Source organism: Ruegeria sp. B1 (assembly GCF_056535885.1).
In genome coordinates, this window is sequence record NZ_JBQFJA010000001.1 from 1,728,284 (window position 1) to 1,782,110 (window position 53,827).

The window sequence follows — 53,827 nt, forward strand, 5'->3', positions numbered from 1 at the left end:
CTTGGGTCAGACAAAGCTGCGGAAACGCCGCCGCACAGAGGATCCGATGCGCGAGTTTGACCGCCTGCCGCCGATACTTCGCGCTTGGGTGGCGCAGGCGGCCTTGCCTTGGCGCCCGAAGTCGGTTTGGCGCGCCTATACCAACGCTCTGGCCCGGACCGGAGATCAAAAGCAGGCTCTGGATGAACTGGGGCGTTTGGAGGCGAGGCAACTGGCCAAGGACGCCCGGTTGCCACTGTCGGCGTGACACAGCGGCGGCTTGGTGGCTCTGCCTGATCATGCGGTCTGCTAAGCACAAGGCATCATAAATGTTCCCTATTTGTTCCAATTTGATGTATGCTGGTGGGCATGCAGTTGACCCTGATTCCCGATGAACGAACGGACCGGCTGATCAAAATCCACAGGCGTTTGCTGCTCAGGTTTGGTCAGCCTGGCCCTCATCTGCTTCTGGACCCGGTTTCACAACTGGTCATGGGGCTCATCGGCGGCAAGACTCGCGGCGACGTCTCGTTGGCAACGTTTTGTCGCTTGCGGCAGCGATTTTCCGATTGGGAACATCTTCGCGACGCGCCGGTTCCCGAAATCCGCCAGCTCATTCGCAATGTTACTTTTTCCGAAACCAAGGCCCCGCGCCTCGGGGCGGCATTGCGAACCGTCACGGTCAGTCAGAGTTGTCTTTCGCTCGATTTCCTCGACACGCTTTCCGTAACATCCGCTCTCGGCTGGTTGGAGCGGCTGCCAGGTGTCGGCCGCAAAACTTCGGCGACCGTCCTCAACTTCAGTACACTCAGGAAACCTGCCCTTGTGCTCGACACGCATCATCTGCGCGTTTTGCAACGTGTCGGCATGTTCGGAGCATGCAACACTCCCAAAAAGACATATGAGTTGGTGGCTCCGCTACTGCCCGAGACCTGGAGTGCGGCGGATATCGACGATCACCACCAACTGGTTAAGACGCTCGGCCAAAATGTGTGCCATGTGACCCGACCGAATTGCCGCGCTTGTCCGCTGTGCGATCTGTGCATGACCGCCACGGTCACGTCGCGTATGCCGCCAAAGCCCAGATCTTTGCGGTGACATCGGTTTGGGACGGCGCCGACGCGGGACACCCTTGCCTCAATTGATAAGCGTGCCGCCGGAAACGTGCCGACCATTCAATGCCGCTCGTCGATCCTGTTCGCGCGGGTTGAAAGTACAACACTCTCAAATCCGGAACCTGCAATAGAACTGCAAAGCCCGAACCATTCGCAACCTGTGCAGGCGCGTCGAAGCTCGCTGGTCGCAAAAGCCCTGCGCAGGTTTCGCAGCACACCTTGGTCCAAAGTCAGCCGGGATCCGACCGTACAATTGATGCCGAGAATGGCACTAAGGTCTTGCGTGGCGAGTCTGTCCCGTGCGGTGACACGCTTGAGGCTGCAATGTGGTGTGGGATGGTCGAGAAGCGGGGCGCATATGGCATCCGGCCCCTCCACGATTTCCACCTCTTCGCCTGAGCTGAGGCGTTCTGCAACCTGTGTCATATTGTCGGTGAACGCGGGGCTGTACCCCTTTCCGACATATGTCAGAATGCAGAGCAGATGATGCGACCGAAGCCGTATTGTCATTCGGCACCGTGTTTCACCGTTCGCGTCATCAGCCGGAGCGTCAGCGCCCCAAGGCCTGCTTTCAGGACGGCACCAACCAGAAACGGTGCGACACCGGATATAAGGGCCTGCTCGAGACCGATCAGAGTTGCAAGCCACATCGCACCCAGGATCAGGCACAGCGCATTGCTGATCAACATGCCCAAAAATGCCAGCCACGGGTTATGTCCGTTCCAGCCGCGCTCTGCCAACCATCCCATGGCCATCGCCGCAATCGGGAAAGCGGCAAGATAGCCTGCGGTTGGGCCGACGAAATGGTGGGCGCCAGACGCCCCTCCGGCCAGAACGGGCATGCCAAGCGCGCCCTGAACCAACCAGGCGACGACCGTCACGCCGCCTAGCCGCCATCCGTACAACGCACCCAGCAGGGCAACGGCAAAGGTTTGCATCGTGATCGGCACGGGGACCATTGGCACCTCGATGTAAGATGAGAGCGCTAGAACGACTGTACCCAACACAACCGCCGCGATTTTTAGGCCCAGTGAGCCACGATCGAGACGAAGGGGGCTGAAATCCTGATTTTGTGTCGAAGCCGATGTGAGCATTTTCTGTCCTTAAATTATCGATAATAGAATCAAACTATTGTTTATTTTTCTGAAAACGTAAAGCCTTCATGAGTAGGAAGGCATAATCTGCGAAAGAAATTGGAGGTAAATGTATTAATTTAAATAGGTTATGCGGAAAGCTTTCAAGCTTCAAATAATCTATAAAATGATGAGCGCCGATTTAACTCAACAGCAGAAAATCCCTGTTTCGAAACGTGGCCTGATACCTGGACTACGGGTGCTTCAGTACTTGCCGCGCGAGCTTGTTGCCGATTGGCCGACATGTTTGGCCAGCGCCGTGGCCGCACCGTCAATATCACCAGCGCGCAGTGCGGCCAGAATGGCCCGATGATCGCGGTCCGTAGGTGTTTCCCATTCAGCACGCCAGCCTGAGAACAGAAACCGCGCGCTTGCCATGTGCAAATCATCAATGGCGCGCAAAAGCCTCGGCATGCGGCAAGGGGTGAGGATCAACCGATGAAACCGGCGATTTGCTTCCTCCCAGGCAATGACATCGCGGGCGTGGTCACTGGCCTGCGTTGCCCGTTCGGCCTCATCCAGAATCGACTTGGACAGATTGGGTGCGGCATGCCGCAAGGCCAGCACTTCGAGCGATGCCCGCATCTCAGCCACTTCGCGCACCTCGTCTGGTGTGAACCCCGAAACGCGGACACCCTTTCGGGGCTCACTTACAACAAGCCCTTGGGATTCCAGGCGGCGAAACGCTTCCCGAACCGGAACATGACTGGCACCAAACTCCTCTGCAATACGGTCCTGGCGCAATCGGGCCCCGGCCTCAATCTCGCCGGATATGATCCGGGACGCCAGTGCACGGCCGATCTGTACCGCAATGGGTTCTTCTTTTGCAGTTGTCATGAAATCCAATTAATCGGATTGCGCCGCGCCGTCGAGTGCATCGAGCGGTTCAATTCACCTGTCAGTCCTGACCGGGCTCCAAGGATTTAGGCAACATCGGCACTCCGGCATTCCGAGGACTAATAGTCTCAGATCACGCTGTTCCGCATCAGAACGAAACGCGCTCTTCTTCTTTACCGGGTGAACAGGTTGCCAGGATCAGGATCAGGAATGACAGGTTCAACACCACATTGAACGGTGCGCCCACGAGTATGGAACCCGCGCTGTCAGTGCAAAACCACGCCCATGCGGTCAGGCGAGCGACTTTGGCCGCAACCGGGGCGGAAACAGGGGCGACGTAAGTGCCCAATGCCCACTGCATGCTGCCCAGGCCAACCGTCAGGCCTCCGGCAATGGCCAGCAGTAACGGCGACGGAACGGACAAATCCGCGGGAACGCTTTTTATCGGCCAATAGGCCACCTGTAAAAAAATATGGGCGACGGGATGCAAGAAGGGCAGCGCAGAGAGCACCAGCAGAGCCCCGATCCCCATCAGGACAGCGCCAGAGAGGCGCATTGCGGATTGCTGTCGGGTCATGATTTTCTCCTTTCGACATAGGCCTTTCATGCGCCCTGCGTGGGGTTCAATTCAATTACCTCAGAGGTAAGTGATTTCTGTTCCAATCGTCGCTAGGATCGCCCCATGACCCCGTATCCCGACCTGCTGAAAGAATGGCGGAAACGTCGAAGGATGAGCCAGCTTGACCTTGCCGTCGAGGCAGAGGTGAGCGCGCGCCACATCTCGTTTCTCGAAACCGGACGATCCCGTCCAAGTCCTGATATGATCCTGCACTTGTCCGAAGTCTTGGATCTTCCTGTCGACACCCGAAACCAAATGATGCGTGCGGAAGGGTTCGCCCCGCGTTTTGCTGCCACACCGTTGGATGACTTAACTATGACACCAATCCGCGATGCCGTGGAATGGACACTTGCGCAACACGCGCCCTATCCGGGAATGGTGCTGGACCGGCTCTGGAGAATCGTCAAACTTAACGACGGCGCAAGACGGCTTTTTGCACCGGTGGGCGTCGGTGAAGGACAAAGCCTGCTTCAGCTTTTGACCGGTCCGCTGATGCCGGAACTTATTGAAAACTGGCCAGAAGTCGCACATCATACGATGCTCCGGCTGCGCGCGGAAAGCGCCAATGCCGGTGGCGTGTCCGAGCTTGAAGCCGCCGCGCATATACTTTCACGGCAGGCGCGGTTTCGCGGTGAGACAACAGCTGGGCCAACCATTCCGACGATCTATCGTTTCAATGGTCGGCGCCTCTCACTGTTTGGGACCATTGCCCAGTTCAGCACGGTGATGGACGTGACGCTCGACGACTTGAAAATCGAACTCTTTTTTCCGGCCGACGAAGACAGCGCCGCGTTTTTGCGGGCCCTCCCTGACACGGCGTGCAAGTGATCGAAAGCAATGACGCTAAGCCGCCCCGCTATCTGACCATCGTGAGCTTATCCCAGTCGGCATAGTCAGGGCTGCCTTCGCCCTTGATCTCGCCCGTGTAGCCAAACTCAACCATATGGGTCATGGTCGTAGTTTGGGTGGCAAAGATGACCGCGTAACTCTCGGGCAAATCCGAAGATGACAAAAGTCGCGTTGCCCGGAAATCGGGCCATCCCGCGTGGTTCGTTCCCCTGGGGGCCGAGAAAGGGACGCCAAGAAGAGACCCGGACAGCGGTAAATGGCAGTGCCCATGAAACACATGCCGGATCTTTCCTGTGTGGGGTGCGATCGTTTCAGCAAACAGATCGGCGTCGAGCAGCATGATTTTGTCCATCGGCGCGACTTCTACCGGGACAGGGTTGTGATGCATGAAAATCCACACAGGGCCGGGCAGAGTTTCGAGTTGCTTGGACAACCATGCCGCACGGCGCGCGCAGAAATAGCCGGCGTGAGACTCTGGACCCCATGTATCCAGAAGGACGGCATGGCCTAGACTCAGCGGCACCGAGCGATGCACAAAGCCGCCGTCACCTTCCAGTTTTGGAAAGACCCGCAGGAACGTGGGCCGGTCATCATGGTTGCCGATCAGCAACTCAACCGGAACGGGGACGGTTTCAAGACGCGATCTCAGCTGTTCATAATCTTGTTTTTCACCCCAATCGGATAAGTCACCGGTAATAAAAAGCGCCTCGGCATCGCCATGGAGCCGCATAGCGTGATCCAGCGCTTTGTCGAGGTTTGCCAAAGGGTCGCGACCGCCGATGGTCTTGCCCGGTGCCGTCAGGTGTATATCAGTGAACTGAAGCAGCTTCATACCAAGCGCTCCTCTCGCTTTCATGCAGGTTGGGAGTGGCCCGCGCCGACCTGCGTCGCGGGCCTTGGGCGTTTTACGAGCCGGATGGCAGCAGATCCTGCACTTCCTCGCTCAGGTCTTGTTGCAGTTCTTGCATGTCGTCATATTCACCGGTCACGATACCTTCGATGCCGTCATAGATCACCTGTGTTGCAGCCAGACCATTGTCGCCCGGATAGGCCTGCCATTCACGCAGCAGCGGCAACTGACGTACCGCCGTCGCTTTGGTCGGGTTTTCAGCATAGAAATCGGCAAGAATGATCTCGTTCGCGGCCTGGTTCGGTGGCATGTAACCGGTTGTCCGTGCGACATCCGCCGCGCCTTCGCCGGAGGTGATGAATTTCAGCCATTTCCAAGCCGCTTCCAGTTCGGCGGGGTCCTCGGATGTCGACACCAACAAGGCCGAGTTGCCTCCAGCAGGCAGACCCATCGGTCCATCCGCAGTCAGGCCCGGAAACTCGCTGGTGACAAGGGTGAAATCCCCCATCGCGCGCTCGACCGCACCAACCGCAGAGGTCGACCAGTACATCATTCCAACTTCACCCGCCGAGAAAGACGCCAGCGCGCCGTCGAAGGTGAGGTTCTGCATCTCACACCCACGGAACAGATCGCGCATGGTGTTGAGCGCTATAAGACCTTCGGGTTCGTCGATAGTGAAGTCAGTGCCCATCACGGTGGGTTTATCCTGGCTCCACATCAGGGCCTGGAGGAACCAGTTACCGGTGATCAGCCATCCCCAGAACATGGGATTGTCAACACCGGCTTCGCGCAGTCGGCCGCAGGCTTCGATCACCTCGTCCCAAGTCTTCGGAAGGGTCGCTTCAGTGTAGCCAGCCTTGGCCATCACCTCCATGTTGTAATACCCAACCGGCAGCGAGATCGAGAACGGCAGGCCATAAACGTCCTCGCCAAAGGTGCCAAGGTCCAACATCGCTTTGTGATAACCATCTTTTGCGAAATCTGCTTCTTTGGCAATAAACGGCTCCAGCGACCTGGCGATGCCCTTTTCGACCAGGATCGCCTGGCGGTTCAGGCCCTGCATCGTTACATCCGGCAGAGTGTCGGCGACGGCTTCGCGCAAGATTGTGTTGGTGCCGTCCTCATAGCTTTCGTAGGTCGCCCGCATCTTGATTTCGATGTTGGGGTTTTCGGCATAGAACTTTGGCAGGATCTTTTCATAGGTCACGTCAAAGAGGTGGCTGTAGGGATAAGCGAACTCGACGACGATTTTGTCTTCGGCCGTGGCAGCGCCTGCGGCGAGCACCAAAGCCATTGCAGTTGTGAGCTTTTTCATTACTCTCTCCTGATGAGCTGAGGGGGTTGACGGTTTGGCGATTGGCAGCCCCCCGGTTGGTATCCCTGATTTGGGATGTCGGGGTAGGGCGGGCAAAGCCCGTCCTACTTCATTCCGGATAGTGTGATCCCCTCAATGAACCGGCGCTGGGCCAGCAGAAACGCGGCGATCAATGGGGTCACGATGATACAGGCTGTTGCCATCATCGGCCCGAAATTGTCGCCATCGGCGTCACCCTTGAATTCACGCAGGCCCAGCGGCGGGGTGAACAGGTCACGGTTGCCGGTGATGACAATGCGGGGCCAGAAATAATCATTCCAATGCGCTACAACCGAAAAGATGCCAAAAGCCAGCAGGGCAGGGATCGCTGTCGGAAGCATGACGTTCCAGACAATCGAGTATTCGCTCATCCCGTCCATCCGCGCGGCGTCAATCAGATCATCGGGCACGGTCATGAAGAACTGGCGCATCAGAAAGATGCCAAATACTGAAATGGTCCAAGGGATGATCAGTGCGGCGTAGGTGTTCGTCAGCCCCACCTTGGCCAGCATGATGTAAAGCGGCAGCGCAATCGCGTGCACAGGGATCAGCAGGCAAAACAGAACCAGCGCAAACACGGCCTCACGCCCCCAGAACCGCAGTTTGGCCAGCGCATAGGCACAGGGCAGCGCCACAATCACCTGGATCAGAAAGATGGACAGGGTGACGAATAGCCCGTTGGCCAGATAGCGCAACAGCGGGGCCTTGGCGAAAGCGGTGGTATAGTTGTAGACGGTGGGGTTGACCATGCAGTCGGCGGCGGCATTGCCGAGCTTGACGCAGAAATCGTCGCGGAAAGGCTCTTGGCTGCCAAAGAACCCGCCCAGGTTCTGCATGATCTCATGCGGCGCTTTGAAGGAGTAGCTGATCATCACGTAAAAGGGCAGCAGGACGACAACCGCACCTAAAATCAGGATCACGTGTTTGACGGTTTCTGCGGTCGAAAACCGGAAGCCGACGTCAGGCAGGAGAGTTGCGCGCGAGGGTGCGGTATCAGACATAGTGTGTCCTCCGATCCACCAACCAACGCTGCATCAGCGTCAGAAACATTACAAAACCCAGAAACACCACGGTAATGGCCGCGCCGATCCCCATCAGATTTTGCTGAATGGCTTTTTCATAGATGGCGAACATCATCACGTAGACAGATTTGGACGGACCACCGCCTTGGGGATAAAAGGCTTCGACAGTGTCGAACACCTGAAACGAGCGGATGAACGAGATCGTCACAACAAACACGGTGGTCGGCCCCAGCATGGGCCAGGTTACCAGCCGAAACCGCTCCCACCCTGTTGGAGCGCCGTCCATCTCGGCAGCGTCATAAAGCGACGGCGGGATCGAGGTCAGGCCTGCCAGATACAACACCATGTTAAAGCCAAATCCCTGCCAAATGCCGATGAATGCAACGGTCCAGATCGCATAGTCTCGATCTGTCAACCAAAGCGGAAAGGTCCTGGCGCAGCCCTCGGCATACCAATTCCACGTCTCAAGCCAGGTGCCGCACCCGTTTTCAAGCGTGGCGTTCACAATGTCGATGGTCGGGTGCAAGGCGAATTCCCAGACAATGGCCATTGCGATCAGCGCGGCCATAACGGGCAGGAAGTATATCGTCTTGTACAGATCGCCAAACCGCCCCAACGAGTGGATCAGCAGCGCAGCACCCAGCCCCAAAAGAACGGTGAGGGGCACGACCACAAAGACATACCGGAACGTCGCGCCGAACATTTTTTCATAACTGCGCCGGGTAAATATCTGTTCGAAATTGTCCCAGGCGACAAATTCCATACCCGTATTGCCCAACGAGTAATTGGTAAAGCTGAGCGCCCCGGCTATACCAATCGGCACGATCAGGATCACGACCATCAGAATCAGGGCCGGGGCGATGAACCACAAATAGGCGCGCGAACCGGGCATCACGCAACTTCCATCAATGCGGCGTCGGTCACGCGGTCACCGGCAACGTCGAAAATCATAATCTTGTCCCGGCGTGCGGAAAACTGGACGGCCTGTCCGATATCGGCCTGCGTATCTGGTGCCGTGCGCAGGACAATCTTTTTGTCGTGCCCGTCGACCGTCAGGTGAACAAACAGGTCAGACCCAAGGTTTTCACGATGCTTGACGACACCCGAGAAATCGCCCGCAGGTTCGATGCGCAAATGCTCGGGCCGGATGCCAATCGTGACCGGACCCTTTGGTGCCTGCGTGCCCGAAAGAGAAACGCCAAGCGCGTGCACGCCGCCGCCGCTGTCGATTTCGCCGGGCAGGGTATTGATCGCGGGCGAGCCAACAAACCGCGCCACCGCAAGGGATTGTGGATTGCGGTAAATCTCATCCGGTTTGCCCAGTTGCAGGATATGGCCGTCCATCATGACTGCCATTCGGTCCGACATGGTCAGGGCTTCGGCCTGATCGTGCGTGACATAGACAAATGTGGTTTGAAGGCGCCGATGCAGATCCGACAGTTCGGCCCGCATGTGAACCCGCAACGCCGCGTCCAGGTTCGACAGCGGCTCGTCCATCAAAAACGCCACCGGGTTGCGCACCATGGCTCTCCCCAGCGCAGCGCGCTGTCTTTGCCCCCCTGAAAGCTGCCCTGGCTTGCGATCCAAAAGGGGTTCGATCTGCAAGGTTTCTGCGGTCTCACGCACCTTTGCGCGCAACTCTCTGTAAGCAGAGCGCGCAACGAGGGGGCCGAACACCGGCAACCGTCCCGCGGTCCCGATATCGCGCAGTTTGAGCGGGGTCAGCATGTTTTCGGCAACGGTCAAATGCGGGTAAAGCGCATAGGACTGAAAAACCATGGCGAGGTTCCTGTTGGCCGGGCGCTTTTGTGTAACATCCTGCCCGTCAATCTCGACCCGCCCGGAACTTGGGGCTTCAAGCCCGGCCAGAATGCGGAGCAGTGTGGATTTACCGCAGCCCGATGGCCCAACCAGGGTGAGAAACTCACCCTCCTGAATGTCCAAATCCACGCCTTTTAGAACGGACGTGTTTCCAAACGACTTGTGAATACCATGAAGGTTGATCTGGCCCATTACTTCGTCACCCCCGTTGACTGCCGGGACCATAAGAAGTCAACGTCTCGATTCTGTGACGACATATTAGTGTTACTAATGGTCTCTAAACCGCTGTGCGAAATGGCCGTGAATCCCTACCAACTCAAAGCCTTTGCCCATGTCGTCCGCGAAGGCAGCGTCACAACCGCCGCGCGGGTGCTTGGCGTTTCCCAGTCGGCGGTGTCGCAGCACATTGCCAAGCTGGAGGTCCAGGTCGGGGCGCGTTTGTTGGTACGGGCGCGCGACGGGGTCGAACTTACGGCGACAGGGCAAGAGCTGTTCGATGTCGCGGACCGGTTTGCCACGCTACAGGCCATCATAGAAGAAAAGGTCCAGGGCTACTCGGAACTGGCGCGAGGCAATCTTCGGGTGATTGCCAACGCCCCGCAGCCCGCGTTGGACCTGATTACGCGTTTCGCGGATTTGTATCCCAATGTTGGCGTCGATTTTTCGCTGTGCGACTGGAGTACGTCGATGGAGATGCTGCAAAAGCGCAAAGTGGACTTTGGCGTCATCACCGAACCGACCAAAAACTCCGAGTGGAGGTTACAACCGCTGGGCACCGCACGTTTCGTACTTTACGTCAATGACACCCATCCTCTGGCTACGCGAAAGAAACTTTCCCTGTCCGAAATCATGAGCGAGACGCTTTTACTGCCGGAAAGCGGATCGCTGACGCAGCGGGTCGTATCCAACGCGCTAAATGCGCAAAACCTAACGCCGCGCAGAATCGTCAAAACGACGACATTTCCGGTGATGAAAGAGGCTATTCAGACGGGGCTGGGGGTTGGAATTTTTTTGGAGAATAGCGCCAGATTTGATGCACGGCTTGTCGAACTGCCGATCTTGGAACTCGAAAAAGAATATCAGACACACCTTGTCGTCCCGCGACACAGGATGGATCTGAAACTGGTGCGCAGTTTTTGTCAGGTTGCGGAAGAAGCGAAGTTCTAGGCTCTGTTGACGTTCGGAGTTCCCGTTTGGCGTGCGTTCTGCGTCAAGTTTGCGATCAACAGGATAGCAACCTTTTTCTGTGTCGCCTTAACCGATTCCAAAAGGGCGATGAGGAGGCCGTACCGCGTCTGACTGCCGACTTCATCGGAAGAGGAAAGTCAAACAACTTAAGCTCGCTTTTCTCCGATCGATGAGACACCCAAGACCTCCAGAACCTTGGTTTCGATCTGCTCAGCGTTCATGCCTGCCACGTCGTACATGTCAGCAGGGTTGGCCTGGTCGATAAAAATGTCCGGCAACACCATTGAGCGGTACTTGAGACCATGATCGAATACGCCTTCCTCGGCGAGGAGATGGGCCACGTGGCTGCCAAAGCCGCCTACAGCGCCTTCTTCTATGGTGATCAGCGCCTCATGGCGCGCGGTCAGGTCCAGGATAAGGTCGCGATCCAGCGGTTTGGCAAAGCGTGCATCAGCGATGGTGGGGGTAATCCCTTTGGCCGACAGCGTTTCGGCAGCCTTTTGAACCTCGGCGAGCCGTGTTCCGTAGCAGAGCAGGGCCACGCGTTGGCCTGGCTGGATTATGCGGCCTTTACCAATCTCCAAAACCTCGCCACGTTCAGGCAGATCAACGCCCGCACCCTCGCCACGCGGATAGCGAAACGCGATAGGGCCATCGTCATGTGCAACGGCTGTTGCCACCATGTGCATCAGTTCCGCCTCATCCGCTGCGGCCATGACAACCATTCCGGGCAGGCAGGACATATAGCCGATGTCAAAAGATCCGGCGTGGGTTGCCCCGTCGGCCCCGACCAGCCCGGCACGGTCTATGGCAAATCGGACCGGCAGACGCTGGATCGCGACATCATGCACGACCTGATCATAGCCACGCTGCAGGAATGTCGAATACATCGCGCAGAACGGTTTCATGCCACCGGCGGCCAATGCGGCGGAGAATGTAACTCCATGCTGTTCCGCGATGCCTACGTCGAAACAGCGCGAAGGGTAGCGTTCGGCAAACAGATTGAGGCCGGTGCCATCCGGCATGGCGGCGGTGACTGCAACAATCTTGTCGTCGCGAGCGGCTTCATCCACCAGTGTTTTGCCGAAAACCGAGGTATAAGACGGTGCGTTCGACGGCGCCTTTTTCTGCTCACCCGTCACAACGTCGAATTTGGCCGTCGCGTGCCCCTTGTCGCGGGCTTGCTCGGCGGGGGCATAGCCTTTCCCCTTTTTGGTCAGAACATGGATCAGGATCGGCCCGGCGGCCCGCGCCTTGACGGTGCGCAGCACCGGCAACAGCTGGTCCAGATCATGCCCGTCGATGGGCCCGACATAGGAAAAGCCCAGTTCTTCGAACAGTGTGCCACCAACGGCCATGCCTTTGAGCATTTCTTTGGCACGTTTGGCGCCTTCGCGAAACGGTTCCGGCAACAGCGAAACCGCGCCTTTGGCAGCGGCCTTCAGATCGTGAAACGGTTCTTCGGCGTAAATGCGTGACAGGTAGCTCGACATTGCGCCGACCGGGGGGGCGATGCTCATCTCGTTGTCATTCAGGATGACGATCAGACGTTTCTTTAGGTGGCCCGCATTATTCATCGCCTCGAATGCCATGCCCGCTGACATCGATCCATCGCCAATCACGGCAATCGCGTCGCCCAGCCCCTCGGGCGTGTTGCCGCCCAGATCACGCGCAACCGCGAATCCAAGTGCTGCGCTGATCGAGGTTGAGCTGTGCGCAGCGCCGAACGGATCATAGGGGCTTTCGCTGCGCTTGGTGAACCCGCTCAACCCATCCTTTTGCCGCAGCGTGCGAATACGGTCCCGCCGCTCGGTCAGGATTTTGTGCGGATAACATTGGTGGCCAACGTCCCAGACGATCTTGTCGCGCGGCGGGTCAAAGATCGCGTGCAACGCCAGCGTCAGTTCCACGACACCCAGGCCCGCGCCGAGGTGGCCGCCGGTAACCGATACGGCCGAAATCGTCTCGGCCCGCAGTTCCTGCGCCAGTTGATGCAGCTGAGCATCCGAGAACTGCTTGAGATCCGCAGGGCGGTTCACAAGATCCAGCAGAGGCGTTTGCGGGCGATCAGAAGTCATGTTTGGCGCGTTCCTTGCGGCTTAGCTGTCTCGGGCAATAACGAAGCGCGCGGCGGCCTTCAAGGTTTCGGCTCTGGGCCCGTACCTCTCTACCGCCGCACAGGCCTGATCGACAAGCTCACCCGCACGGGTTCTGGCTGCATCCAGTCCCAGAAGCGATACAAACGTGGCTTTGCCTGCATCGGCATCCTTTTGCAGGCGCTTGCCGGCCTTTTCGGCATCACCCTCGACATCAAGGATGTCGTCCGCGATCTGAAAAGCAAGCCCCAGCGCGTGGGCATATTGGCGCAACGGAGCTGGATCGGCCCGTGCCAGCCGCGCGCCGGCGCAGGCAGACCATTCGATCAACGCACCGGTCTTGCCGGCCTGCAAATGGGTGATGTCCTGCAGAGACAATGGTTCGGACGCGGTTTCCGCCGCGATGTCCAGGGCCTGCCCCAGGACCATTCCCTGCGCTCCGCTCGCCTGAGCCAGCGTCAACGCCAGATCTGCACGAATGTCAGCGTCTCCGACCTCGGGGCGCGTGCACAGCTCGAACGCAAGGGCATTCAGGGCGTCGCCAGCCAGAAGTGCGGTGGCCTGATCCCATGTTACATGGACGGTCGGTCGACCCCGGCGGAGATCGTCGTCATCCATGCAGGGCAAATCGTCGTGGACCAGCGAATAGGCGTGCAGCGCCTCAATTCCGGTTGCAGGCCAGATCGCGCGGGCCTCATCAACCTCATGCAAACGCGCGCCTTCCAGTACCAGAAATCCGCGCAGCCGCTTGCCGCCCTGTGTGGCGTAGGCCATCGCCCGGGTCACATCCAGATCGTCCAGCGCCCCGAGAACCTGATCGAACTGCCCCTGGATACGGGCCGCGTCCTGCGCAAGCCTGTCGCGAAGCATTCAGAGACCTTCGGCAGGTGTCGTCCCGGTCGGCTGACCGTTGGCATCCAGAGTAATTGCCGCAACTTTTTCTTCAGCGCGCTTCAACTCATCCTCGCAGCGTTTTTTCAACGCTGCCCCGCGTTCGTAGAGTGCAATGGACTGATCCAGTGCCACGTCGCCGCGCTCCAGCTGGCCAACGACGGCCTCAAGCTCTTTCATGGCCTGTTCGAATGTCATCTGATCTACCGGAGTGTCAGTCATCGGGCTGCTTTCATCAGTTCTTGCACATGAGCGCGGGTTGCATCTGCAAGTGCGTTCAGATCATACCCGCCTTCCAGAGTCGAGATGATACGGCCTTCACACAGTTCATCAGCGATTTTGCACAACTCGGCTGTGATCCAGGTAAAGTCGCCTGTGGACCAGTTCAGATTGGCCAGCGGGTCATCCTGATGCGCGTCAAATCCGGCTGAGACGATGATCAATTCGGGTCGGAATGCGCGCAGGCGGGGGAAGGCCTGAGTTTCGTAGGCTGATCGCATTTTGTCGCCACCTGTTCCTGGGGCCAGCGGGATATTGAGAACCGTATCATACGCACCGGTTTCATCGGGTCGGCCAGATCCCGGCCATAACGGCATCTGTTGACTGGTGATCACCAGGGCACGGCGTTCATCCCACAGCAGATCCTGCGTCCCGTTGCCGTGATGCACATCGAAATCGAAAACGGCGACCCGCTCCAGCCCATGATGCTCAAGCGCGTGTTTAGCCGCCAGGGCGGCATTACCAAACAGGCAGAACCCCATGGCCGTCTCGGTTTCGGCGTGATGACCGGGCGGCCGGACCGCACAAAACGCATTTGGCGCTTCGCCGCCCAGAACCATATCAACCGCGCGAACGACCGCGCCCGCTGAGCGATATGCGGCATCTACCGATCCCGGGGACATGAACGTGTCACCGTCTATCTGAGTGAACCCGTCGTTTGGTCGGCTGCTTCGAATCTCGCGAATGTAGCTTTCGGGATGAACACGCAGCAGATCATCATCCGCTGCCATCGGGGCCGTTACCCGGTTCAGGTCCAGTGGCTCTAACGCATGCAGAACATGCTCCAGCCGGGCGACGCGTTCAGGATGTCCGGACGGCGTTACGTGGTCAAGGCAATCGGCGTGTGTCAAAAGGACGGTCTTCATTGGGATCCCTTGTTCATCTGGCTCAAAATACCTTCGCCGAAGGCACAAAACCGCCGCGAAGCGGCACGATCAGTCCGGCGCCAGCATGTAGCCCGCGCCCCGGACAGTCTGCAGATACCGGGGCTGTTTCGGGTCCTGCTCAATCTTGCGGCGCAGGCGGGTGATCTGCACATCTACCGCCCGCTCCTGCGCTTGCCCCTTGTCGCGTCCCAGATCCTCGACCAGCTTGGCCCGGCTGATCGGCTCTCCGGGCTTTGTCGAGAAAATCTTCATCAGCTGGCTTTCGGTGGCGGTCAGGCGGACCGGGCTCTCGCCCTGCCACATCTCTCCGCGCTCGATGTCATACCGGATCGGTCCGAGATGCAGGATCTTTGACGCGGTATCCTGCGCGGTCGTCTCTGGCATCCGCCTGAGGATCGAGTTGATCCGCAACAGCAGTTCCTTGGGTTCGAACGGCTTGGCCAGATAATCATCTGCCCCGGCCTCAAGTCCGGCAATACGATGTTCGGTCTCTCCTCGCGCCGTCAGCAGCAGGATCGGTGTGTTATGGGTCTCACGCAGCGCGCGTGTGAGGCTGACGCCATCCTCTCCCGGCATCATGACATCCATGACAATCATATCGAAATCCAGCCCAGACAACACCCGCCGCGCATGGGCCGCATCGCGGGCGGCCGTGACCAGAAATCCGTTCCGCATCAAAAACTTCTTGAGCAGATCGCGAATGCGCTCGTCATCGTCGACAATCAGCAGATGGGCGTCCATATCGCTCATGAGGTCGTATCCCGAAGTTTCGCGTATGCATGACGCATATCAGCATCCATCATGGCTTCAAGCACTTTGCGAAATCCGGCGACGGCTTCGGGCCCGGCATCTTTGTACGCGGCCCGCATCCGGGCGCGCTGGGCATCGGACAGTGTGGTCTCCAGCGCCTGACCCTTTTCCGTCAGAAACAGATGACGTTCGCGTTTATCCACCGTACCAACCCGGCTTTCGACCAGGCCATCCTCGATGAGCGTCCGGAGCACCCTGTTCAGAGACTGTTTTGTTACGCCCAGAATTGCCAAAAGGTTGTTGACCGTTGTGCCCGGAGCGCGATCGATGAAATGGACGGCGCGGTGGTGTGCGCGACCATAGGCCATCTCGGCCAGAATGCGATCCGGATCGGCAGTAAAGCCGCGATAGGCAAAAAACATGGCCTCGATCCCCTGTCGCAACTGTTCGTCGGTCAAAAACAGTAGGCTTTCGCCGCCATACAATGGGGCGGGGCGGATGTCGGACATATCATCCCTCATTCGTTACACGGGGCCGACTTTATGTCAGCGTTATTGACATTCCAAGGGTGGACAGGTATCGAATCGCAGTTTTTGCGCAACTTTATGTCCACTTCGGACCTAAGTAGCGCAATAATCGGAAATTCAACCCGGTTCAGGAGGTTTCGCATGGCGGGGTATGATGATCGTGACGGTGTTATCTGGCTGGATGGCGAACTGGTGCCATGGCGCGACGCCAACGTGCATATTCTCACCCACGCGATGCATTATGCCTCGTCTGTGTTCGAGGGCGAGCGGGCCTATAACGGCAAGATTTTCAAGAGCCGCGCGCATTCCGAACGCCTGATCGCCTCGGCAGAGGCGCTGGATATGCCGGTGCCTTATTCGATTGATGAGATCGAGGCTGCCAAGGAAGAGGCCCTCAAAGCCAGTGGATTGCAGGACGCCTACGTGCGTGTTCTGGTCTGGCGCGGCTCGGGCGAAGATATGGGGGTCGCTTCGGCCAAAAACCCGGTGCGCATGGCGGTCGCGGTGTGGCCTTGGGGCGCCTACTACGGCGACGCCAAGATGCAAGGTGCAAAGCTGGACATCGCGGAATGGAAACGGCCCGGCCCCGAGACCATCCCAGTGCACGCCAAGGCGGCGGGTCTCTACATGATTTGCACCATCTCAAAGCACAAGGCCGAGGCCAAGGGCTGCTCCGATGCCCTGTTCATGGACTACCGCGGCTATGTGGCCGAGGCGACCGGCGCGAACGTGTTCTTTGTTAAGGATGGCGAGGTGCACACACCTCTGGCAGATTGCTTCTTGAACGGGATCACCCGGCAGACGGTGATTCAGATGCTCAAGGACAAGGGCATCACCGTACATGAACGCCACATCATGCCCGAGGAAATGGCCGGCTTTGAACAATGCTGGCTGACCGGAACTGCGGCCGAGGTCACTCCGGTCGGACAGATCGGTGAATACACATTCGAGGTGGGCGACATCACGCGCGAGATCGCCGAAGACTATGAAAAGCTCGTGCGCAGCTAACCCGCAGGTTTGAGCCTTTATCCACAGGCGTCATAATATCATCGTGATAGTGTCAAGAAACTGAGCCGCTCGTTTTACAATCGGGCGGCTCAATCCGGGTCACCAATCGCGTGGTCGTTACACCGATCACCAGACAGGAGAGCCCCGATGACCAAGATACCAAGACCGAACCGCCGTTCCTTTTTGGCAGGCAGCACGGCGTTTGCCGCATCTCTGTCGATGCCCGCGCTCAGCCGGGCGGCATCGCGCCCGGTATTCACTCACGGTGTTCAATCGGGGGATGTGGATACGGCCTCGGGCATGATCTGGACGCGGACGGACCGTCCGGCCCGCGTGATGTTGGAAATCTCGACCACCGACAGCTTTGCCGACGCGCGCAAGCTGACGCCGATGGATGCTATTCCGAACAGCGATTTTGCCGTCAAACGAATGGTCGGCGGATTGCCCTCGGATCAGGATATCTTCTATCGCTTCGTGGCGGCCGACCTCAGCGATACCAACATCGTATCAGAGCCTATTGTTGGCCAATTCCGCACCGCGCCGATGTCCCGTCGCAACATACGCTTTGCCTGGTCCGGGGATACGGCCGGTCAGGGTTGGGGTATCGATGATGAGGGAATGCGCACTTACGCGACCATGGCGCAGCACAAGCCCGACTTCTTCATTCATTCCGGCGACACGGTTTACGCCGACGGCCCAATGCAGGACGAAGTCGAGAAAGAGGGGCAGGTGATCTGGAAAAACACCACCCTGATCGACGAGAAACGTAAGGTGGCCGAAACGCTGGACGAGTTCCGCGCCCAGTGGAAGTACAATATGATGGACGAGCATGTCCGCGCCATGAACGCCGTGTGCCCTACTTTCTTTCAATGGGATGACCATGAGGTGGTCAACAACTGGTCGGATGCCAAGGATCTGATTTCGGACGACCGTTATACCGAGAAATCGGTGCATGTGTTGCAATCCCGCGCCGGGCGCGCCTTTCATGAGATGGCGCCATTGCGGATCACTCCGGCAGAGCCTGGGCGCGTGTATCGCAAGATTTCGTACGGTCCGATGCTGGACGTCTTTTTCCTCGACCTGCGCAGCTATCGCGGGCCAAACGGCCCTTCGATGGAGGATGAGATCACCGATCAGTCGCGCATTCTGGGCGCCGAGCAGCTTGCGTGGCTCAAGAAAGAGCTGGCTGGGTCGCAGGCCACGTGGAAGGTGATTGCATCGAATATGCCCATTGGTGTGATTGTCTGGGACAACTGGAAGGAACAGGCCGGAGCAGAGGCGATCGCCAATGGTGACAGTGGTCCGGCCAAGGGTCGCGAGTTGGAAATCGCCGATCTGCTGCGGTTCATCAAGACGGCCGGCGTGACAAACACGGTGTGGTTCACGGCCGATGTTCACTATACCGCAGCGCATTTCTATGACCCTAGCAAAGCGCAATTCCAGGACTTCGAACCATTTTGGGAGTTCGTGTCGGGCCCGCTGCATGCCGGTACATTCGGTCCAAACGCGCTGGACGGGACTTTTGGCCCCGAGGTGAAATTTGTCAAAGCGCCTACCGAGGATCAGGGCGTTAACCTGCCACCCAGCGCTGGCCTGCAGTTCTTTGGCCTTGTCGATATCGACGGTGCCACACAACAGATGACCGTGCGCCTGATGGATCGCGCGGATACTGAACTCTGGTCGGTCACGCTGGATCCGAAGGAGCAAGCGATCTGACGCGTTGCCGCGACTCTGCGCGCCGAGAAATCTTGACAAGGCGCGCGGATTTAGACTTGAAATTCCCGACTAAAATGATCAGTTACCTACCAACGTCAGATGCTTTATCATCTGGCACCGTGTTTCGAGGCGGTTTGCGCGCTTAGCGCAGGAAACAGTGAGAGCGCGCCGCCGCCTCGGAAACGAGGTTTGGTTCGGAGTATCGCCTTAGGGGTAGGTCAGGGATGAGTGATCAGCTCGACGAAATCATCGCGCGACATGATGCGGCGACATCCTGTGGATGCGCATGCTGCGATGATGACTTCGCGGCTTATGTCGAGCAGAAAAAGCGCACCCTGGTGACTGACGAACCGGACCGTGACGAAAACCTGCCTGACAGCGCGGCCAGCCGCCGTGGTTCTGTTCGGTATGTTTTTGAAACCCTGCTGACACGGCAAAACGCGTAAAGCCGACATCCGGCGGATCTAGTAATCCAGTCCGCGTTGCGCCTTGATTCCTGCCTGAAACGGGTGCTTTTCTTCGGTCATTTCCGTCACCAGATCCGCATAGTCGCGCACGGCTTGCGGCGCGTCGCGTCCCGTCAGAAAAACGCTGGTCCGTTCTGATCGCGCATCAAGCCCCGCGATCACCTGCTCGACCGACAGGTATTCATAGCGCAGGGCGATATTGATCTCATCCAGCACAACAAGATCGTACTCGCCACTGGCCATCAATTCGCAGGCCTTCTCGAAAGCTGCGTTCGCCGCCGCGATGTCGCGTTCACGGTCCTGGGTGTCCCAGGTGAAGCCGTCACCCATCGTGTGCCAGGTGACCAGATCCCGCTCCTGAAAGAAGCGCCGCTCGCCGGTTTTCCATTTGCCCTTGATGAACTGTACAACAGCCACCTTTTGCCCCCAGCCCAACGCCCGGATCACCACGCCGAAGGCCGCCGAGGATTTGCCTTTGCCTTTACCGGTATTGACCATAACCAGCCCGCGCCCGGGGTCGACCGCCTCGGACACTTTCTTGCGATGCTTGGCCTGCACCTTTTTCATCTTTTCCTTGTGATCCTGTGCGTCGCTCATGGGGCACCTGTTTTGTCTGTCCGGCCCAACCTAGGGAAAGTTTGCGAAAGGTAAAGTCACGCTTTGGGGTCGGTGACTGATCGGGCCTTGCCGCGTTCCAGCCCAAGTTGATGTTCACGCCAGATCACCACAACATTGCCGGCAATCACCAGCGCGGCGCCCGCGAGGATCGCAATCGTCGGCAATTCTCCAAACCACATGTAACCGATGACAATCGCAAACAGCATTGTGGTGTAATCGTAGGGCGCCAGCATCGACGCCTGCCCAAACCGGTAGGACGACGTCACGAGGATTTGCGCCACGCCTCCGGTCAGGCCCATGGCGATCAGAATCACCAGTTGTTCCCATGTTGGGGTGGTCCAGCCCCAAAACACCGTCAGCCCGGACAGCAACGTTCCGGTTACACAAAAATAGAACACAATCGCCGCTGGGTGGTCGACCTGCACCAGTTGCCGGATGTGAATCTGGACAAAGGCCCGGGCCATCGTTGCCGCCAGAACGCAAAGCGCGCCCAGCGTGGCGGCGACTTCCATCTCGGTGCTGCCAAGGCGGGGCCAGATCATGATCAGAACACCCAACAGTCCCAGCACAACTGCTCCGATTCGGATCATGCGGATGCGTTCACCCAGCATGACAGCCGCCAGAATAAGGGTGAAGATCGGCGTGGCATATCCAATTGCAGTCACCTCGGGCAAGGGCAGCAGGCTGAGGCCGGTAAAGGTCAGGCCCATTGCGCACGTGCCTAATACGCCGCGCCAGAAATGGCCCATGGGTTTCTTGACGACAAAACCTTGTGTCAATTCGCCGCGCGCAATCAGCCAGATGATGATCACGGGGATCGCAAACAAAGAGCGAAAGAAGACCAGCTCTCCCGGCGGAAAATCTTCGGACAGTGCTTTGACCAGAGCCGACATTGACGTGAACAAAAACAGGGCGCTGAGCTTCAGCGTCACGGCAAGAATGGGTCGATGCGATGTTAAGGATTTTGCCATCGGCGCGACCCTGCGCCTTTGCGGCGCAAAGATCAACGGGTCGGGTCGAGCGCGGCCCATTGGGCTGGCAGGGCGGTTCCGATTTCGTCGGCAAACTCTTCGAGATATCGGACCAAGCGCTGCACGCGTTGCTGCGCCAGCCGTTTGCCGGTGGGCGTCAGCATGTCTTGCGGCAAAGCCAGCAGTTTGACCTTCCAATGGTCGATGGAATACCGCAGGTCGTCGAGTGGCCGACCTTCCGAGAACGGGTCCGCCGGATCATAGAGAACACGGCCCATGGCACCAGAGACCGAGAAAGTACGTGCGATGCCAATTGCGCCAAGCGCATCCAGACGGTCGGCATCGCGCAGGATACAGGCCTCGGGCGTCTCGGGCGGGATTCCGGCCGAGTAGCTATGTGCTGCAATTGCATGCTGAACGGCCTGAATTTGCGCTGCATCGAACCCAAGTTCCGCAAGAATGGGCTCTGATTGAGCCGCTGATTTGCGGGAAGCAAAGTGACGATCCGGATCGTTTTTGGACAGGTTGACCAGATCGTGCAGATAGCTCGCAGCCAGCAATACCTTTGTGTTGGCAGACCGGTCCGCTATGGCCTGCGCATTCACCCACACGCGGTCAAGATGGGCAAGGTCGTGGGCCGGGTCTGTGGTCATACGCTGCGCCACAATCGAGCGCAGCCGGGCGCGCAGGTTAGCCAATCTGTCCACGGTTTTCACCAATCTGGCCGCGATGCAGCAGCAGGTGGTCGAGGATCACACATGCCATCATGGCCTCACCCACCGGCACGGCGCGGATACCGACACAGGGGTCATGGCGACCCTTGGTGATGATCTCGGTCTCTTCACCAGATTTGGTGATGGTCTTGCGGGTGGTCAGGATCGATGAGGTCGGTTTGACCGCAAAGCGCACCACGACGTCCTGCCCGGTCGAAATACCGCCAAGAATACCACCGGAGTGATTGCTGCTGTATTGCGGGCCGTCTTGGCCCATGAAAATTTCGTCGGCGTTGGCTTCGCCCGTAAGCTCTGCGGCCGCCATGCCCTCGCCAATTTCGACGCCCTTGACAGCGTTAATCGACATCATCGCGGCGGCCAGATCAGTGTCTAGCTTGGCATAAACAGGCGCGCCCAATCCTGCAGGTACGCCGCGCGCCACAACCTCAATCACGGCACCGACCGAGTTGCCGGATTTACGAAGTTCGTCCAGATAGACGGCCCAGTCCTCGGCTGCCGTGGCATCCGGGGTCCAAAACGGGTTCTGCTCGATCTGCGCCCAGTCGAAATTGTCGCGATCAATTCTGCGTGGACCCATTTGCACCATGTAGCCGGTGATCTGCACGTTTGGCGCGATCTGCCTGATCGCCTCGCGAGCCAGCCCGCCTGCAGCAACCCGCGCTGCGGTTTCGCGGGCCGAGCTGCGCCCACCTCCGCGATAGTCCCGGATCCCGTATTTCTGCCAATAAGTGATATCGGCGTGACCCGGACGGAACTTGTCCATGATGTCGCCGTAGTCCTTGGAGCGTTGATCGGTGTTTTCGATCATAAGCTGAACCGGGGTGCCGGTCGTCTGGCCTTCGAACACGCCCGATAGTATTTTCACCTGATCGGCCTCGCGCCGCTGGGTGGTGAACTTACTCTGTCCCGGTTTGCGCTTGTCCAGCCAGTGCTGGATCATGTCTTCGTCGATTTCCACACCCGGCGGGCACCCGTCGACGGTCGCACCCAGCGCCGGTCCGTGGCTCTCGCCCCAGGTGGTGACGCGAAAAAGATGTCCAAAACTGTTCATCGACATGGGGCGTGCTCCTTTGCGGGTCGTGATTAGCGGGGAGTTCCCGTGTCCTCAAGCGGTTTCGCCGGTCATAAGGCACCGCCCGGGGTGGGCGGTGCAATTGAGTATTTTTGAAAAGATGAAGCTCAGGCGGCCTGCGCCACGGCTGCTCGGGCGGTGACAATGCCCAGAGCGGCACGCGCTGCCTCGCGACCTTTTTCAACAAAATGCGCGCGGTAGATCGCATTGTGATGACCTGTCTCCTGATAGTGGTGTGGCGTCAGCGAGACTGACAGGACAGGAACACCAGTATCGAGACCTGCGCGCATCAGCCCATCGACAACGGCTTGCGCGACGAAATCGTGCCGGTAGATTCCGCCATCCACCACAAAGGCGGCGCAGGCTACGGCGGCATAACGCTTGGTCTGGGCCAGGTCCCGCGCCATCAGCGGCATTTCGAACGCGCCGGGGACGTCAAAAACGTCCACTTGGTCGGCTGGGATCAATTCTAAAAATCCATCGAGCGCCCGGTCGACGATATCGGAATGCCAGTTGGCTTTGACAAACGCATAGCGGGTGTGTGTCATCATGATCTCCTTTCAGTTTGGTGGCCTGCTGGCGGTCGCGAAAACCGGTTCCCATTTTTCGCTGCCAGCCCGGCATGACACGTCACCCAAGGCGATCACGAGCAGCCGTGCCGCCTTGCGACACGCTGCGCGTTCTCTTTCATCCGGACTGTAACCGTCGGCTCTGGCCTCTCACCAGATCTGCTGACACCCCGATGGTCGGGGCCGCTCGCGGGCTGGCGGGTCGTGGCCCGCATACCGCCGGTGGGGAATTTCGCCCCGCCCTGAGAACAGGATGGAGCTTGCCAAGCCGCGGACGGTTCTGCAAGAGGGATCGTCAGGAGGACAGGCATGCATCCCAACCCCGCTTTCCGTGCCGAGGACCAATCGCGGCACATCGCTTTCGCACGAGACCGCGCCTTTGGTGTCTTGGCTATTTCGACCGCCGAGGCGCCCCTGCTGAGCCACGTTCCGTTCTTGCTGAATGAGGATGGGTCTCTGGCCGAGTTGCATCTTGTGCGCTCGAACCCGATCGTGAGGCTACTGAAACAGCCGCAAACCGCAAGGATCGCAGTCACGGGTCCGGACGGCTATGTGTCGCCCGACTGGTATGGAATCGATGACCAGGTGCCCACCTGGAACTATGTGGCTGTGCATCTGACCGGCCAGATAGAGATGCAGCCGCAAGACACCCTGCTGAATCTGCTGGACCGGCAATCTGCGTTCTATGAAGATCGTTTGTTGCCCAAGCTGCCCTGGACGACCGGAAAGATGTCAGACGAGGCGCTGGCGAAAGTGATGCGGATGATCGTTCCCTGCAGGATACGGATCAATGACATTCAGGGCACGTGGAAGCTGAACCAGAACAAGACCGAGAATGCCCGCCTGTCTGCAGCCAAACAGGTGGACGCGTCGGGTTTTGGCAGCGAAACCGCGCGCCTGTCTGCACTGATGCACAGCACATGACAAGCGTGGGTTCTATCGCTGACACTATTGCGCATTGAATGTGGCAAGATAGGCCGCGATGTCGTCTGCGCCCTTCCTGAGTTTGACGCTCATGTTGGGGCGGGCCGTTTCGTCATTCAGAAACTCTCGTATGAAGCCGATCGGATCCTCGGAATAGGCCGCGATGTTTTCCTGGGTCCAGACAAGGCCTTCCTCACCTGCGCGGATCATGTCATCTGTGAACATGCCGATGGGCAGACGTTCACTGCCATAGCGGTAGTCGTTTTCGGATCCGGCAACACGTCCGATGACGCCATAGAGATTTGGCCCGGTGATTCCACCTTTCACCAGAACCTCGCCATCCTTGATGATGGCATGGCAGGATGAGCATCGATTGTAGAGTTGTTCGCCTTTTGCCGGGTCACCCGTGGCAGCAGCCTGGGTGGACAGAGCTATTGTGAAGAAGGTGGCGATAATAAAAGTGTTCTTTGGCATTTGGGTGAGGCTCCTGAGGGGAGTTCGCGCTTATTCGCGCTCTCGGGCATTCCTCAAACAAGTGCAACAGAAATCAGTCGCTACCATGTGGAGTAAAATATTCATTTAAAATTAATTATTTAATATGCAACACTTCGCCTTAAAGTAGAGGCAGGGTCGCCGTATTTTGGTCATAATTTCAGTCGGAAGCGCGTGCGCCCGCACGAAAAACGGATTTTAACACGCCGGTTCCATGCGATCTTAGCGGGGGGCGAATCGGCATCGTTCGATTCTTCATCACAGTCTTCTTGGTGAGGCTTCTGTAGGTGGCATAGCAAGGAAACGGCCCGCAGCAGCATGACTTAATACGCGGATGCGGCGTATTGCGCGTTTAAGACCGCTGGACGAACTGTATTCTCCCCGATACATAGCTCGATTAAGACGCCGCTTACGTGCGGTGAGCGAGCTATATGCCCGTGCGCGGGCGCCAGAAAATCGGAGATAACCTCGTGTCCCACGCTGAAGACCACGAAGGCACCCGCAGAGATTTCCTCTACTACGTCGCAGGCGGCGCGGGTGTTGTTGCGACAGGGGCTGCAGTTTGGCCCTTAATCAACCAGATGAACCCTTCGGCGGATGTGCAGGCGCTGTCCTCGATCCGTACGGATGTCAGCGGGGTCGAGCCGGGCACGCAGTTGACGGTGAAATGGCTGGGCAAGCCGGTCTTTATCCGCCACCGCACGGGTGCCGAGATCGCAGAAGCGCAGCAACAGGACGAGGAAGGGATTGGCGCACTGCCAGATCCGCTGGCCCGCAACGCAAACCTGAACGCTGATGCGCCTGCAACGGACGCCAACCGCGTGATGCCCTCACCCGAGGGTGAAGCGCCGGGTGCCTGGATCGTTCAGATGGGTGTCTGCACCCACTTGGGATGTGTGCCGCTGGGTGATGCCGGGGACTTCGGCGGGTGGTTTTGTCCCTGCCATGGATCGCACTATGATCTAGCTGGACGTATTCGCAAAGGCCCCGCGCCTGAAAACCTGCCGATCCCGCCTGTTGAATGGGTGGACGCGACAACCATCAAGCTCGGCTAAGGGAGACCCAAATGTCAGGAATTCCTCACGATCACTATGAGCCGAAGACAAAAGGCGAGAAGTGGCTAAACAGCCGCTTGCCCATCGTCGGCTTGATGTACGACACCCTCATGATCCCGACACCCAAGAACCTGAACTGGATGTGGATCTGGGGCATCGTTCTGACGTTCTGTCTGGCCTTGCAAATCATCACCGGAATCGTTTTGGTGATGCACTATACGCCGCATGTCGATCTGGCATTTGCCAGCGTTGAACACATCATGCGCAACGTGAACGGCGGATACATGATCCGCTATTTGCACCAGAACGGGGCCTCGTTGTTCTTTGTGGCCGTCTATATTCACATCTTCCGTGGCCTGTTCTACGGGTCCTACAAGGCCCCGCGCGAGGTGACGTGGATCATCGGGATGCTGATCTACCTGATGATGATGGGCACGGCCTTCATGGGCTATGTCCTGCCATGGGGTCAGATGTCGTTTTGGGGCGCAACAGTGATTACCGGCCTTTTTGGCGCGATCCCATTCATTGGCGATGCGATCCAGACCTGGCTGCTGGGCGGACCCGCCGTGGACAACGCCACGCTGAACCGTTTCTTCTCGCTGCACTACCTGCTGCCGTTTATCATCGCGGCTCTGGTGATCGTGCACATCTGGGCCTTCCACACCACAGGAAACAACAACCCTACAGGTGTTGAGGTACGTCGCACGTCCAAGGCCGATGCCGAGAAAGACACGCTGCCGTTCTGGCCGTACTTCGTAATCAAGGACCTGTTTGCGCTCGCTGTGATCATGGTTGTGTTTTGGGCGGTTGTCGGCTTCATGCCGAACTATCTAGGCCACCCGGACAACTACATCGAAGCCAATCCGCTGGTCACACCGGCGCATATCGTGCCCGAATGGTACTTCCTGCCGTTCTACGCGATCCTGCGGGCCTTCACCGGTGAAGTTTGGGTCGTTCAGTTCGCCAGCTTTATCACTGGCGGCATCATCGACGCGAAGTTCTTTGGGGTTCTGGCCATGTTCGGCGCGATCCTGGCCATGGCGCTGGCGCCCTGGCTGGACACGTCGAGCGTGCGTTCAGGTAAGTACCGTCCGATGTTCAAATGGTGGTTCTACCTGCTGATCATCGACTTCTTTGCCCTGATGTGGCTGGGTGCGATGCCTGCGGAAGAACCTTACGCGACCTTCTCGCTGATCGCGTCAGCTTACTGGTTCGCCTATTTCTTCGTGATATTGCCGCTGCTGGGTGTCATCGAAAAACCCGACACGCCACCCGAAACCATCGAAGAAGACTTTGACGCCCATTACAAAAAACCGGACGTCGAACCCGAAGCCGCAGCGGCGCCGGCCGAGTAAGAAGAGGGACCGGACCTATGTTTAAGAAACTTGCAATCGGTGCCGCGCTTGCTATCGGCCTTGCCCCTGTCTCGTCTTACGCGGCAGGCGCCTACGACACGCATATCGAGGATTTCGACTTTTCGTTCGAGGGCCCTTTCGGGACCTGGGATCTAAATCAGCTCCAGCGTGGCCTTCAGGTCTATACCGAAGTCTGCGCGGCCTGCCACGGGCTGCAATATGTCCCGTTGCGCGATCTTGAGGCGCTGGGCTTTTCGGAGGAACAGGTCATTGCCTATTCCGCCGATAACTTCGAAGTGTTTGATCCCGAATTGGACGATTTCCGTCCGGCGATCCCAACCGATCACTTCCCTGCCAATACCGGCGCTGGCGCACCGGACCTGAGCCTGATGGCAAAGGCACGTGCGGGTTTCCATGGGCCGTATGGTCTGGGCATCAATCAGTTGGTCAAAGGCATGGGTGGCGCGGAATACATCGCGTCGCTGTTGGATGGCTACACGGGTGAGGAAAAGGAAGAAGCCGGAACGATTCTCTATGAAAACAAGGCGTTCCCCGGGGGCTGGATTTCGATGGCCCCGCCAATGTTCGATGAGCAGATCGACTTTGCGGACGGCCACGATAATTCGGTCAGGGCCATGTCAGAAGACGTGTCCGCCTTTCTGATGTGGGCGGCGGAGCCCAAAATGATGGATCGAAAGAATGCCGGTTTTGTCGGCGTGATCTTTCTGACGGTCCTGTCGGTTCTTCTGTATCTGGTCAACAAGCGCCTGTGGGCGCCGATCAAAGGCAGAAAGCACTGAGGCCAACTTATTCGGTTCTTTAACACTAACCTCCGCAACCATTGTTGCGGAGGTTTTTCGTTTTCATCAGCGTCGAACGAAGGGCCCTTGTCGCGACCCTTGGCCCCCTAAACGGGTATGGCCTGCAGTTGGGTCGCCGCTGCGCCGATAATATCGGCCTCAATGATCTGGCCTTCGGCCTGTGGGGTGTCAAACATCACTTCGGTGAACTGCTCTGTGCGACCCATCCGTTCGTTTTCCATCAATACACGATGGCGTTTTCCGACCTGCGAGAACAGATGCTTGGCCACCTGCGCATCGCCTATCGCACGCAGGCGCGCCGCCCGTTCCTTGATGGTCTTTCCGTTCACCTGCTGCGGGATACGCGCCGCAGGCGTGCCATCGCGCTTGGAATACGGAAACACGTGCAGCCAGGTCAGATCACAGTCTCGTACGAGCTTCAGCGAATTCTCGAAATGTGTGCCCGACTCGGTCGGGAAACCGGCGATGATATCTGCCCCAAAGGTCATGTTCGGGCGCAGCTTGCGGGCTTCTTCCGTAAAACGGATTGCATCGTCGCGCAGGTGGCGACGCTTCATTCGTTTCAGGATCAGGTCGTCGCCATGTTGCAGCGACAGGTGCAGATGCGGCATCAGGCGCGGTTCAGACCCGATGGCCTGCATCAGGTTTTCATCCACCTCAACTGAATCGATCGAACTGATGCGCAGCCGGGGCAGATCCGGCACCAGTCTCAGGATGCGCATCACCAGATCGCCCAGCTTGGGCTGCGCCGGCAGATCAGCACCCCATGAGGTCAGGTCTACGCCGGTCAGGACCACCTCATTGTAGCCCTTGTCGACCAGTCGTTTGATCTGATCCACCACGACGCCCGCAGGAACGCTACGCGAGTTGCCACGGCCGTAGGGTATGATGCAAAAGGTGCAGCGGTGGTCACAACCGTTCTGAACCTGCACATAAGCGCGGGACCGGGTGCCGAACCCGTCGATCAGGTGCCCGGCCGTTTCGGTAACGGACATGATGTCATCCACCTGAACCGCTTCGGTATCGCCGATGAAATTTGCAGCCATACCTGTCCAGGTTTCTGGCTGCATCTTCTCGGTGTTGCCAATGACTGCGTCGACCTCGTCCATTTGCGCAAAGGTCTGCGGTTCGGTTTGCGCCGCACATCCTGTCACGATCAGGCGCGCGTCCGGGTTTTCGCGCCGCAGCTTACGGATTTCCTGCCGCGCCTTGCGCACGGCTTCGGCAGTCACAGCGCACGTGTTCACGATGACCGCATCGGTCAGGCCTGCCTGTTGCGTCAGGTCCTTCATCGCCTCTGTCTCATAGGCGTTCAGGCGACATCCCAGCGTGGTAAACTTCGGCGCCGTCATTCCAGAGACTCCAGGAACTCGGGCGTGAGCATTCCCGAATAAACATGACAGGTGGGCCCGGTCATCCAGACACCGTCATCGCGCCAGTCGGTCCAGATGGTTCCGCCGTCCAATTCGATCTGCATCTTGCGTCCGGTCAGGCCGCGCCGCACAGCAGCGACAGCTGTCGCGCAGGACGAGGAACCAGAGGCGAGCGTGATCCCCACGCCCCGTTCCCACACGCGCATGCGGATATGATCTGCGCCGATGACCTGCGCCACCTGAACGTTGGTGCGTTCCGGGTACAGCGGGTGATATTCATATCTGGCACCGAACTCTTCCAGCGGTATGGCCTCGGCATTTTCGACAAAGAAGGTGCAGTGCGGATTGCCCATACCGGTAGCTGTAGGTGCGCCTTCGATGGGCAATTCGAGCGTATCCACCTCTTCACGCAACGGAATATCCTGCCACGCGAGCTGTGGTTGCCCCATGTTGACCGAGGTCAGACCTTCTCCAGCGTCTTTCGCCATCAGGGTTCCGCGTTCTGTCGTCAGCTTCAGTTCTGGTTTTCCGCTCTCATCCATAAGAAACCGCGCGATACAGCGGGTCGCGTTGCCGCAGGAGGCCGAGGTTGATCCGTCCGCATTGTAGAAGACGAGATGTGCATCGAATTCGCCGTTCTCAATGACCGCCAGCTGGTCGAAGCCGACGCCGAACTGCCTGTGCCCAATTCCCTTGGCCAACTCAGGTGTCATGGCCACCGGCTGCGCGCGCGCATCTACAATGACAAAGTCATTGCCCAGCCCGTGCATCTTCATGAAGGGCAAACCGTTGCTGTGTATCCGTCGCATAGCGGGCATATAACGCCGGTCCGATTTTGTTTCCACCCTGTCGCGCAGATTCCTCAAAAAAGGGGTTGACCCCCCCGCACCTGCTGCCTAATTAGGCCGCCTATCGGGGCGCCTAAAACACATTGAGTTTAGGCGAAACGAGGCGGGATATAGGGACTTGCACCCGGTCGGGAAAATACCCTAGAGAGCGCCACGGATCGCAATGATCCAGCAAAGAGTGGGCCGTTAGCTCAGTTGGTAGAGCAACTGACTTTTAATCAGTGGGTCGCAGGTTCGAATCCTGCACGGCTCACCACTTTTCATAATGAAAGATGACACGAAGTTTGTCTCTTTTGGCAGGATTCTGTCGCTTTTTAGCGCAGATCAGTAGAATTTGCACGTAGCGGGTTTTGTGTGTGCTGCGGATTTTGGCGCTCTCGATAGTATTCAGACAAAACCGCGTTCATAGCTGACCATTTGCCAACTGTTCTCGTTTCTATGCAGTCTTCCCGAAGCCCTAGTAGTCCGCTGGCACTTTGTCAGTGAGCCAAACGCCGTTGTCGGCGCAATAGAACAGAAACCCGTCCTCAAACATTCGTTGCGCCTCAACTCTTAGGACGACTGGTTTTCCGTGTCTTTGGCCGACGCGTTCAGCCGTGTCGGGATCCAAAGAGAGGTGAACTTGATGACGACGCCCAGGGTTTAGTCCGTCTGAGAATATTGCATCCAGATTTGCACTGGCTGTGCCGTGGTAGAGCTCGTCAGGCGGACATCCGCGGTTCTAGGCCCAGGTCCACATTGACTGAGTGACCTTGAGCTGCCCTGAGGCGATTGCGCGTCAGGAGGACATCACGGCGCAAGAGGAGATGCGTTTCGGTGAGATCAAGCGGGACGACAAAGGAGTGGGAATTGGCCGGTAGTATTGAAATGAACGGAACGCCCTGCAAGCTCTGAGGGACACAGGATTTGCAAGTCAGGCGTTCACCGAGGCCGCGCTTTGGCTTCCCTTTCGGCCATGTCCGGACATCGCGTGGAATGAGAGCCTCAAGAACGCTGTAAGACCGACAGGGCTCGACAAAGAGAACGGATCGCAGAAACCAAGTTGGAACCGAGCGTCTTGAAATCGCGCATGGCAAGCGCTATATATGCACCATACGCAACAAATGCATCGATTGCATCAAATGCACTTCTATGGTATCTTACGACAAAGGAGAGCAACATGGCACGATCAAAGGCGGAAAGAAGCCCGGCACAGAAGCTTGTTATGCTGGAAAGCTATATGCAATCGCTTGAGGCGGGAACGGCCACGCAACCGCTTCCGACGGTTGGTGATCTATTGGGAAGCCGCGTGGATCGTGTGAGGCTTTGGAAAAGCGGAAACGAGCCGCTTGTGAAAGTCATGGACGTTACTCTGCCCAAACGGCCCCATAGAGCTTGGGGCAAAGCCAAAAAGGTGAGAAGTAGCAAAGACACTGACTTACTGCAGATCATGGATGAGATCGATGATCCGGAGATTGCAGTGGATTTGACCATGGATATGGAAAGCGGTGCGGTCTCGCTTGCTGTGGAGATGGAGCCGGCGCTCGTTGGTCAGGATTTGTCTTTGCTCGCCAAAGCGGGAGCCGGAGAAGAGTATCCAACCTTCGAAGACGAGCCGTTCGATAACGCCTATTGGTCCGCAGAGGAAGCGGCTGAGGAGTTTGGTGTCGCAAAGACGACGATTACGCGAAGGATCAAGAAAAACGAGCTCATTGGGTTTCGTTTGTTCAAGAATGCGCTTTATGTTCCGAAGGACCAAATGGTCGGGCATTTGCCAATCAAAGGACTGTCAGACGTGCTTCGTCTCTTTGGAAACGAGCACTATGAGGCGTGGAAATTTCTAACCTCCTCGGTTTTTTACGGCGAAGAGACCCCGCGACCTCTGGACAGATTGAAAGCTTGCAAGTCGGAGGAAGCCTTAAAGGCATGTTTGTCAGAACTTGAAGCCGCGAAGGAAGGATTTGACTATGGGGATCATATGTGAGGGCGTCTGATCTTCTAAAACTAAATGCTGCTCAGAAACGATCAGTGGCCGGACTGTTTGGTGGGCTCACCACAGTCCGGCCACTCTCGAATTTTATACGCGTTATTCCTACGGCAAACGCTGCGACGCCCCTTGGTTTTGGGAACGGGACAAGCCGCTTCAGTCCACGAAAGCTTCGCTCGAGGCCGACACCTCCCTTTGGATTGATTTATGGAACCGTCGATCTGGCGACGGGGGTCTATGAGACCATTGTCCGAGACAGTTTGGACATTCTGCCGTCGCGCATAGTGCGGCCACTGGATTACAACACGCGCTCAGCTATCAACTTCTCGACCAGACGGGGCGGAGGACTGAACCTGCTCGATCTCACAGCGGGCAATGCGGCGCGGTTTGGTGTGCCGACCGATGTGATCCGATACTCCAATCACAAATCTGGCCAGTTCTTCTCGGAGTTTGTCCATGCCGAAATGCCAAGCATAGATGGCCTTCTCTATACGAGCCGGTTTACCGAGTTGGTATGTGTTGCGGTTTATGATCGCGCTTTGACCAAACTCGTGGCAGCGCCAACCGTACCGCCTCTCAGGAAGGCACTGCTGCAACCCATCATGGCGCCTTGGAATATTCAGGTGACCTGAGCGCATTCGAATGCACTTGCTGTCAGGCGGCAATCGGCGGAAGAGAGATGCCGAGAGACGCTTCGAGGCGTTTCACCTACTGGCTTAAGGCGCCAGCGGTCACACCTAGCTCAGCAGCGGCTGCTTTGAAGCTCATATGTCGCGCGGCGGCTTCGAAGGCTTTGAGGCCGTTGAGAGAGGGAAATCGATACGTCATTTTGCACCGTTTTTTGCTTTCGTACCCGACGGGCATTCCACGTAGACTGAGATTTTCTAAGCCTGTCGCTCAAATAATGTCGTTTGAGCGAAAACCTGCCAGGTCGTACGTTTTCAAGTGTTGAAGAGCGGGGAGACTACGATGCGGATGCGCGTGCCGTACTCGATGACGAAGACCGCCTTCGCATACTCATCAGATGGATCGTGGATGTTTACCATCATGCGCCTCACTCCGGCTTGAACGGGCAAAGCGTGGCACCTCTCGCGTCATCGCCCGCCGTATCCAGCGCTTTGCGATCGGCATGGGGCGGCCGTCGGGATCGGTGCTGCTTGGGCAAGGATCACACCATCTTGGACAATCACGCACCCGACGGGTGGGTTCGGCCAGACATGGTCGCGCACATCCTTGGCCAGGTCCAAGGCATGCCGCATGAAGGACGGGTCAGAGTTTGGTGGGGTTGGGGACATGGCCATAGACCTCTAAGGGATCAAAGGTCTTTTTGTCTTCAAGAAACTTCAGCGGCTGTCCGGCACTATCTGCGACGGGCACAGAACGGTAGAAGCAGGAGCGATACCCAACATGGCATGATGCGCCCGACCCCGACACAGAGACGCGCAGCCAAATCGCGTCCTGGTCGTCATCGATCCGGGCTTCGACGACCTTCTGGACCAGCCCGGATGTTGCGCCTTTGTGCCAGAGGATCTGTCGTGCGCGGCTGAAGTAATGCGCTTCACCCGTCTGGATGGTCAACCGAAGTGCTTCCTCATTCATCCACCCCAACATGAGAACTTCGCCGCTACTGGCGTCTGTTGTGATGCATGGCAAAAGCCCATCGGACCCAAACTTCGGGGCCAAATCTGTTCCTTCTTCGACTTGTTCGACGGAGTGGCGGAGTTGAAATTCGACTGTGCTCATACTGCTGCTCTTGTGAGGTGTTACTTTATAACATAAACTTCTTTGCGCAGGATGTCTAAGATGTAAAGGGGCATGGCAGATATGGACACACAAGACACACGCGTACCGGTTACATTGCTTACGGGGTTTCTGGGTGCGGGGAAAACCACCTTGTTGAACCACCTGATCAACGACCCCAAAGCGGGTCGGACCGCGGTGATCATGAACGAATTTGGGGCTGCGGGATTGGATCATGACTTGATCGAAGCGTCCACCGAAGAAACGATTCTGATGCAATCGGGTTGCCTGTGCTGCACGTTTCGTGGCGATATTGCCAAGACGCTTGGAAAGCTAATGGCGCGCAAACATAGTGGCGAGCTTTCCTTTGACCGCCTCGTCATCGAAACAACGGGGATCGCGGAACCCGCACCGATTGTGCAAACTCTGGTCGTCGACAAACTTGTGCCGCACTATTACCGCATGGATGGGATTGTCACCGTTGCCGACGCGGCGACGGGCGCAAGCACGCTGGAAACCCAGGTGGAAGCGGTCAACCAGATCGCACTGGCTGACCTGATTGTCGTGACCAAGTCAGATCTCGTGTCCGAGGGCGCTCTTGCGGAATACGAGGCACAGGTAAGCCGCATCAACAGCTCTGCGCCGCGCATCTACGCAGACCACGGTCACGTGCCAACAGGCGCTCTCTTCGGCCTCTCCGCCTTGCGGGAAGACGTGAACCCAGAGGACATCGCAAATTGGATTGGGAAGGTCGAGAAGCCCCATACGCATCACCACGGCGATGATCACCATCACCATCACCACGGCGATGATCACCATCACCATGAAAACCAAATCGTTTCTGCCTCAATCGAAGTGCCTGACCCGATCCCCGCCAGCGTTTTTGATTTCTGGCTCGAAATGCTGATCGCGCTCAAAGGCCCTGATCTTTTGCGAATGAAGGGGATTGTGCACGTCGACGGGATGGATTGGCCCTTCGTGTTCCATGGCGTCCAGCACATCTTCGATGCACCTGTGCTCTTGAAATCCTGGAGCGGCCAAGACGCGACAAGCCGGGTCGTCGTAATTGCGCGAAACATGAATCAGGAGGAGCTTGACGCAAGCCTGAACATGCTCCGAATGCAACCAAATGAGGTCGAGACGGCCACCGACGGTATGATGCACGAAACGGTTGAGATGCAGGTCTGACGGATGCTGCACCTCTTCAATTCCATGGGCCGCAAGGTCGAGCCGTTCTCCCCAAATCATCCCGAACATGCGCGGATGTATGTCTGCGGGCCAACGGTTTATTCCTACGCCCATATCGGCAACGCCAGGCCTGCCGTGGTGTTTGATGTTCTGGCAAGGGTCCTCAGCGCACAGGTGCCGAAGGTCACCTACGCCCGCAACATCACGGATGTGGATGACAAGATCATCGCAGCGGCCTCTGAAAGAGGCGTATCCTGTAGCGCGATCTCGGCAGAGTTCACCGAGGCCTATCACGAAGACCTCGCTGCACTGGGTGTTGCCCCGTCTGATATTGAGCCACATGCAACGGCGCATATTGGGCCGATGATCGAGATGATCGAAGGGCTCATCGCCGAGGGCAAAGCCTATGCAGTGGAAGGCCATGTGCTCTATCACATCCCAGCCTTTCCTGACTACGGCAAGCTCTCAGGTGCAAACCCGGATGAAATGCTCGCGGGCGCACGGGTTGAGGTGGCCCCTGGAAGCGGGACCCCCGCGACTTTGTGTTATGGAAGCCGTCCGTTTCAGATCAACCGGGATGGGACAGCCCGTGGGGCTTTGGCCGGCCCGGCTGGCACATTGAGTGTTCCGCAATGATCCGTGCGCATTTGGGCGAGCAGATCGACATTCACGGCGGGGGCATTGATCTGCGCTTCCCGCATCATGAAAACGAGATTGCGCAAGGCACCAAGGCAAGGTTTTGGGTCCACAACGGTCATGTGACGGTGTCGGGTGCCAAGATGTCCAAGTCGCTCGGTAATGTTCTTTTGGTGCGCGATCTCCTCAAGGACGCACCTGGCGAGGCGATCCGCTATGCGCTGTTGTCCGCGCATTATCGGCAGCCGCTCGACTGGACGCCCGAGACACCCAAGGCTGCACGCGCGGCTCTTGATCGGCTCTATGGCGCATTGCGCGACCAACCGGCGGCAGACCCTTCACCTGATGATATGGCTTCTGTTATGGCCGCGCTTGATGATGATTTGAACACCCCAGCTGCCTTAGCCGCCTTGCATGCCCTCGCGGGGCAGCTCCATTCCGAAGACGACCCAAGCCGACGCGCCCAGATCGCGGCAGGTCTACGTCAGGCAGGCGGTTTCCTCGGTCTACTTCAGCAATATCCATCAGCATGGGCTCAGGCGGGCGCTGGTGAGGTCGATCAGATCGAGGCGCTCGTTGCAAAGCGCGCGCAAGCACGCCTTGATCGTGATTGGCCACGCGCAGACGCATTGCGCGATGAGCTATTGGCACTTGGCGTTGAAGTCGAGGACTCCGGCGGTGAGAGCCGTTGGCGGATGCGCGCATGAGGGGTTTCTTCACATGGCTCCTGATCCTTCCGATCCGTGGCTACCGGCTCATCCTCTCCCCTTGGCTTGGTCACTCATGCCGCTTTCAGCCAAGCTGCTCTGTCTATGCGATCGAAGCTCTGGAAACCCATGGTCCTCTTCGCGGCCTATGGTTAACGCTTCACCGTTTGGCACGCTGCAATCCATGGGGCGGATCAGGGTTTGATCCGGTGCCACCTGTAAACAACCCCCAGATCAAATGAAGCTAAATGTTCCATGACGAAACGCGGTGAACAAGTGCCGGCCGAGATACTCGCCGTGCTCAAGGCCGCCAGTGGCGCGATGTCCGCCTATGATGTGTTGCGCCGATTACGGGCATCACACCCAAAGATAGCACGGCCGACCGTCTACAACGCACTTGCAGCATTAACCAAGATCGGTCGCGTTCACAGGGTCGAGTCCCATAAGGCCTACATCGCGTGCCAATGCGATGGCAGTCATCAATCGGCGGTACTGTCTATCTGCGACGAATGCGGAACTGTTGAAGAACGCACCGCCCCAGGCCTTGTCGAGAACCGCTCCGGCTTCGTTGAAGAAACGGGTTTCCTGCCGCAGCGTCATATCATTGAGGTGCATGGATTATGCTCGTCCTGCGTCTCCGGCACCTAGGTTAAGGTCAACAAAAAGCGAACAAATGCAGATGTTTGAAACCATTTTTCGAAACGGCATCGTCGTCAACCATGACGGCATCCATGAAACAGATATCGGCGCGCAGAACGGACGGATCACCGCTTTGGGTGACCTGTCGCGCGCGGCTTCGGAAACCGTGGTGGATTGCAAAGGCCTGCACGTTCTCCCAGGTGTCATCGACACCCAGGTTCATTTCCGCGAGCCGGGTCTGACCCACAAAGAGGATCTTGAATCCGGATCGCGCGGTGCTGTCCTGGGCGGCGTGACGGGCGTGTTTGAGATGCCCAACACCAACCCGCTCACAACAACACGTGAGGCATTCGAAGCCAAGATCGCCGCTGCAACGAACCGTATGCATTGCGATTTTGCTTTCTACGTGGGTGGAACGCATGAAAACGTCTCAGAGCTTCCTCTGCTGGAGAAGCTGCCGGGCTGTGCAGGTGTAAAGGTCTTCATGGGGTCGTCGACCGGGTCACTCTTGGTCCAAGATGATGACGGGGTGGAAGCGATCTTGAATGCGATCACCCGCCGTGCCGCGTTCCACAGCGAAGACGAATACATGCTGGAAGAGCGCAAAAACCTCCGCATCCCGGGAGATCCGTCGAGCCATCCTATCTGGCGCTCGCCAGAGGTCGCACTGACCTGTACAAAACGCCTCGTTGCCCTTGCGAGGAAAACGGGAAAGCGCATCCATGTTCTGCATATCTCAACCGGCGAAGAGATTGCCTTTCTAGCGGACCATAAGGATGTCGCCAGCGTCGAGGTCACGCCGCATCACCTGACGCTCGACGACACCGCCTACGCACGTCTTGGCACCTTTGCTCAAATGAACCCGCCTGTGCGCGACAAGTCACATCAAGAAAAGATCTGGGAAGGCGTGGCAAATGGTGTCGCGGATATCCTGGGGTCCGATCACGCCCCGCACACGCGCGAGGAAAAGGAACGCCCCTACCCACAGAGCCATTCCGGCATGACCGGCGTGCAGACGCTTGTACCGACCATGCTGAACCATGTGAATGCGGGTAAGCTGAGCCTGGAGCGGTTTGTCGATATGACCAGCCATGGTCCCAATCGCCTTTTTGGGACCGACGGAAAAGGCCGCATCGCGGTGGGTTACGATGCGGACCTCACGATTATCGATCTGAAACGCAAAGAGACCATAACCAACGATTGGATTGCGTCCCGAACAGGTTGGACGCCATACGACGGCGTCACGGTGACCGGCTGGCCAGTAGGAACGGTGGTGCGTGGGCATCGGGTGATGTGGGAAGGTGAACTCGTAACACCAAGCACTGGGCAACCGATGCGTTTTCTTGAAGCTTTGCCGGGTTAAAGCGTCCCGGCAAAGCACAACGCAAGCGCTGGTTGGTGAGTTCGACATATCCAATCGTCGGGTCGGCAGCCATTATTCTTGGCGTGCCTCATAAACTTTTCGAGAAGAGTGAATTTGGTTCGCGCCAAGTTCTATGTCATCTGACGGCTTTACGATTTTCTGGGGTGAAGCCACGATGACAATCCCTCACGGCGGAACGGGTTTATTGAAATCACCAAGAGTTCTGTCCAAGTCGGTGCGACGGTATCAAAGGTGTCTGCGCCGACAAAACTCACCCCCGAAACTTACGCCGAATTTGCCGAGGATTGTGCGCGGATGCGGCGACATTTATCGGCGGCCGTCGCGCAGTTGGCCCAGTGCACTTAGCTACGCGTCATATATCCAGCATCAAATGCACCTGGCAAAAGGTCACCAATCGTCGTCGCCTCCTCCTTACCATCTGTGGTGCCCATCCAAACGGTGACATCGTCCTTGCCGAATTCCTTGAGGCGCTGACGGCAGGCACCGCACGGGGGAACCGGCTCCGGGGAATCTGCGATCACGTAAGCCTCAATAACTTCGGTCTCGCCAGCGACGATCATGGCGGCAAGCGCTGCCTCTTCGGCGCAGGTGCCCACCGGATAAGCAACGTTCTCGACGTTCGCACCGATGTAAATCTTGCCTGAAGCAGCGCGCATTGCCGCACCCACCTTAAAGCTTGAATAGGGCGCATAGGCATTTTCACGTGCGGCCATTGCGGCCTGGCGCAAGTCAGGGGCAGAGTTGGGCATCAGCATTGGGCATTCTCCTTGAGGCATTGTGGGATGAAATCGTCGTGGCGTATCTTGCTAATGCAGGTGCCCGTCGAATTCATCTGCTTCGATGTCCGAGATAGGGTCCAGGACAAGCACAAGCCGCGTTTCCCCAGTGCCCTCGATAGGGGGTGATCTGTGCAACAAACCGGGTTCCGCTGTGCTTCGCCAAGAGGTGCCACGCAGGATCATAGGAGAGCCTGTCGGAACGTCATGAATGTCCTTAGGTTCGCCGCCCATAGCACCGTTGCCATACTGCGTTGCACAACCGCGGTACGTGCAGATCAAACGCGCGGCCAATGCGTCGATGTGGAATTTACGGCACGCGTTGGTCTCAATCACGTCAAGCCGCAGTCGAAGGTACCGGCTGTCCATAATGCTGGAAAACATGGCCGCCAAGGCAGCTATGTCATCTATCAGCATCGTACGTTCGTCACAGTCAGGCAGAGCGTAAGCCTCCAATAAATCGGCCATGGCGTCGCGCACCATCTCTGCGCGCAGCATGATCCGTGCGCGGGGCAAATCCACTGGATCCAGACTATCAATCCAATTCTGGAACTTTGCAGCAGGTTCGCGCTTCCAGATCGCGGCAGAACACGCGGGGTCTTTGATAGATGCCAAACCTTTGGGCGTCGTTGTCAGGGTAACACCGGCGCAGTGTTCTCGGGCCAGGCTTTGGTGCAGCGTCATGCGGCCTCCTCAGCGCGGCGCCAGATCGGGAATGGGTCAGGAAAATCGGGAAGGGCGTCAGGACCAGGTGCCAAATGTTCTGGCACAAGGCAGGAATCGAGCGATGCCGTCAAAGCCGGCCAGTCGATCCCGGCCCCGATAAACACCAATTCTTGGCGCCGATCACCCCAGGGTTCCCGCCAGTGCTCGGCCATATATGCGCGTGCGCTTTCATGGGTCGGCCAACGCTCTTGAGGAACCGAAGCCCACCAGGTGCCCAGTGGCTGGATTGAGGACAGGGTCCCAGCAAGCGAGAACTCTGCCACCCAACTTGGGCGGGTCGCTATCCAAAAATGCCCTTTTGCCCGGATTACCCCAGGTAGTTCGCCTTTGAGAACGTTCAGTATTTTTTGGCTCAAAAGGCTGGCGGGCGCGATAGACAAAGCTTGCGACGCCGTATTCCTCGGTTTCGGGTACGTGGTCGGCAAAGCCGTAAAGTTCCTTGGCCCACATAGGATGCTCATGGGCCTTTTCGAAATCGAAAAGCCCGGTATCCAGGATGGCATCGCTTGAAACGTCGGAATGATCCGTTTCGATGATCTTGGCGTCTGCGTTGAGGGACCGGATGATCTGCCGCGCTGCGCTGACTTTTTCGCGCCCAGCATCCGTGACCTTGTTGAGGATCACGACGTCAGCAAATTCGATCTGTTCGACGAGGAGATTGACCAGCGTGCGTTCATCTTCTTCGCCTAGCGTCTCTCCTCGGTCACTCAGGAAGTCCTGACTGGAGTAATCCGCTGTAAGGTTCACCGCATCAACAACCGTTACCATTGTGTCGAGGCGCGATACATCGGACAGGCTTTCGCCGAACTCATCACGGAAATCGAAGGTCGCAGCGACGGGCAAAGGCTCGGAGATACCGGTTGATTCGATCAGCAGGTAATCAAAGCGCCCCTCTCCAGCGAGGCGTCGCACCTCCTCAAGGAGGTCATCGCGCAACGTACAACAGATACAGCCGTTGGACATTTCAACCAGTGTCTCATCGGTACGGCTCAGTTCCGTATCCGCTCGCACAAGATCGGCGTCGATATTCACTTCTGACATGTCGTTGACGATGACAGCAACACGACGGCCCTCGCGATTGTTCAAAACGCGGTTCAAAAGGGTGGTTTTTCCTGCCCCAAGGAAGCCGGAAAGGACGGTGACGGGGAGACGTTGGTCTGGCATGGAGAACTCCGGCTTAAATTTAACGTTACAGTATTACATATGACACATCCAAGGAATGCAACCACCGGAGTTACATATCTTCAATCCAAATCATACAGCCCGGATTGTCCGTCCCAGCCAAGCCCAGAAACAGGACGATCTGTTCCATGGTTTATGACGCAGAAACAGGCTTCCCGGACCAGCTGAGCATTGCCATCGTTGGAGCCGGCCCCGCCGGGCTCGGTGTCGCCTTACTGTTGCGCGATTTGGCTATTCCAGACGTTTGGGTATTTGAACGAGGTCAGATCGGACAGAGCTTTCGTGATTGGCCGAAAGAGATGCGGCTTTTGACCCCGTCATTTCCCAGCAATGTCTTCCGCGTCACAGATCTGAACGCAGTCAGTTTTGACAGTTCTCAACGTTGGTCTTTACGCAGCGAGCACCCAAACGGTGCTGCCTATGCGCAATACCTTGAACAGGATGCCGATGTATTTGGGGTGAATGTTCAATGCGGCTTGGACGTGTTTTCGATTGAGCCAATCGACAATGGCTTCACGCTTCAAACCAGCCGCGGCAAGGTGACGGCCAACTACGTCATCTGGGCCTGCGGGCACTTTGGTGCCCAGTGATGCAGGTCTGCCCGGCGCCAGTCTCGGGCGGCACTAAGGTACAGTCGATCGCTGGGACGATATCGAAGAGGACAAGATCTACGTCATCGGCGGTTACGAAAGCGACATCGACGCCGCCATCGGACTTGTGCAAAAGGGCAAGGATGTCATCGTTCTGGATCGCGGTGCGCCCTGGCTTGATGACGACAAAGACCCCAGTCGAAGCCTTTCGCCCTATTCCCAGCGGGCGTTGTTCTGTATGACAATGGCCGCCCGAAAAAGACCTTTGATGCTGTCCCTTACAGCCATCGCAATCCCAAATCAGCCGTTGGTGCTAGCTGTTGTCGCGGCGCCATGTTGTTCGAAACACCGCTCCTTGCAGACCTGAACCAGATCTTGCTCAAGCTCAGACCGGAAAGGTGAAACCAATATGTCTTTTGGCCCAGCTCCTACGAAGACTGGAAACACTGCATCACTGTGAAATGCGATATCCCGCTGACGCAAGAATATGTGACCGAGCGCCTCGCCGAACTGAATAATCACTCAGATTATCAAACGTAGAAGTGTATTGATCGTTGGGGCGCCGCTCATTATGCGCGCACTGTGGCTTGGTTTGAACTGGCCGCAAAAGAACTCACTGAGGACTAAAGTTTACTAAGGGCGCAAGCTCGCGACGGTCTTGGGCCAAGGGTCTGCGAAGTCTTCGCCCGCCTGCCACGCCGCGGTCTCATCATCGGTACAAAAGCAGGTCTGCAAAGCTTCGACAAAGGCATCGAGTTCTAATTCGTCGCCGATCACCGTCAGTTGGCATCGTCGGTCGCCAAAATCGGGATGTGCCTGGGTGAGCTTGGCGCGCATCGCGTCTTTTTCCCATGCTGACAGGTTCAGGCTGTCATCCTCCAGCGCACTGATCTTCCAGTAATTCACGATCTCCAGCCCGACGCTGCCGCCGGTTTGATTCCACAACAGCATTAGGTTGTCGCGTGTCGGCAACCAGAAGAACCCCTTGCTACGGTAGATGCCGATCCCTAGGGCCTGCGTGTAGACGTTATAAAGTCGTTGCGGGTGAAACGGGCGTGGGTCGCGCAGGACCCGGTTTCCGATCTTATACGTTTCGGGTTGAGCCATGGGCGCGGCCTTGTTCTCTGCGTCCCACGCGGCGAGTTCCTTTCCAAACGCATTGATCCGCTCGTAATCGTAGAACGGCATGGATAGAATGGTTTCTAGGCGCACGTTGCCCCACTGCATGGCCAGCATATCGGCGCGCGGGTTGAGCGGATGCACGGCCTCGGCCACCTGTTGAAGCACTTCACGCGATACTTTGTCGGATTTGCTCAGCAGCAGGCGATTGGCAAACATCACTTGTTCGGCCAACAAGTTTGCAACACCTCGCCGTCCGGCGGCCAAATTTTGGGTGGCCACCGGGTGGATCGCCCGCCCGAAGTCGTGGTCCTGCTGCAAAACCACCGTATCTACGACGGATAAAAACCCGTGCAAGCGCAGCTGAGGTAGGGCCCGAATAGCTTCCAGCATTGGCCACGGATGGGTACTGCCAGAGGTTTCGATCAAAAGATGTGTGACCTCTCCATCTTCAAGAACCTTTTGGACGGCTTCGCGGAATTCGGGGAGTCCTTCATCACTGCTGATACTTTTCCCGGGGACTGACACGAAATGCGGACTTCTGCGTGAGATAGACTCACTGGAGTCGAGCACAGAGCCGTCCACATCCAATGTGCTCATCTCGTTAACGATGATGCCCAAGGTCACATCGTCCAGCTCTCGCGCCTGTACCAGAAGGCTTTGCATTAATGTGGTTTTGCCCGCGCCGAGAAAGCCGTTTACAATTGTGGTCGCTACCGGCATGTGCAGTTCCTGCTTCTGATCTTTGGGTGTTGCTTAGTAACATTTTAGTAAGGCTGAAATCAAAAACGCGCTAGGTTCGAGCCGTTGCTGCAATATCGTTACGAATGTGCACTCTTACAATTGCTAGCTAGGGTAGGGGCCAATGTTAATGGCCGGAAAATCACCGAAGTGCGTAAGATTTTGCCGGAGGTAAACGACGGATCAACGCTTATGCTAGATGGCAGACCAGCCAGGATTGTTTCCGGTACCTTAGGTGGCAAAATCATGTGGAAAGATCTGGGCATCCATACGCTCAGAACGGGTCTGAAGTACCACATGGAGCATCGAAGGGCTCTAAGCCAACGATCTACTGGGATCGGGTGCAATATCAACCAAAGGCGCAGGGCGTCGCTGGTGTTCACTATGATGAATGCAAACATATTTTCTCAAACAAAGGCCAAGAATCCCGAGCTATGATCTTGGACAGTTTCAAGTTCCTTCTGAAGTAACCGGATTGCCCTTTCATGCTGGTGCTCTCTGGTATCCGGCAGCTTACGGATCGGATTCAGCGGGAAGAGCAACTTGCCCACTTTCTGCGACCGACCTCGTTTCGGGAGATTCATATTCATCAGCAAAACTGCCTTGATGAACTGAACAGCTTCGTCATGCCTATGCTGAACGAACTGGTTATGATTTCTCTGAAATTGGGACCATTGATTTCCACCGAAGGCTCTGTCTCGCACGCGGAAGTAGCTGGGGACTCGTGGTTGAACTGCTAATCGCTACCTTGATCCGAGTGGATGACGAACAGGTGAAGAGGATCTCTACACAACATTTCTGTGGCACGTTCACCAAGCGTTTGAAATCTCGCTCCTGGGTTTCGGAAAATGCACGCCCCTGAATGAAATCGTTACGGTTTGCTCCTGGCGTGTTCCAGAACTGCGGTCGATCTGATAGGTGAGGGATGAAGTTTGAGACAGATCCATTCGACCGCGGATCACTACAGTGGCAACGTTTTGATATCCCAGGGTCTGAGCGACAGTATCCAGATTTCGCTCTGCCACTACTACACCGAGCAGGAAGTCGCCAGGCTGCTGGCCGCCCTGAGCGAGATGAAAGCCTGATCTACGTTGCGCCTCAATGCAAGAAATGCACCGCCCCTCTTGCACCCTTGCGCCGGTTTGGCTACATGCACCACCACGGGTGATTAGCTCAGTTGGTAGAGCGCTTCGTTTACACCGAAGATGTCGGGAGTTCGAGTCTCTCATCACCCACCACCTCCGCCCATTGAAATCAAACAATATTTTTGGCACCACCGGGTGGTCTCGATTAGGTTTGGTTTGTCTTGCGACACGTCGGGGTTCCGTCTCCGTATGATCACAGCCAAACCGAATGCTCAAGTTGATCAATGTCCCATGAGACGGTAGAGGCGATCACCTCAAGCTTGCATCCGGGGCCGATGTTTTGAAAGGCTGCAATTGCGCGGTGTTGCAAAGATGCTTGCACCTCGTGCACTGCCTCCGATATTCCCTTGGGGACTTTAACCTTCCCGACGGGACCGCATATGATCCTGCACCGCCTTCTTCGGTTTCTGATAGCGGCACTGGTTGTTAGTGGCTTGGTGTCGGTTCCGGTCCGGGTCGCCGCTGATGAGGTATTGGTTTTTGCTGCGGCCAGCTTGAAGACCGCCTTGGAACAAATCGCGCCGCAGTTCAAGCAAGAGACCGGGTTCAGCGTCACCGTTTCATATGCCGCATCTTCTGTTCTGGCCCGTCAGATACAGCTGGGTGCGCCTGCGGAGCTGTTCATTTCGGCGAATGAAGACTGGATGGATGTCTTGCAGAATGAGGGTTTGGTCGACGATGTCTCACGCGTCAATCTGTTGGGCAACGGTCTGGTTCTGATCGGAACCTTGGATCGCATGCAGGTCGGGGGGATCGACGGGGGCTATGACCTGCAATCCGAATTGGGCGAGGGCTATCTTGCAATGGCGTTGGTCGACGCGGTGCCCGCAGGGATATACGGCAAAGCTGCACTGCAAAATCTGGGGCAGTGGGACACCGTTCGCGATCAGGTCGCGCAGACCGACAATGTGCGCGCGGCGCTGGCGCTGGTCGCAACCGGGGCGGCCCCTCTGGGCATCGTCTATCGATCTGACGCTGAGGTCGAAGATCGTGTGCAGATTGTGGGGGTGTTTCCCGCCGAACTTCACCCGCCCATCGTTTACCCAGCCGCCGTAACTACCTCTGCGCAAGCTGGGGCGCGGCGATTTCTGGATTATCTGCAAACTGACGCCGCACAGGCTGTGTTTCTTGAGCAGGGCTTTACCCTGCCGGGCGGGTAGGCCGCATGGACTGGTTGGGACCGGCAGAGCTTGAGGCGCTGAAACTGTCGCTGCGCGTGTCGTTTTGGGCGACCCTCGTGACCTTGCCGCTTGGGGTTTTTGTCGCCTATGCCCTGGCTCGGTGGCGGTTTCCGGGGCGGCAGGTGCTGAACGGGCTGGTGCATTTGCCGCTGATCCTGCCACCGGTGGTTACCGGTTACCTGCTGTTGCTGACCTTCGGTATTCAGGGGCCGCTGGGGAGACTGCTGGGTGAGTTTGGGATCGTTGTGGCCTTTCGCTGGACAGGGGCAGCGCTGGCTGCCGGGATTATGGCGTTCCCGTTGATGGTGCGGGCAATCCGCCTGTCCATCGAAGCGGTGGACCCGAAGCTAGAGCAGGCCGGTGCAACACTCGGTGCCTCGCGCCCGTTTGTTTTTGCCACCGTGACACTGCCAATGATCCTGCCCGGGGTCATCGCCGGGGCAATTCTGGCGTTTGCCAAGGCTATGGGCGAATTCGGTGCAACCATTACATTTGTCTCAAACATTCCCGGCCAAACCCAGACATTGCCGTCGGCGGTCTACGCCTTTTTGCAGGTGCCGGGAGGCGAGGCCGCAGCAACCCGGTTGGTCGTAGTTTCCATCGTCATCGCGATGGGGGCGCTTCTGCTATCTGAATATGTTGGTCGGCGCGCGGCAGCACGGGTGGCAGGGGCATGAGTCTTTCTGTTCGATTGCAGCAGGCTCTGCCAGGGATTAACCTGGACATCGGCTTCGATGCGCCATCCGGTGTGACGGTGCTGTTCGGGCGCTCCGGTTCGGGTAAGACGACGATCGTAAACGCCGTTGCCGGGTTGTTGCGCCCGGAATCTGGACGGGTGGCCGTGGATGACTGGGTTTTGTTCGACACTGGGCGCGATCTGTGGTTGCCGCCCCATCGCCGTAGGCTTGGCTATATCTTTCAGGAAGGGCGTCTGTTTCCACATCTGACCGTCCGCCAGAACTTGGTGTATGGCCGCTGGTTCGCGCCCCGCAGTGCGCAGGGCGAGGAGCCCGGCAAGGTCATCGAGATGTTGGGCATTGGTCACCTGTTGGGCCGCCGTCCGGCGCAACTTTCGGGTGGTGAGAAACAAAGGGTCGCCATCGGCCGCGCGCTGTTGGCCGGTCCACGCCTCATTCTTGCCGACGAACCTCTGGCAGCGCTGGACGATGAGCGCAAGGCGGAGATTCTGCCATATTTCGAACGTTTGAGGGATGAGGTCTCGGTGCCGATCCTCTATGTCACCCATTCGGCCTCCGAAGTGGCCCGGCTGGCGACCTCCGTCGTGGCCTTGCAGGACGGCACCGTAGTGCGCCACGGACCGGCGTCAGAGGTGTTGGCGGACCCATCCGTCGCGCCTGCCGGGGTGCGGGCTGTCGGCGCGGTGCTACAGGTCCGGGTTCGACACCACCATGCCGATGGCTTGACCGAACTGGACGCCAATGGATCGCATCTGTTCTTGCCCCGCATCGCGCATCAGGTCGGGGAACAGTTGCGCATTCGTATTCCGGCACAGGAGGTGATCCTGTCCAGCAAACCGCCTGAGGGTTTGTCGGCCCTGAACGTTCTGAGCGGGACAGTCGATTCCATCCGATCCGGGGATGGTCCCGGGGCAATCGTATCGGTGAAATCCCCGGCTGGTGTCATTTTGGCCCGTGTAACTCGTCGTTCAGTCGATGCCCTTGGATTGCAGCCAGGCAAAGACTGTTATGCGGTTATCAAAACGGTTGCGCTGGCTCCGCAGGATGTGGGCGGACAAGTAACGTCTGGGGGTTGATCTTAGGCCAGCGCCCGCGCCTCTCGCTCGCGCAACATCAGGCGCGCGGCCTTTCCAAAGCTATGGTCCGCAGCGGCGGTTATGCGGTCCGGGAAGATCGCGGCCAGTTCTTGCAGGCCTTCGGATGACAGAGTGTGCAGTGCTTCTTCACCCAGAAAAAGACTTTCGGCCTGCGCACCTTCGGCCATCAGAATTTCATGACGGTCCATTAGGATGTGGATGTATTCAACAGGCTGGTCTGACAAATCAATGAAAATTCCGGGCCATGAGCAGAGATGCCGTGCAGCTACCAGCGCTTCCGGGACGCCAAACAGCAGCTCGACCTTTGGCCCGCTCACCAGAATGCGATGTTGTTGCGATACCAAAAGATCGCGCTTGGGCACGTTTGGTCCAAGGCTGCCGGCGGTGATGCGCACTGGCCGCATATCTGGGTTTTCGCGCAATCGTTCGGGCGGCAGGTGGCTGCTTTCGATCCATCGGATCGGTTGCGACCCATGATCGGCTGTTAACACAGCGTCGCCGACCTTGAGCGTTTCGATCAGCCGCGCGCCATCACGTGTGTCAATCAGAGTGCCAGCCGTGAAACATACGCCTTCAATCGTGATTGTGATGGTTTCTGTCAGGCCAAATGGAACGGTGAACGGACCGACCACATATTCGCCGGTCACTTGTACGGAAAAAGTGTCTGTGGCGATCTGATTGTTATCCAGGCTGTCGAAAAAGGTTGGATCGACCGTATAGGTCCACTCTCCCGTCGCCGGGTTAATGCTCGCTGTTCCAAATGACGCAGGTACAGAGATTGTCCAGTTCTGAGACGTCACTGTACCGGGGCTGGAAACATCCAAATCACCACTTGCTTGGTTCGGAGGAGTCCCTGTGACCGTTCCGGTTATGTCGCCCGTGATAGAAGCCATATCATGAACCCTGCGTTTTCAAGAGCTGCGAGAATTCCTTTTTTTTATATAACTGCATATGGATATCGCCTGCACCGTCCCGCGTCCACTCGACGATGCGGTTTCTGGTCATGTCGCTGTCCATGCGGTTGGTCCGCACGCGTGGATGAGGAATCTCGCGTTTAAGGATATCCACGATCTGGTTTGTTTGCCCAAACGGTGCGATCAGATCTACAATCCAAAAGGACGGCCCACTTGTGAAATCCGTGTCCGTCAGCGGTTTTTCCTGAACGGCATAACGATATTCTGCATCGGGGCTTAGACCCGCAAAGGTAACAAAACCTCGTGGAAACCCGTTTTGCCTGAAGATGTGATATTGCCCCAACCTGAACGGGGTTTCGAAGGCGTAGAGAACCTGCGCGAGGTTGCGTTTCTGGTGCTGTTTCGTCAGCCCGGCAAGATAAAACATTGCTCCGAAATCCGCATATTTTTCGGGCGATAAGTCAAACCAGTCTTCTGGAAACGCTTTGTTCAATAAAGCACCATACAATTAGCTAGTGCAGAATTTTACCTAATAGACTTTCAGGTTGATACTGATTTCTTTGTAAAAAAATTCTGAATGTGGTTCCGTTGCTGATGAAGGCCTGAAATAGCCACAGAGCCTGGTTCACTTTACTCAATGGGTCCGCCCGCTATAATTTAAGAGGATTAGGTTTTTATGTTTGAGAAGCTTGAATGATACGTTTTCCAAGAATTGCGGTTCTATCCGTGCTCGTCTTAGCGCCGAGGTTCGCCCATGCTGTGGGCTTTGGCTTGGATGTCAGGCCTCAGTTCCGGACCGATATTACGCCCTTGGATAACGGTGAATACCGGGTCAAAGCGATCGGCTCGTCCGCGCCGGTAAACTACTGGTGCGGGATCGGGGATTATGCCATTCGAACACTGGGGGTGTCGAATTCGCAGCGAATTTACATCTCAAAAGCCTATGTGCCTGGAGAGCGGACGGTTCAGTTCTCGCTGACCCCGCCACCGGGTGCAGACACAAATCCGGGATACTCCATCACCGTGAAACGCGTGGGCGAAAACATGTCGGCAGCGTCAGCACAGAACTACTGCTATGACAACTTTATGGATTTTGACTTCTAACGCTCAGACCCATTTGGCCATCGGCGGCAGGCTCATCAAGACCGCATCCGGATCATGCCCGGTTTCCAATCCGAATTTCGTACCTCGGTCGTAGACAAGGTTGTATTCGGCATACAGGCCGCGATGCACCAGTTGGGTGGTCTTATCAGCGTCCGTAAAGCTCTGGACTCGGCGCTTTTCCACGAGAGGCAGAAACGCGGGCAGGAATGCTCGGCCGATATTCTGTGTCAACGCGAAATCGGCCTGCCAGTCTCCGGTGCAGTAATCGTCCATGAAGATGCCGCCGACACCGCGCGCGCGTTTGCGGTGGGGAATGTAGAAATACTCGTCTGCCCAGTCCTTGAGGCGCGGGTAGTGTCCCGGACCGTGCGGGTCCAAATGGGTCTTTTGCGCGGCGTGAAAATGCGCCGTATCTTCATCATACTCAATGCAAGGGTTCAGGTCGGACCCACCCCCAAACCACCAGGCATGTGGGGTCCAGAACATGCGCGTGTTCATGTGAACCGCCGGAACATGGGGGTTTTGCATATGAGCCACAAGGCTGATCCCCGAGGCCCAGAATCGCGGGTCCTCGGCCATTCCGGGGATACCTTTCCGTGCCGCCATCGCCTTTTGCGCACGTTCTCCCAGCGTACCGTAAACGGTTGAAACGTTGACGCCGACTTTTTCAAACACACGCCCGCCGCGCATGACTGACATCAGGCCGCCACCGGCATCTGATCCGTCGTCCGATTGGCGTGTGGTTTCGCGTATTTCGAAGCGTCCTGCATCAGCGTCAGAGAACGGGCCCGTCTTATGACTGTCTTCCAGCGCTTCAAACGCGCTGACGATCTCGTCGCGTAGTTTTCGGAACCAAGCAGAGGCGGTGGATTTTTTTGAGTCAAACATGTGTCTTAGTGAGCGGGCGCCGCGACCGGGTCGAGAAGGGTGCGACCCCCATCGATTGTCAGAATCTGCCCGGTAATGAAACCCGCGGCATCTGAAGCCAAGTATTGTGCGGTTTCGGTCAGTTCTGTAGGGGCGGCAATGCGCGCAAGCGGTGTGTGTTTTTCAATATCGTCACGAAAATCCCGGTTTTCTTTCAAGGTGGATTGCAGTGAAGCACTCATCACCGACCCAAGCGCAATCGAATTCACGCGGATACGGTTGGTGGCTAGAGCTACGGCCAGTGAGCGGGTCATCTGATCCAATGCTGCTGTAGACACGGAATAGGCCATCAGATCCGGATGAGTGCGCCGGGCAGCGATCGAAGACAGGTTAATGATTGATCCGGCCGGATTCTCATCATCGGTCGCTTGCTTGATCATGCGTTTGGCCACCACCTGACTGAGGCGCAAAGCAGGCATCAGGTTCTGGTTCAAAAGAATGCGAACCGAGTCGTCTTCGGGATCCAGCGGATCGGAGGGGATCACCTGACGGGAGCCATTGATTAGAATATCGACCTGATCGAACGCATCCAAGGTGGCAGAGAGCAGGTTGGCAATGGTCAGCTTTTCACGCAGGTCTCCCGCGAAGTACTGAATATTACCGTCCTCGGCCTGTTCGCCCAGTTCTTCGACCAGTCGTTTCTCATCCATATCAGCGAACATGACGTTTGCACCGGCATCTGCGAAGTGACGCCCGATGGCCAGTCCGATGCCGTTGGCACCGCCTGTGACAATCGCGGTCTTGCCGGCTATGGAAAATGACATCCGAATCCTCCTGATTAGGGGCGCAGGTTAGCGGGGCTTATCGTCGAGGGCGAGAGGCATGGAACACCTTGAACCGATTGTCGCCGGCAACCTCCTGAACATCGGCAAACAGGTCGCTCAGGGTGGCTTCGTAGGGCAGGTGCCGGTTGGCGACCATCCACAAATCGCCTGTGCGGGTCAGGTTGCGGGCAGCTGATGCGATGAAGTCCTTCCCCAGTGTCGGGTCAGCGCTGCGCCCAGTGTGAAAGGGGGGGTTCATGACCACCGTATCGATAGGCTCGGGGGCTTTCCAACTTGTAGCGTCGGACCAATGAAACTGCGCCTTCGGATCGGAAACATTGGATCGGGCGCAATCCAGCGCGACGTGATCGGCCTCAACCAGATGCAGGGATGTGACGGTGTCGTTCATCACCACACCCGCGGATAGATACCCCCAACCAGCACCCAGATCGGCAACCTGGGGGCCAAGTTTGGCGGGCAGGGATTTCAACAGCAGAGCGGATGCCGGGTCGATGCCGTCTGCAGAAAACACGCCCGGCGCGGTTTGATATCCATCCACTGATTGTGTGTCGGACGCCGCCCAGTCAGAGAAGGTTTCAGCATCCGAGTTGAACCAGAATATCTTGCCATGTGACTTGGCGATGGGTCCTTCGATGGCGGTCCGCTTCCGGATGTCCTTCAAAATGCTGTCCACGCCGTTGGTTTTGGCTCCGTCGACGACGACAACTCCATCGGCGCGGTCGCAGGCTTGGTGGATCAACGCATGCGCCAGCGCCTTGGCGCGCGGAAGAAAGACGATTGCGTCATGGCAGGCGCCGTCCGCCTTGGGTGTTGTCCTAAACCCTTGATCCGCAAAGTGGTCATGAAAAGGCTTGAACGGCTGCACCACCTGCGTCCCTTGGGGCAACGCGGACAAGTCATGCTCGGAGGTTGGCCCGAACACTATTGTGGGTTGTGACAACGTCAGACCGCTTTGCAGGGCGAGATCAAGGCGAGGAGACATGGGCAAATCCGGAAGAGACCGACGCGCGTCAGCGGTCTACTCTTCGCGTTCCATTGTGCATTGCAGAGGGTGCTGGTGTCGACGCGCGAAATCCATCACCTGGCCCACTTTGGTTTCGGCAATCTCATGACTGAACACGCCGACCACGGCCACGCCTTTTTTGTGAACGGTCAGCATGATCTCGAACGCCTGTGCATGGGTCATGCCAAAGAACCGCTCGAGCACATGAACGACGAATTCCATGGGTGTGTAATCGTCGTTCAGCAATAGCACCTTGTAGAGAGGCGGACGCTTGGTCTTGGGGCGCGTCTGTACCAGGACCGACGAATCTGCATCGTCGTCCGATTTGTCAGACATCAACCAGGGATTTTCCAGCATCGCGTAAAACTGTCCGATTCAGGCGTTGGGTTTATCTGAGGGCTTATATAACGTTGATGCTGTCAGAGAAAAGAGCAAGCGAACGTAATCGGAATGGCGCAAAAACTGACCACTATTGGATTCGATGCGGACGACACGTTGTGGCACAATGAGCGGTTTTTTCAGCTGACGCAGGCACATTTCGCAGAGTTGCTGTCAGAGCACGCCGAGCGGGATCACCTGATGGAAAGGCTGTTGGCGGCGGAAAAACGCAACATCCGGCACTACGGATATGGAATCAAGGGCTTTACCCTTTCAATGATTGAAACGGCTATCGAGGTTACCGAAGACCGTGTGCCGGCCCATGTGATCCGGCAACTGATCGAAGCCGGCCAGGAGATGTTGGCGCATCCGATTGAGCTGTTGCCGCATGCGCGCGCCGCAATTGAGGCCGTTGCCGAAACTCATCAAGTCGTCCTGATCACCAAAGGGGACTTGATTGATCAGGAACGCAAGCTCGCCCAATCGGGGTTGGGTGATCTGTTCGACTGGGTCGAGATTGTTTCGGAAAAGACACCGGTCACCTATCAATCGATTTTTAGCGCGCGCGGCGGCGGGCCGGGATCCGCGATGATGGTGGGCAACTCGATGCGCTCTGATGTGGTTGCTCCGATTGCGGCGGGCTGCTGGGGTGTGTACGTGCCGCACGGTCTGGTGTGGGAGATTGAACAGGCGGAGATACCTGTCGGAAACCCACGCTTTCGGGAACTGAAGGATTTGGGCGGGTTGGCGGAACTCGTTGAAATGCTGAGCTGATGTTGCCTTTCGGCCTCAGTTCCAAAAAACGCGGGTCGTTGTCGCCGCATTCCGGTCATTTTCGCGGATTTGGTGTGTGCGGGGCCATCAAGGCCCATATATAGTGGGCGTTCCGCCGCGCAAAGAAGCTGCAAAATCGCCAGCTTTCGGTTTATTTCACGGGGGCCCTGTGCTAGCATCATCGTTAACAAAATAATTTATTGCTGA

General features: G+C 57.3%; 61 protein-coding genes, 2 tRNA genes, 3 pseudogenes and 1 riboswitch (1 of these 67 only partly in view). Of the genes and pseudogenes, 30 read left to right on the forward strand and 36 right to left on the reverse strand.

What is annotated here, in order from left to right; genetic code table 11:
* Together ACR3ES_RS08320 and ACR3ES_RS08325 are read left to right on the forward strand one after the other, a co-directional pair.
* Nucleotides 1-247, forward strand: the 3' portion of a protein-coding gene (locus ACR3ES_RS08320) for a DUF6525 family protein (protein ID WP_170435757.1). It extends 11 nt beyond the left edge of the window; only the last 247 of its 258 coding nucleotides appear in the window; its start codon lies off the left edge, out of view; its stop codon occupies nt 245-247.
* A gap of 101 nt (nt 248-348) precedes the next feature.
* A complete protein-coding gene (locus ACR3ES_RS08325; protein ID WP_170435755.1) occupies nt 349-1,077 on the forward strand; it encodes an HhH-GDP family DNA glycosylase in 729 nt (242 codons plus the stop codon).
* Between the two features lie 77 nt (nt 1,078-1,154).
* Here the strand turns inward: ACR3ES_RS08325 and ACR3ES_RS08330 are convergent, their stop codons facing one another.
* From ACR3ES_RS08330 to ACR3ES_RS08345, 4 genes are all read right to left on the reverse strand, one after another.
* Nucleotides 1,155-1,604, reverse strand: coding sequence for a DUF1284 domain-containing protein (locus tag ACR3ES_RS08330; RefSeq protein WP_170435753.1), 450 nt, complete (start codon nt 1,602-1,604; stop codon nt 1,155-1,157).
* The gene (locus ACR3ES_RS08335; protein WP_170435751.1) at nt 1,601-2,188 is read right to left on the reverse strand and encodes a biotin transporter BioY; all 588 of its coding nucleotides are present in this window, start codon (nt 2,186-2,188) and stop codon (nt 1,601-1,603) included. The genes ACR3ES_RS08330 and ACR3ES_RS08335 overlap by 4 nt, the downstream gene beginning before the upstream one ends.
* A gap of 243 nt (nt 2,189-2,431) precedes the next feature.
* Entirely contained in the window at nt 2,432-3,064 is a 633-nt protein-coding gene (locus ACR3ES_RS08340; RefSeq protein ID WP_170435749.1) for a GntR family transcriptional regulator, read from the reverse strand.
* Between the two features lie 148 nt (nt 3,065-3,212).
* On the reverse strand, nt 3,213-3,641 hold the full coding sequence (locus ACR3ES_RS08345) for a hypothetical protein (protein ID WP_170435747.1): 429 nt from the start codon (nt 3,639-3,641) through the stop codon (nt 3,213-3,215).
* A gap of 105 nt (nt 3,642-3,746) precedes the next feature.
* Here ACR3ES_RS08345 and ACR3ES_RS08350 point away from each other — a divergent pair, with 105 nt between their 5' ends.
* Nucleotides 3,747-4,511 (forward strand): helix-turn-helix transcriptional regulator, encoded by a 765-nt coding sequence (locus ACR3ES_RS08350; protein WP_170435744.1) that lies wholly within the window; start codon nt 3,747-3,749, stop codon nt 4,509-4,511.
* Between the two features lie 28 nt (nt 4,512-4,539).
* Here the strand turns inward: ACR3ES_RS08350 and ACR3ES_RS08355 are convergent, their stop codons facing one another.
* The 5 genes from ACR3ES_RS08355 to ACR3ES_RS08375 all read right to left on the reverse strand — a co-directional run bounded on the left by ACR3ES_RS08355 (nt 4,540) and on the right by ACR3ES_RS08375 (nt 9,771).
* Entirely contained in the window at nt 4,540-5,364 is an 825-nt protein-coding gene (locus tag ACR3ES_RS08355) for a phosphodiesterase (RefSeq protein ID WP_170435742.1), read from the reverse strand.
* A gap of 73 nt (nt 5,365-5,437) precedes the next feature.
* A complete protein-coding gene (locus ACR3ES_RS08360; RefSeq protein WP_170435740.1) occupies nt 5,438-6,697 on the reverse strand; it encodes an extracellular solute-binding protein in 1,260 nt (419 codons plus the stop codon).
* Between the two features lie 104 nt (nt 6,698-6,801).
* Nucleotides 6,802-7,737 (reverse strand): carbohydrate ABC transporter permease, encoded by a 936-nt coding sequence (locus ACR3ES_RS08365; RefSeq protein WP_170435739.1) that lies wholly within the window; start codon nt 7,735-7,737, stop codon nt 6,802-6,804.
* On the reverse strand, nt 7,730-8,650 hold the full coding sequence (locus ACR3ES_RS08370; protein WP_170435737.1) for a carbohydrate ABC transporter permease: 921 nt from the start codon (nt 8,648-8,650) through the stop codon (nt 7,730-7,732). The genes ACR3ES_RS08365 and ACR3ES_RS08370 overlap by 8 nt, the downstream gene beginning before the upstream one ends.
* Nucleotides 8,650-9,771: an ABC transporter ATP-binding protein gene (locus ACR3ES_RS08375; RefSeq protein ID WP_170435735.1), complete on the reverse strand. Its 1,122-nt coding sequence runs from the start codon at nt 9,769-9,771 to the stop codon at nt 8,650-8,652. Before ACR3ES_RS08375 ends, ACR3ES_RS08370 begins: the two co-directional genes overlap by 1 nt.
* Between ACR3ES_RS08375 and ACR3ES_RS08380 the strand changes: the two genes are divergently transcribed.
* Entirely contained in the window at nt 9,751-10,746 is a 996-nt protein-coding gene (locus ACR3ES_RS08380) for a LysR family transcriptional regulator (protein WP_480425199.1), read from the forward strand. The genes ACR3ES_RS08375 and ACR3ES_RS08380 overlap by 21 nt on opposite strands.
* A gap of 167 nt (nt 10,747-10,913) precedes the next feature.
* Here ACR3ES_RS08380 and dxs read toward each other — a convergent pair whose 3' ends face one another.
* From dxs to ACR3ES_RS08410, 6 genes are all read right to left on the reverse strand, one after another.
* The gene (gene dxs, locus ACR3ES_RS08385; protein WP_170435730.1) at nt 10,914-12,845 is read right to left on the reverse strand and encodes a 1-deoxy-D-xylulose-5-phosphate synthase; all 1,932 of its coding nucleotides are present in this window, start codon (nt 12,843-12,845) and stop codon (nt 10,914-10,916) included.
* A 21-nt stretch (nt 12,846-12,866) separates the two neighbouring features.
* The gene (locus ACR3ES_RS08390; protein ID WP_170435728.1) at nt 12,867-13,733 is read right to left on the reverse strand and encodes a polyprenyl synthetase family protein; all 867 of its coding nucleotides are present in this window, start codon (nt 13,731-13,733) and stop codon (nt 12,867-12,869) included.
* The gene (locus ACR3ES_RS08395; RefSeq protein WP_170435726.1) at nt 13,734-13,976 is read right to left on the reverse strand and encodes an exodeoxyribonuclease VII small subunit; all 243 of its coding nucleotides are present in this window, start codon (nt 13,974-13,976) and stop codon (nt 13,734-13,736) included.
* Complete coding sequence (locus tag ACR3ES_RS08400) at nt 13,973-14,899, reverse strand: histone deacetylase family protein (protein ID WP_170435724.1); 927 nt, start codon at nt 14,897-14,899, stop codon at nt 13,973-13,975. The genes ACR3ES_RS08395 and ACR3ES_RS08400 overlap by 4 nt, the downstream gene beginning before the upstream one ends.
* 69 nt (nt 14,900-14,968) lie before the next feature.
* Nucleotides 14,969-15,670, reverse strand: coding sequence for a response regulator (locus ACR3ES_RS08405; protein WP_170435722.1), 702 nt, complete (start codon nt 15,668-15,670; stop codon nt 14,969-14,971).
* Nucleotides 15,667-16,179: a MarR family winged helix-turn-helix transcriptional regulator gene (locus ACR3ES_RS08410; protein WP_170435719.1), complete on the reverse strand. Its 513-nt coding sequence runs from the start codon at nt 16,177-16,179 to the stop codon at nt 15,667-15,669. The genes ACR3ES_RS08405 and ACR3ES_RS08410 overlap by 4 nt, the downstream gene beginning before the upstream one ends.
* Nucleotides 16,180-16,338: 159 nt before the next feature.
* On the opposite strand from ACR3ES_RS08410, the gene ACR3ES_RS08415 reads away from it, so the two are divergent.
* The 3 genes from ACR3ES_RS08415 (at nt 16,339) to ACR3ES_RS08425 (ending at nt 19,367) form a co-directional block, all read left to right on the forward strand.
* Nucleotides 16,339-17,205 carry a branched-chain amino acid aminotransferase gene (locus ACR3ES_RS08415; RefSeq protein WP_170435718.1) on the forward strand — a complete coding sequence of 289 codons (867 nt, stop codon included), beginning with the start codon at nt 16,339-16,341 and terminating at the stop codon, nt 17,203-17,205.
* 147 nt (nt 17,206-17,352) lie between these two features.
* Nucleotides 17,353-18,921, forward strand: coding sequence for an alkaline phosphatase D family protein (locus ACR3ES_RS08420; protein WP_170435716.1), 1,569 nt, complete (start codon nt 17,353-17,355; stop codon nt 18,919-18,921).
* A 224-nt stretch (nt 18,922-19,145) separates the two neighbouring features.
* The gene (locus tag ACR3ES_RS08425) at nt 19,146-19,367 is read left to right on the forward strand and encodes a hypothetical protein (protein WP_170435714.1); all 222 of its coding nucleotides are present in this window, start codon (nt 19,146-19,148) and stop codon (nt 19,365-19,367) included.
* Between the two features lie 18 nt (nt 19,368-19,385).
* Here ACR3ES_RS08425 and cobO read toward each other — a convergent pair whose 3' ends face one another.
* The 5 genes from cobO to ACR3ES_RS08450 all read right to left on the reverse strand — a co-directional run bounded on the left by cobO (nt 19,386) and on the right by ACR3ES_RS08450 (nt 23,331).
* Nucleotides 19,386-19,985 (reverse strand): cob(I)yrinic acid a,c-diamide adenosyltransferase, encoded by a 600-nt coding sequence (cobO, locus tag ACR3ES_RS08430; RefSeq protein ID WP_170435712.1) that lies wholly within the window; start codon nt 19,983-19,985, stop codon nt 19,386-19,388.
* A 56-nt stretch (nt 19,986-20,041) separates the two neighbouring features.
* Nucleotides 20,042-20,977: a DMT family transporter gene (locus ACR3ES_RS08435; RefSeq protein WP_170435710.1), complete on the reverse strand. Its 936-nt coding sequence runs from the start codon at nt 20,975-20,977 to the stop codon at nt 20,042-20,044.
* A gap of 32 nt (nt 20,978-21,009) precedes the next feature.
* Nucleotides 21,010-21,684, reverse strand: coding sequence for an HD domain-containing protein (locus ACR3ES_RS08440; protein ID WP_170435708.1), 675 nt, complete (start codon nt 21,682-21,684; stop codon nt 21,010-21,012).
* Nucleotides 21,668-22,768, reverse strand: a complete 1,101-nt coding sequence (gene aroC / locus ACR3ES_RS08445; RefSeq protein WP_170435705.1) for a chorismate synthase — start codon at nt 22,766-22,768, stop codon at nt 21,668-21,670. The genes ACR3ES_RS08440 and aroC overlap by 17 nt, the downstream gene beginning before the upstream one ends.
* Nucleotides 22,769-22,890: 122 nt before the next feature.
* Nucleotides 22,891-23,331, reverse strand: coding sequence for a 6,7-dimethyl-8-ribityllumazine synthase (locus ACR3ES_RS08450; RefSeq protein ID WP_170435703.1), 441 nt, complete (start codon nt 23,329-23,331; stop codon nt 22,891-22,893).
* Between the two features lie 127 nt (nt 23,332-23,458).
* Nucleotides 23,459-23,606, reverse strand: a riboswitch (FMN riboswitch).
* A gap of 55 nt (nt 23,607-23,661) precedes the next feature.
* Here ACR3ES_RS08450 and ACR3ES_RS08455 point away from each other — a divergent pair.
* Entirely contained in the window at nt 23,662-24,276 is a 615-nt protein-coding gene (locus ACR3ES_RS08455) for an FMN-binding negative transcriptional regulator (RefSeq protein ID WP_170435701.1), read from the forward strand.
* A gap of 24 nt (nt 24,277-24,300) precedes the next feature.
* On the opposite strand, the gene ACR3ES_RS08460 is transcribed toward ACR3ES_RS08455, so the two are convergent.
* Entirely contained in the window at nt 24,301-24,750 is a 450-nt protein-coding gene (locus tag ACR3ES_RS08460; protein WP_170435699.1) for a cytochrome c family protein, read from the reverse strand.
* Nucleotides 24,751-25,238: 488 nt separating this feature from the next.
* On the opposite strand from ACR3ES_RS08460, the gene petA reads away from it, so the two are divergent.
* Genes petA through ACR3ES_RS08475 form a run of 3 tightly spaced genes read left to right on the forward strand, consistent with a single transcriptional unit; the run spans nt 25,239 to nt 27,978 of the window.
* Complete coding sequence (petA, locus tag ACR3ES_RS08465) at nt 25,239-25,823, forward strand: ubiquinol-cytochrome c reductase iron-sulfur subunit (protein ID WP_170435697.1); 585 nt, start codon at nt 25,239-25,241, stop codon at nt 25,821-25,823.
* A gap of 11 nt (nt 25,824-25,834) precedes the next feature.
* Nucleotides 25,835-27,178, forward strand: a complete 1,344-nt coding sequence (gene petB / locus ACR3ES_RS08470) for a cytochrome b (protein ID WP_170435695.1) — start codon at nt 25,835-25,837, stop codon at nt 27,176-27,178.
* Nucleotides 27,179-27,195: 17 nt separating this feature from the next.
* A complete protein-coding gene (locus ACR3ES_RS08475) occupies nt 27,196-27,978 on the forward strand; it encodes a cytochrome c1 (protein ID WP_170435693.1) in 783 nt (260 codons plus the stop codon).
* 107 nt (nt 27,979-28,085) lie between these two features.
* Here the strand turns inward: ACR3ES_RS08475 and mtaB are convergent, their stop codons facing one another.
* Together mtaB and dapF are read right to left on the reverse strand one after the other, a co-directional pair.
* A complete protein-coding gene (gene mtaB / locus ACR3ES_RS08480; protein WP_170435690.1) occupies nt 28,086-29,351 on the reverse strand; it encodes a tRNA (N(6)-L-threonylcarbamoyladenosine(37)-C(2))-methylthiotransferase MtaB in 1,266 nt (421 codons plus the stop codon).
* A complete protein-coding gene (gene dapF / locus ACR3ES_RS08485) occupies nt 29,348-30,190 on the reverse strand; it encodes a diaminopimelate epimerase (RefSeq protein ID WP_170435688.1) in 843 nt (280 codons plus the stop codon). The genes mtaB and dapF overlap by 4 nt, the downstream gene beginning before the upstream one ends.
* Nucleotides 30,191-30,400: 210 nt before the next feature.
* Here dapF and ACR3ES_RS08490 point away from each other — a divergent pair.
* Nucleotides 30,401-30,476, forward strand: a tRNA-Lys gene (locus ACR3ES_RS08490).
* A gap of 201 nt (nt 30,477-30,677) precedes the next feature.
* On the opposite strand, the gene ACR3ES_RS08495 is transcribed toward ACR3ES_RS08490, so the two are convergent.
* Nucleotides 30,678-30,890, reverse strand: coding sequence for an RNA 2'-phosphotransferase (locus ACR3ES_RS08495; RefSeq protein WP_480425565.1), 213 nt, complete (start codon nt 30,888-30,890; stop codon nt 30,678-30,680).
* Nucleotides 30,891-31,277: 387 nt separating this feature from the next.
* Between ACR3ES_RS08495 and ACR3ES_RS08500 the strand changes: the two genes are divergently transcribed.
* The gene (locus tag ACR3ES_RS08500) at nt 31,278-32,183 is read left to right on the forward strand and encodes a hypothetical protein (RefSeq protein ID WP_170435687.1); all 906 of its coding nucleotides are present in this window, start codon (nt 31,278-31,280) and stop codon (nt 32,181-32,183) included.
* A gap of 44 nt (nt 32,184-32,227) precedes the next feature.
* Complete coding sequence (locus ACR3ES_RS08505; protein ID WP_170435685.1) at nt 32,228-32,818, forward strand: RES family NAD+ phosphorylase; 591 nt, start codon at nt 32,228-32,230, stop codon at nt 32,816-32,818.
* 79 nt (nt 32,819-32,897) lie between these two features.
* Here ACR3ES_RS08505 and ACR3ES_RS08510 read toward each other — a convergent pair.
* Nucleotides 32,898-33,014 (reverse strand): annotated as a pseudogene (locus ACR3ES_RS08510) (LysR family transcriptional regulator); the annotation flags it as partial.
* A gap of 441 nt (nt 33,015-33,455) precedes the next feature.
* The gene (gene hisI / locus ACR3ES_RS08515; RefSeq protein WP_170435681.1) at nt 33,456-33,929 is read right to left on the reverse strand and encodes a phosphoribosyl-AMP cyclohydrolase; all 474 of its coding nucleotides are present in this window, start codon (nt 33,927-33,929) and stop codon (nt 33,456-33,458) included.
* A gap of 81 nt (nt 33,930-34,010) precedes the next feature.
* Here hisI and ACR3ES_RS08520 point away from each other — a divergent pair, with 81 nt between their 5' ends.
* The 6 genes from ACR3ES_RS08520 (at nt 34,011) to ACR3ES_RS08545 (ending at nt 38,459) form a co-directional block, all read left to right on the forward strand.
* Complete coding sequence (locus ACR3ES_RS08520; RefSeq protein ID WP_480493402.1) at nt 34,011-35,114, forward strand: CobW family GTP-binding protein; 1,104 nt, start codon at nt 34,011-34,013, stop codon at nt 35,112-35,114.
* A 3-nt stretch (nt 35,115-35,117) separates the two neighbouring features.
* Entirely contained in the window at nt 35,118-35,750 is a 633-nt protein-coding gene (locus tag ACR3ES_RS08525) for a cysteine--tRNA ligase (protein WP_480634713.1), read from the forward strand.
* Complete coding sequence (locus ACR3ES_RS08530; RefSeq protein WP_480634714.1) at nt 35,657-36,457, forward strand: DALR domain-containing protein; 801 nt, start codon at nt 35,657-35,659, stop codon at nt 36,455-36,457. The genes ACR3ES_RS08525 and ACR3ES_RS08530 overlap by 94 nt, the downstream gene beginning before the upstream one ends.
* Nucleotides 36,454-36,699: a membrane protein insertion efficiency factor YidD gene (gene yidD / locus ACR3ES_RS08535; protein ID WP_170438356.1), complete on the forward strand. Its 246-nt coding sequence runs from the start codon at nt 36,454-36,456 to the stop codon at nt 36,697-36,699. The genes ACR3ES_RS08530 and yidD overlap by 4 nt, the downstream gene beginning before the upstream one ends.
* 79 nt (nt 36,700-36,778) lie before the next feature.
* Nucleotides 36,779-37,105 carry a transcriptional repressor gene (locus ACR3ES_RS08540; protein ID WP_480425567.1) on the forward strand — a complete coding sequence of 109 codons (327 nt, stop codon included), beginning with the start codon at nt 36,779-36,781 and terminating at the stop codon, nt 37,103-37,105.
* A gap of 31 nt (nt 37,106-37,136) precedes the next feature.
* Complete coding sequence (locus ACR3ES_RS08545; RefSeq protein ID WP_480425204.1) at nt 37,137-38,459, forward strand: dihydroorotase; 1,323 nt, start codon at nt 37,137-37,139, stop codon at nt 38,457-38,459.
* A gap of 362 nt (nt 38,460-38,821) precedes the next feature.
* Here ACR3ES_RS08545 and ACR3ES_RS08550 read toward each other — a convergent pair whose 3' ends face one another.
* The 3 genes and pseudogenes from ACR3ES_RS08550 to ACR3ES_RS08560 all read right to left on the reverse strand — a co-directional run bounded on the left by ACR3ES_RS08550 (nt 38,822) and on the right by ACR3ES_RS08560 (nt 41,146).
* Entirely contained in the window at nt 38,822-39,229 is a 408-nt protein-coding gene (locus ACR3ES_RS08550; protein ID WP_170437780.1) for a cytidine deaminase, read from the reverse strand.
* 57 nt (nt 39,230-39,286) lie between these two features.
* Complete coding sequence (locus ACR3ES_RS08555) at nt 39,287-39,940, reverse strand: DUF1826 domain-containing protein (RefSeq protein WP_170437737.1); 654 nt, start codon at nt 39,938-39,940, stop codon at nt 39,287-39,289.
* Nucleotides 39,937-41,146 (reverse strand): annotated as a pseudogene (locus ACR3ES_RS08560) (GTP-binding protein). Before ACR3ES_RS08560 ends, ACR3ES_RS08555 begins: the two are co-directional and overlap by 4 nt.
* A gap of 146 nt (nt 41,147-41,292) precedes the next feature.
* Between ACR3ES_RS08560 and ACR3ES_RS08565 the strand changes: the two are divergent.
* Together ACR3ES_RS08565 and ACR3ES_RS08570 are read left to right on the forward strand one after the other, a co-directional pair.
* Entirely contained in the window at nt 41,293-41,754 is a 462-nt protein-coding gene (locus tag ACR3ES_RS08565) for an NAD(P)-binding domain-containing protein (protein ID WP_170437741.1), read from the forward strand.
* Nucleotides 41,755-41,809: 55 nt separating this feature from the next.
* Nucleotides 41,810-42,121, forward strand: a pseudogene (locus tag ACR3ES_RS08570) (NAD(P)-binding domain-containing protein); the annotation flags it as partial.
* A 266-nt stretch (nt 42,122-42,387) separates the two neighbouring features.
* On the opposite strand, the gene ACR3ES_RS08575 reads toward ACR3ES_RS08570, so the two are convergent.
* Nucleotides 42,388-43,596 (reverse strand): GTP-binding protein, encoded by a 1,209-nt coding sequence (locus ACR3ES_RS08575; protein WP_170437743.1) that lies wholly within the window; start codon nt 43,594-43,596, stop codon nt 42,388-42,390.
* Nucleotides 43,597-44,099: 503 nt separating this feature from the next.
* Between ACR3ES_RS08575 and ACR3ES_RS08580 the strand changes: the two genes are divergently transcribed.
* The 6 genes from ACR3ES_RS08580 (at nt 44,100) to modC (ending at nt 47,714) form a co-directional block, all read left to right on the forward strand.
* On the forward strand, nt 44,100-44,354 hold the full coding sequence (locus tag ACR3ES_RS08580; RefSeq protein WP_170437745.1) for a hypothetical protein: 255 nt from the start codon (nt 44,100-44,102) through the stop codon (nt 44,352-44,354).
* A gap of 192 nt (nt 44,355-44,546) precedes the next feature.
* Nucleotides 44,547-44,699, forward strand: coding sequence for a hypothetical protein (locus ACR3ES_RS08585; RefSeq protein WP_480425206.1), 153 nt, complete (start codon nt 44,547-44,549; stop codon nt 44,697-44,699).
* A gap of 77 nt (nt 44,700-44,776) precedes the next feature.
* Nucleotides 44,777-44,852, forward strand: a tRNA-Val gene (locus ACR3ES_RS08590).
* Between the two features lie 287 nt (nt 44,853-45,139).
* Nucleotides 45,140-45,919, forward strand: coding sequence for a molybdate ABC transporter substrate-binding protein (gene modA / locus ACR3ES_RS08595; protein WP_170437747.1), 780 nt, complete (start codon nt 45,140-45,142; stop codon nt 45,917-45,919).
* A gap of 5 nt (nt 45,920-45,924) precedes the next feature.
* Nucleotides 45,925-46,617, forward strand: a complete 693-nt coding sequence (gene modB / locus ACR3ES_RS08600) for a molybdate ABC transporter permease subunit (protein WP_170437749.1) — start codon at nt 45,925-45,927, stop codon at nt 46,615-46,617.
* Nucleotides 46,614-47,714: a molybdenum ABC transporter ATP-binding protein gene (modC, locus tag ACR3ES_RS08605; protein WP_170437751.1), complete on the forward strand. Its 1,101-nt coding sequence runs from the start codon at nt 46,614-46,616 to the stop codon at nt 47,712-47,714. The genes modB and modC overlap by 4 nt, the downstream gene beginning before the upstream one ends.
* 2 nt (nt 47,715-47,716) lie before the next feature.
* Here the strand turns inward: modC and ACR3ES_RS08610 are convergent, their stop codons facing one another.
* The gene (locus tag ACR3ES_RS08610) at nt 47,717-48,628 is read right to left on the reverse strand and encodes a Hint domain-containing protein (protein ID WP_170437753.1); all 912 of its coding nucleotides are present in this window, start codon (nt 48,626-48,628) and stop codon (nt 47,717-47,719) included.
* A 1-nt stretch (nt 48,629) separates the two neighbouring features.
* Nucleotides 48,630-49,076 (reverse strand): toxin-activating lysine-acyltransferase, encoded by a 447-nt coding sequence (locus tag ACR3ES_RS08615; protein ID WP_480425207.1) that lies wholly within the window; start codon nt 49,074-49,076, stop codon nt 48,630-48,632.
* A gap of 383 nt (nt 49,077-49,459) precedes the next feature.
* On the opposite strand from ACR3ES_RS08615, the gene ACR3ES_RS08620 reads away from it, so the two are divergent.
* On the forward strand, nt 49,460-49,753 hold the full coding sequence (locus tag ACR3ES_RS08620; RefSeq protein ID WP_480634715.1) for a hypothetical protein: 294 nt from the start codon (nt 49,460-49,462) through the stop codon (nt 49,751-49,753).
* Nucleotides 49,754-49,756: 3 nt separating this feature from the next.
* On the opposite strand, the gene hemF is transcribed toward ACR3ES_RS08620, so the two are convergent.
* The 4 genes from hemF to clpS are packed head-to-tail and all read right to left on the reverse strand — an operon-like array spanning nt 49,757 to nt 52,825.
* Nucleotides 49,757-50,641 carry an oxygen-dependent coproporphyrinogen oxidase gene (gene hemF / locus ACR3ES_RS08625; protein WP_170437760.1) on the reverse strand — a complete coding sequence of 295 codons (885 nt, stop codon included), beginning with the start codon at nt 50,639-50,641 and terminating at the stop codon, nt 49,757-49,759.
* Between the two features lie 5 nt (nt 50,642-50,646).
* On the reverse strand, nt 50,647-51,444 hold the full coding sequence (locus tag ACR3ES_RS08630) for an SDR family oxidoreductase (protein WP_170437762.1): 798 nt from the start codon (nt 51,442-51,444) through the stop codon (nt 50,647-50,649).
* A gap of 37 nt (nt 51,445-51,481) precedes the next feature.
* Nucleotides 51,482-52,447, reverse strand: coding sequence for a class I SAM-dependent methyltransferase (locus ACR3ES_RS08635; protein ID WP_170437764.1), 966 nt, complete (start codon nt 52,445-52,447; stop codon nt 51,482-51,484).
* 36 nt (nt 52,448-52,483) lie between these two features.
* Nucleotides 52,484-52,825 carry an ATP-dependent Clp protease adapter ClpS gene (gene clpS / locus ACR3ES_RS08640; protein ID WP_170437766.1) on the reverse strand — a complete coding sequence of 114 codons (342 nt, stop codon included), beginning with the start codon at nt 52,823-52,825 and terminating at the stop codon, nt 52,484-52,486.
* Between the two features lie 93 nt (nt 52,826-52,918).
* Between clpS and ACR3ES_RS08645 the strand changes: the two genes are divergently transcribed.
* The gene (locus ACR3ES_RS08645) at nt 52,919-53,620 is read left to right on the forward strand and encodes an HAD family hydrolase (protein ID WP_170437768.1); all 702 of its coding nucleotides are present in this window, start codon (nt 52,919-52,921) and stop codon (nt 53,618-53,620) included.
* Nucleotides 53,621-53,827 lie beyond the last annotated feature (207 nt).

What these genes read in the sequence shown, in the direction of transcription:
- ACR3ES_RS08325 (WP_170435755.1), top strand. Translation starts at nt 349, where the DNA reads ATGCAGTTGACCCTGATTCCCGATGAACGAACGGACCGGCTGATCAAA.
- ACR3ES_RS08330 (WP_170435753.1), bottom strand. Translation starts at nt 1,604, where the DNA reads ATGACAATACGGCTTCGGTCGCATCATCTGCTCTGCATTCTGACATAT.
- ACR3ES_RS08335 (WP_170435751.1), bottom strand. Translation starts at nt 2,188, where the DNA reads ATGCTCACATCGGCTTCGACACAAAATCAGGATTTCAGCCCCCTTCGT.
- ACR3ES_RS08340 (WP_170435749.1), bottom strand. Translation starts at nt 3,064, where the DNA reads ATGACAACTGCAAAAGAAGAACCCATTGCGGTACAGATCGGCCGTGCA.
- ACR3ES_RS08345 (WP_170435747.1), bottom strand. Translation starts at nt 3,641, where the DNA reads ATGACCCGACAGCAATCCGCAATGCGCCTCTCTGGCGCTGTCCTGATG.
- ACR3ES_RS08350 (WP_170435744.1), top strand. Translation starts at nt 3,747, where the DNA reads ATGACCCCGTATCCCGACCTGCTGAAAGAATGGCGGAAACGTCGAAGG.
- ACR3ES_RS08355 (WP_170435742.1), bottom strand. Translation starts at nt 5,364, where the DNA reads ATGAAGCTGCTTCAGTTCACTGATATACACCTGACGGCACCGGGCAAG.
- ACR3ES_RS08360 (WP_170435740.1), bottom strand. Translation starts at nt 6,697, where the DNA reads ATGAAAAAGCTCACAACTGCAATGGCTTTGGTGCTCGCCGCAGGCGCT.
- ACR3ES_RS08365 (WP_170435739.1), bottom strand. Translation starts at nt 7,737, where the DNA reads ATGTCTGATACCGCACCCTCGCGCGCAACTCTCCTGCCTGACGTCGGC.
- ACR3ES_RS08370 (WP_170435737.1), bottom strand. Translation starts at nt 8,650, where the DNA reads ATGCCCGGTTCGCGCGCCTATTTGTGGTTCATCGCCCCGGCCCTGATT.
- ACR3ES_RS08380 (WP_480425199.1), top strand. Translation starts at nt 9,751, where the DNA reads ATGAAGGTTGATCTGGCCCATTACTTCGTCACCCCCGTTGACTGCCGG.
- ACR3ES_RS08375 (WP_170435735.1), bottom strand. Translation starts at nt 9,771, where the DNA reads ATGGGCCAGATCAACCTTCATGGTATTCACAAGTCGTTTGGAAACACG.
- dxs (WP_170435730.1), bottom strand. Translation starts at nt 12,845, where the DNA reads ATGACTTCTGATCGCCCGCAAACGCCTCTGCTGGATCTTGTGAACCGC.
- ACR3ES_RS08390 (WP_170435728.1), bottom strand. Translation starts at nt 13,733, where the DNA reads ATGCTTCGCGACAGGCTTGCGCAGGACGCGGCCCGTATCCAGGGGCAG.
- ACR3ES_RS08395 (WP_170435726.1), bottom strand. Translation starts at nt 13,976, where the DNA reads ATGACTGACACTCCGGTAGATCAGATGACATTCGAACAGGCCATGAAA.
- ACR3ES_RS08400 (WP_170435724.1), bottom strand. Translation starts at nt 14,899, where the DNA reads ATGAAGACCGTCCTTTTGACACACGCCGATTGCCTTGACCACGTAACG.
- ACR3ES_RS08405 (WP_170435722.1), bottom strand. Translation starts at nt 15,670, where the DNA reads ATGAGCGATATGGACGCCCATCTGCTGATTGTCGACGATGACGAGCGC.
- ACR3ES_RS08410 (WP_170435719.1), bottom strand. Translation starts at nt 16,179, where the DNA reads ATGTCCGACATCCGCCCCGCCCCATTGTATGGCGGCGAAAGCCTACTG.
- ACR3ES_RS08415 (WP_170435718.1), top strand. Translation starts at nt 16,339, where the DNA reads ATGGCGGGGTATGATGATCGTGACGGTGTTATCTGGCTGGATGGCGAA.
- ACR3ES_RS08420 (WP_170435716.1), top strand. Translation starts at nt 17,353, where the DNA reads ATGACCAAGATACCAAGACCGAACCGCCGTTCCTTTTTGGCAGGCAGC.
- ACR3ES_RS08425 (WP_170435714.1), top strand. Translation starts at nt 19,146, where the DNA reads ATGAGTGATCAGCTCGACGAAATCATCGCGCGACATGATGCGGCGACA.
- cobO (WP_170435712.1), bottom strand. Translation starts at nt 19,985, where the DNA reads ATGAGCGACGCACAGGATCACAAGGAAAAGATGAAAAAGGTGCAGGCC.
- ACR3ES_RS08435 (WP_170435710.1), bottom strand. Translation starts at nt 20,977, where the DNA reads ATGGCAAAATCCTTAACATCGCATCGACCCATTCTTGCCGTGACGCTG.
- aroC (WP_170435705.1), bottom strand. Translation starts at nt 22,768, where the DNA reads ATGTCGATGAACAGTTTTGGACATCTTTTTCGCGTCACCACCTGGGGC.
- ACR3ES_RS08450 (WP_170435703.1), bottom strand. Translation starts at nt 23,331, where the DNA reads ATGACACACACCCGCTATGCGTTTGTCAAAGCCAACTGGCATTCCGAT.
- ACR3ES_RS08455 (WP_170435701.1), top strand. Translation starts at nt 23,662, where the DNA reads ATGCATCCCAACCCCGCTTTCCGTGCCGAGGACCAATCGCGGCACATC.
- ACR3ES_RS08460 (WP_170435699.1), bottom strand. Translation starts at nt 24,750, where the DNA reads ATGCCAAAGAACACTTTTATTATCGCCACCTTCTTCACAATAGCTCTG.
- petB (WP_170435695.1), top strand. Translation starts at nt 25,835, where the DNA reads ATGTCAGGAATTCCTCACGATCACTATGAGCCGAAGACAAAAGGCGAG.
- ACR3ES_RS08475 (WP_170435693.1), top strand. Translation starts at nt 27,196, where the DNA reads ATGTTTAAGAAACTTGCAATCGGTGCCGCGCTTGCTATCGGCCTTGCC.
- mtaB (WP_170435690.1), bottom strand. Translation starts at nt 29,351, where the DNA reads ATGACGGCGCCGAAGTTTACCACGCTGGGATGTCGCCTGAACGCCTAT.
- dapF (WP_170435688.1), bottom strand. Translation starts at nt 30,190, where the DNA reads ATGCCCGCTATGCGACGGATACACAGCAACGGTTTGCCCTTCATGAAG.
- hisI (WP_170435681.1), bottom strand. Translation starts at nt 33,929, where the DNA reads ATGAGCACAGTCGAATTTCAACTCCGCCACTCCGTCGAACAAGTCGAA.
- ACR3ES_RS08520 (WP_480493402.1), top strand. Translation starts at nt 34,011, where the DNA reads ATGGACACACAAGACACACGCGTACCGGTTACATTGCTTACGGGGTTT.
- ACR3ES_RS08525 (WP_480634713.1), top strand. Translation starts at nt 35,118, where the DNA reads ATGCTGCACCTCTTCAATTCCATGGGCCGCAAGGTCGAGCCGTTCTCC.
- yidD (WP_170438356.1), top strand. Translation starts at nt 36,454, where the DNA reads ATGAGGGGTTTCTTCACATGGCTCCTGATCCTTCCGATCCGTGGCTAC.
- ACR3ES_RS08540 (WP_480425567.1), top strand. Translation starts at nt 36,779, where the DNA reads ATGTCCGCCTATGATGTGTTGCGCCGATTACGGGCATCACACCCAAAG.
- ACR3ES_RS08545 (WP_480425204.1), top strand. Translation starts at nt 37,137, where the DNA reads ATGTTTGAAACCATTTTTCGAAACGGCATCGTCGTCAACCATGACGGC.
- ACR3ES_RS08550 (WP_170437780.1), bottom strand. Translation starts at nt 39,229, where the DNA reads ATGCCCAACTCTGCCCCTGACTTGCGCCAGGCCGCAATGGCCGCACGT.
- ACR3ES_RS08555 (WP_170437737.1), bottom strand. Translation starts at nt 39,940, where the DNA reads ATGACGCTGCACCAAAGCCTGGCCCGAGAACACTGCGCCGGTGTTACC.
- ACR3ES_RS08565 (WP_170437741.1), top strand. Translation starts at nt 41,293, where the DNA reads ATGGTTTATGACGCAGAAACAGGCTTCCCGGACCAGCTGAGCATTGCC.
- ACR3ES_RS08575 (WP_170437743.1), bottom strand. Translation starts at nt 43,596, where the DNA reads ATGCCGGTAGCGACCACAATTGTAAACGGCTTTCTCGGCGCGGGCAAA.
- ACR3ES_RS08580 (WP_170437745.1), top strand. Translation starts at nt 44,100, where the DNA reads ATGCTGGTGCTCTCTGGTATCCGGCAGCTTACGGATCGGATTCAGCGG.
- modA (WP_170437747.1), top strand. Translation starts at nt 45,140, where the DNA reads ATGATCCTGCACCGCCTTCTTCGGTTTCTGATAGCGGCACTGGTTGTT.
- modB (WP_170437749.1), top strand. Translation starts at nt 45,925, where the DNA reads ATGGACTGGTTGGGACCGGCAGAGCTTGAGGCGCTGAAACTGTCGCTG.
- modC (WP_170437751.1), top strand. Translation starts at nt 46,614, where the DNA reads ATGAGTCTTTCTGTTCGATTGCAGCAGGCTCTGCCAGGGATTAACCTG.
- ACR3ES_RS08610 (WP_170437753.1), bottom strand. Translation starts at nt 48,628, where the DNA reads ATGGCTTCTATCACGGGCGACATAACCGGAACGGTCACAGGGACTCCT.
- ACR3ES_RS08615 (WP_480425207.1), bottom strand. Translation starts at nt 49,076, where the DNA reads ATGTTTTATCTTGCCGGGCTGACGAAACAGCACCAGAAACGCAACCTC.
- hemF (WP_170437760.1), bottom strand. Translation starts at nt 50,641, where the DNA reads ATGTTTGACTCAAAAAAATCCACCGCCTCTGCTTGGTTCCGAAAACTA.
- ACR3ES_RS08630 (WP_170437762.1), bottom strand. Translation starts at nt 51,444, where the DNA reads ATGTCATTTTCCATAGCCGGCAAGACCGCGATTGTCACAGGCGGTGCC.
- ACR3ES_RS08635 (WP_170437764.1), bottom strand. Translation starts at nt 52,447, where the DNA reads ATGTCTCCTCGCCTTGATCTCGCCCTGCAAAGCGGTCTGACGTTGTCA.
- clpS (WP_170437766.1), bottom strand. Translation starts at nt 52,825, where the DNA reads ATGCTGGAAAATCCCTGGTTGATGTCTGACAAATCGGACGACGATGCA.
- ACR3ES_RS08645 (WP_170437768.1), top strand. Translation starts at nt 52,919, where the DNA reads ATGGCGCAAAAACTGACCACTATTGGATTCGATGCGGACGACACGTTG.